The organism is Nocardia sp. NPDC005746 (genome assembly GCF_040630785.1).
Taxonomy (GTDB): Bacteria; Actinomycetota; Actinomycetes; order Mycobacteriales; family Mycobacteriaceae; genus Nocardia.
Window position 1 is genome coordinate 1 of sequence record NZ_JBEXYE010000001.1, and the last position, 57,671, is coordinate 57,671.

A 57,671-nucleotide genomic window follows, 5' to 3' on the forward strand; every position below is an offset into this window, starting at 1 on the left:
GCGGGCAACGAGTTCCTGTTCCAGCAGCTGGCGATGCAGAACATCGAGTTGCTGAACTCGGTGTTCGAGGGTGTCGAGCAGGCCAAGAAGAAGATCGTCGTCACCTGTGCGCACTGCTTCAACGCGCTCAACAACGAGTACCCGCAGGTGGGCGGCACCTACGAGGTCGTGCACCACACCCAGCTGCTGAACCGCCTGGTGCGCGGCAAGCAGCTGGTGCCGGTGTCGCCGGTCGCGCAGAACGTGACCTACCACGACCCCTGCTACCTGGGCCGGCACAACAAGATCTACAACGCGCCGCGTGAGCTGATGGAGGCCTCGGGCTCGACCCTGGTCGAAATGCCGCGGCACGCCGAACGTTCCATGTGCTGTGGCGCCGGTGGCGCGCGCATGTGGATGGAAGAGCAGCTCGGCAAGCGCATCAATATCGACCGGGTCGACGAGGCGCTCGACACCCTGAAGGGCGGCAACGAGCCGTCCATGATCGCCACCGGCTGCCCGTTCTGCCGCGTCATGCTGACCGACGGCGTCACCGCCCGCAAGGACGGCGGCGAGGTCGGCCAGGGCGTCGAGGTCGTCGATGTCGCGCAGCTGATGCTGCAGTCCATCAACCGCGTGGACGCCGCGACCCTGACCGAGAACCTGAAGGTCGTCCAGCAGCCCAAGGCCGAGCCGGAGCCGGAGCCCGCTCCGGAGCCGGTCAAGGCCGCGGTCGCCGAAGCTCCGGCCGAGGCCGCTCCGAAGGCCGCTCCGGCCGGTGGCGGCCTGGGCATGAAGGGTGGCCTGAAGCCGCCGGGTGGCGGTAAGGGTCTGGCCATGAAGGGCGGGCTCAAGGCCCCGGGCGCGAAGACCGAGGCTCCGGCCGCCGAGGCCGCTCCGGCGGCCGAGGAGACCGCCGCCCCGGCTCCGGCCAAGGGTCTCGCCATGAAGGGCGGCCTCAAGGCCCCCGGCGGCAAGGGTCTGGCCATGAAGGGCGCCGCAAAGGCCCCGGGCGCGAAGGCCGAAACCGCTTCCGCCGCCGCGGCTCCCGCCGAGGCCGCCGCCGCTCCGGAGGCTCCGGCCGCCAAGCCGGGCGGGCTCGCCATGAAGGGCGGCCTGAAGGCCCCCGGTGGCAAGGGTCTGCAGATGAAGGGCGCCGCCAAGGCTCCGGGCGCCAAGCCCGCCGCCGCGGCCGCTCCCGCCGAGGCTCCCGCGGCCGCCGCTCCGGCTCCGGCCGCCGAAGCTCCCGCGGCCGCCGCCCCGGCCGCCGAGGCCAAGCCGTCCATCGCGCCCAAGGGCTTGGCCATGAAGTCCGGTCTGAAGCGTCCCGGCCCGAAGGCTCCGGGCGCCGCTGCTCCGGCAGCCGCCCCGGCGCCGGAAGCGCCTGCGGCTCCGGCTGATTCGGCTCCGGCCGCTCCGGCTCCCGAGGCCGAGCCCGCCGCTCCGGCCGAACCGGCCGTGCCGGAGAGCAATGGCACCTCGGAGAGCAACGGCACTCCGGAGGCCAACGGTGCTTCGGAAGGCAACGGCGCTTCGGAAGGCAATGGCGCGACGCCGCCCGCCGCGAAGCCGGGTGGTCTCGGCTTCAAGTCGGGCATGAAGGCTCCGGGCCGGAAGAACTAGGCTCCGACCCGAAACACCGGGCTGCCGAACCTGATTGACCAGGGCGGCGCTACCGATTCGGTAGCGCCGCCCTGGTCGTTTCCGGTCACGGTGTGGCCCGATTCACGAGGCGTTCACCGCGCAGCGGCTAATCTCGGGCAACAAACTCGGCGGGAGTTCGCCATACTGCAAGGTATGACGGATGCGCGGGCGGTGCGGGTCGAGATCGGGGTGGAGTCTCTGGGCGGGGTCCGGATCGCCGAACAGGCGGGGGCGGCGCGCGTGGAGTTGTGTTCGGGCCTGACGGTCGGGGGGCTCACGCCGGGTCCCGCGCTCATCGAGGCGGCCGTGGCCGCGGCCGGGCACACCCAGGTGCACGTCCTGATCCGGCCGCGCCCCGGCGATTTCCGCTACACGCCCGACGAGGTGGCGCTCATGCGCGCCGATGTCGAGCGGGTCCGCGCGGCGGGCGCGCACGGTGTGGTGCTCGGCGTGCTCGACGAGGACGGGCACGTGGATCCGGCCGCCAATACCGAACTGCTGGCCGCCGCCGACGAGCTGGAGGTCACCTTCCACCGCGCGTTCGACGTGTGCGCCGATCCCTACGCGGGGTTCGACCAGCTGCTGGAACTGGGTTTCACCCGGCTGCTCACCTCCGGCCGCCAGGAGTCGGTGCTGGACGGCGCGTCCCTGATCGCGCGCATGGTGAGCCTGTCCGACGGCCGCATCGACGTGATGGCCTGCGGCGGCCTGCGCGCCGATAATGCCCGGCGGGTGATCGAGCTGACCGGCACGCGGGATCTGCATGCGGCCGTGCGCATTCCGGTGCCGGGCCGCCCGCAGCCGGATACCGAGGTCACCTTCGCCGAGTTCGGAGTGCCGAGCGGTTTCGACCATTTCGCCACGGACGCCGACGGAGTCGCGGCGCTGTGTGAAGCGGCGAGAACGGCAGTCTGACCGGACGCGAACTCCACTGCGATCCAACGTTCACCGCCCTGCACCGCACCCTGAACTGGGAGTACTTCATCGGCGGCACCCGGGTCGCGGTCTTCGACGGCGGCAACAACCCCCCGCCCCAGGGCGGCGTCAGCCACACCGTGGACCTGAGCGAGTACGGCGGCCGTCAGAAACTGCTGGCGGTCTGGAACATCGGCGACACCGTCAACGCCTTCTACTCCTGCGTCGACCTCCAGATCGGAAGCGGTGGCGGCGGAACACCCATCACCACAAAGCCTCCCGTCACCACGACCACCACCCCGCCCACGAAGCCGCCGACCACGACACCCCCGACCACCACCACCACGACAGCGCCGACCACGACGCACAGTCACCAGCCGCCGCTCAGCACCACCCACAGCCATCAACCCCCGGCCACCACGGCGCAGCCGAGCGCGGGCGCGTGGACGGTCGGCGAGCACTACACGGTGGGCGACATCGTCACGTACAACGGCAAGCGCTACCGCTGCCTGCAGGCACACACCGTGTACGACCCGGGCTGGACGCCGACCGCAGCGCCCGCCCTGTGGCAGGCGCTCTAGAACCCTCGCGCCGCGAGTCAGCGGATCGGTGACCGCCGAATCCGAACCCGGAGAGGACTCGTGAAACGGGAGAGGGCGTGTTTCCTCGGAAACACGCCCCTCGCACTATCTTTCGCTCCAGCAGTCCGTTCGATCAGGAGTCGGGCCGCGAATGCCGCCCGCCGCGCGGCGGTTCGGGTGGCGGCCCCGGGTTCCGCGCCCCCGGTTCCGACCACGGCTCGTCGGGATGGAACCAGGACGACGTGGTGTACCGCGGCTCCTGGGGCGGCGCCCCACCATCGAACCACGACTGCTGCGGCGGTGGCGCGGGCTCGACCGGAGTCGGAGCCGGTTGCACCACACTGGTTCTCGGCGCCGTCGGCTCGCCGTCCCCGGACTCGGAGGGTGCCTGGGGCGGCACCGGCTGCGGCCCGGTGCGCGGGTCGCCGGTATCCGGTCCGAGCCGCACCACGAACTGCGAACCCGAGCGCGGTGCGTTCTGATCGCCGCCACGCCGCGGCGCGGGCTGTCCGCCGGTGCGCGGGCCGCCTGCCGGTCCACCGGGTCGCCGCGGCGTATTCCGTTGCGGCCCACCACTCCGCGGCCGATTGCCACCCGTGGCCGCGACCGTGCGCGCCGTGCCCGGCGGCCGCGCGAGCAGCACCGCGATGGCGGTGGTCAGCGGCACCGACAGCGCCAGCGCGATACCACCGACCGCGGAGCGCGCGATCTCGATGCCCACCGCGTCGCCGGTCAGCACGTCGCGCATGGACCGCCCCGCCACGCTGAACAGCATCAGCAACGGCAGCGCGCCGCCGGCGTAGGCGAGCACCAGGGTGTAGACGGTACTGGCGATGTGGTCGCGCCCGACCCGCATGGCCGCCGCGAAAATCCCGCGCCGCGTTGCCTTCTCGTCCAGCGCCGCCAGTTCGAAGGCCGCGGACGCCTGCGTGATGGTGACGTCGTTGAGCACACCCAGCGAGCCGATGATGAACCCGGCGAGCAGCAGCCCGGTGATGCTCACATGCTGCAGATAGGTGGCGACATTGGTGTTCTGCTCTTCGGAGAACCCGGTCAGATGGGTCATCTTCAGTGCCGCCCAGGACAATACGGCCGCCAGCACCATCGCCGACAGCGTGCCCAGCAGTGCCGAGCTGGTGCGCAGATTCACCCCGTGCGCGAGATAGAGCACCGCGTACAGGATCACCGCGCCCGCGACGAGTGCCGTGGGGATGGCGGGTTTTCCGTCCAGCAGCGCGGGCAGTAGGAACACCACCAGGACGCCGAAGGCGACCACGAGTCCGAGCAGCGCCCGCAGTCCGCGCCACCGCGCGACCGCGATGATGACGACGGCGAACACGATGCCGATGATGGTCAGCGGCAGTCCGCGCGCGTAGTCGTCGAACGAGTAGGTGGTGACCAGGCTGGGGTCGGCGTTCTTATCGGCCTTCGGATCCACTTGGCGCACGATGCGGATCTTGTCGCCGGCGCGCAGATCGGGTTGACCGGGCCCGGGCGCGATCTCGAAGAGCGTCTTCTCCCCCTGGCTGGGTCCGGAGTCGATGGTGACGATGCTGCGCTGGCACGAGTAGCCGTTGGCGCGCGGGGCCTGCGGTTCGTCGCTGAAGACCCGGCCGTTGGAGGGGCTGCCGCAGGGTCCGATGTCCTGCTTGATCACGGTTCCGGCCTCGGTCTGCACCGCACCGCCGCCGCCGTTCTGCATGGGCAGCGGGATGTCGATGTGCTGAGCGCTGGGCCAGAGCCAGATCAGCCCGGCCACGACCGCCACGCCGATCAACGCGAGCAGTCCGATCACGACCTTGGCCGCATTGGTGCCGATCGCGATGGGTCCCGAGTGGTCGTGATGGTGGTGATGGTGATCGCTCACGCGGAGAGCCTAAACGAAAACCATTTTTGACATGCTGAGAGGTCTCTGCATTTGGCCAGGTGAGGCGGTCGCGATCGCGAGAATTTTTTAGGGGGCGGCGGAGAGCAGGGGGATGTCTCCGCCGCCCGGGGTCAGCGGCCCAGGGGGGGTAGGCCGACTAACCAGGGCCGGACGGCCCAGGGGGGGTAGGCGGTCCGGCCGGGCACTCGAAGTGCCGAGGACCACTGTACACAAAAGACGGTTCTTTGCGCTAGCTAAGTCTCTAAAAACCCAACTTTTTCGTACCAGCGGTTTGTTTTAGCCAGAGTCCCACCTGCGCCACACCCCGCGAGGGAGGGTGTCCACTCCTGGACAAAACCGCATAGGCGCAGGTCGAGAGGGCTCACGGGATACCCCATGAACCCTACCGGTCGATATTTCCGCCCGGAAGTTACTGGCGGTAGCTGGACAGGAAGTTGCCGAATCGTTCGATGGCGACCGACAGATCCCGCGCCCACGGCAGCGTCACGATGCGCAGGTGGTCGTGATGCGGCCAGTTGAAGCCGGTGCCCTGCACCATCAGGATCTTCTCCTGCAGCAGCAGATCCAGCACCAGCTTCGAATCGTCGTGGATCTCATGGACTTCCGGATCCAGCCGCGGGAACGCGTACAGCGCGCCCTCCGGCTTCACACACGACACACCCGGAATCGTGTTCAGCTTCTGCCAGGCCACATCCCGCTGCTCCAGCAGCCGCCCGCCCGGCAGCACCAGATCGTCGATGCTCTGATGTCCGCCCAGCGCCACCTGAATGGCATGCTGCGCGGGCACATTCGGACACAGGCGGGTGGAGGCCAGCAGGTCGATGCCCTCCAGGAAGCCGCCCGCGTGATCCTTCGGACCGGTGATGACCAGCCAGCCCGAGCGGTAGCCCGCCACCCGGTAAGCCTTGGACAGACCGTTGAAGGTCAGGCACAGCAGATCGGGGGCCAGCGTGGCCAGCGACACATGCTTGGCGTCGTCGTAGAGGATCTTGTCGTAGATCTCGTCGGCCAGCAGCAGCAGCTGATGCTTGCGGGCCAGGTCCACCACCTGCTGCAGCACCTCGGCGGAGTACACCGCCCCGGTGGGGTTGTTCGGGTTGATCACGACAATCGCCTTGGTCTTGTCGGTGATCTTGGATTCCATGTCGGCGATGTCGGGCTGCCAGCCGTTGGACTCGTCGCACAGGTAGTGCACCGGGGTGCCGCCCGCCAGCGAGGTCATCGCCGTCCACAGCGGGTAGTCCGGCGCGGGGATGAGCACCTCGTCGCCATTGTCGAGCAGCGCCTGCATGACGATGGTGATCAGCTCGGAGACGCCATTGCCCAGGTAGACGTCGTCCACATCGAATTCCGGGAAGCCCGGCACCACCTCGTAGCGGGTGAAGATGGCCCGGCGCGCCGACAGGATGCCCTTCGACTCGCTGTAGCCCTGCGCGTACGGCAGCGCCGCGATCATGTCGCGCATGATCACGTCGGGCGCGTCGAACCCGAACGGCGCGGGATTGCCGATGTTCAGCTTGAGGATGCGATGCCCCTCGGCCTCCAACCGCGCCGCATGCGCGTGTACCGGCCCCCGGATCTCGTAGAGAACGTTCTGGAGCTTGGTGGACTGCTCCAGCATGCGCGGGGACCGATGCGAAGGGTGACTCTGAGGGCTCACCCGACCGAGTCTAATTTGCCCTCCGCTTCGCTCCGGGCCTGGTTCGCGGCTGCGAATCAGCGGGCCGTATCGGGCGGCAACACGCTGCGGGCGGCGGTGGAGCCGCAGAACTCCTCGATTCGCTCGTCCAGGTCCTGCGCCTCGCCCGCGGCACGGAACTCGGGGCTGGCGAGGCGCCGGCGGAGCACGGACAGGCGTTCCTCGAGCTGGGCGATGCGTTTGTCCTCGTCCAATTCGAGCACCGGTTCGAGGGCCGCGGCCGCGCCGTCGAGGCTGCCGTTGATCAGGTGCGCGGCGGCGTTGTCGATCCGGGCGAGCGACTCCGCGCCGTAGGAGCGCTTGTCGGTGGGGCCGTTCACGTACAGGTCGATGGCGCGGCGGGTGGCGTCCAGCGCGGGTTCGGCCTGGCCGAGGTGGATGTAGGTGGCGCCCGCGTAGTAGTGGCTCTTGGGCTGGTCGAAGCCGAAGACGCCGCCGACGTCGTCGTGCAGGGTGTCGCTGGATTCGCCGTCGCGGGCCTCGTCGGCGGCGCGGATGCAGCGTTCGGTATCGGCGGCGCTGCCCAGCCGCGACCAGATGCGGGCCTCGATGTTCAGTAGCCGCACCTTCGAGGTCGCGGATTCGGTGTAGCGCTGGCCGCTCTGGGCCAGCAGCACCGCGCGGCGCGGGCGTTCGGAGCGGTACTCGATGAGCGCCTGCATGCCGCGAGTCCAGGCGCGCAGCGGATTGTGCTCACACAGTTCGGCGTAAGCCCATGCGGCCCTGGCCTGTTCACCGGCCGCGTCGAAATAGCCCAGATCCGTACTGGCATTCGCCAGCAGACCGGACAACGTACCCGCCAACAGATACAGATGCGCCGTATCCGAGGGCCGCTGATGGCCTTCCAGCAACCGGTACACGCGCCGCCGGACCCGCAACATCTCCACCATCATCGGCACCGGAGGCATGTGCACGTAGTCGTTGGCGATGCGCGTGACATCGGCATCGAGCTGTTCCAGCAGGGTGGCACCCACATTGGTGCCCTCCGCCCGGCCGGCGTGCTCGCTGGCTTCATGGGCAGCCGCCATTATCAAGTCCCTCTCCGAAATCGCCGCTAACGCATCGCCCCTCATCGCACCCGTGTCGACGAGGGCCAGCAGTTCCGCGTCGCTGGAATAACTGGCCTGCGCCGGCATGCCGCTCCACAACTCGGAACCGCCTTGGCGCACATCGAAACCGGGAACGGCGGGGCCACTCGAGGGCTGGTCGATCAAGGCCGCGAACCGTGCCCGCACCACATCGTCGGACCGGGCAAGGGATGTATCGAGGGCGGCCTGATTGACGGGGCGGGGATGCACCCGATCGCCCCCGGCCTCCCACTTCGAGACCAGTCGCTCGTGCACCCCCAAGTGGGCGGCGAACTCCCGGATACTCATGCGTTTGGCATCACGGAGGGCACGGGCCTCTTTGCCTGACCAGTGCCGTACCACGGTGCCATCCCTTCCGAACGAACTCCGAACTCCAGGGTACGAGCGGAAACTGGCCGCGGCCACAGCCGAAACCTAGCTGGTACCAGGCTTTATGCGTAGCCGCAACAGTGGCGGCGGAAAGGCAGTGGAAGGCGGGTGTGCGGGCGTTTTCCCATCCGGCTCCGGCGCGCGACCCTGGTGACCAGGGGAAGGAGGCGGGGAAGTGAACGCGGACAAGCGCAGAACAGTGGACGACTGGGTTTCCTACTACCGGTACGAGTTCGGACTGCCGGTCACCGAACGCGGCGGATTCGTCATGCTCCCCGTCACCGCGGAGGTCGCGGTCGTGCACCTACCGGTCGCCCGAGCCGAAAAGGTCCGCAGCGCACTGCAACAGCGCCGGACCGATGGCCCCATGCTGGCGCGCCAGATTCGCTGGAGCTTTCTGGCCGAACCGGATTCGGTGCCCGGCGCGCAGATCATGGAGGTCCTCGACCGCCTCGACATCGGCATTCCGACTATCGGCAGCGCGGTCATGCTCCCCACCGGCCTCGGCCGCTGGACCCGCGAGGGCTGCCACTGGGTGCGCCCGCCCGCCCGAGACTCCAAACTCCCACCCCTGTCGGCGATCATCACGGCAGCTCTGGCGGTGGGAACAGGAAGCGAGGATTGAACGCAGCCTTTCCTCGCACCGGCGCGCCACGCGCCGGAGCCACCGGGTTCGCCCCCTCTTGGCAGTCGACGGGGCGGACTCGGTGTTGAATTTGCCCCTCCGCTGCGCTCCGGGGCGGGTTGGTCTACCTGTGCGTCAGCGCACTTGCTGCTGCTGCGCGGGGGCAGGCGGGAAGAGCGGCGGCAGGGTGGGCACGACCACCGGCGGGAGGCCGGGGATGAGCGTGATGGTGTTGGGGCCGACCGTGGTGGTGGGGGCCTCGGTGGTGGTGGTCGTGTTCTGCGGCTGCGGCGGCCCGGCCAGCGCCTCGTTGGTGGCGTCGGTGGTGCTCGGGACGACGGTGGCCGGTTCGCTCGGGCGGGTGGTGCTGGTCGGCACCGAGCTGGTGACCGCGTCCTGGCGCTGTGAATCGTGGCTCAGCACTTGGGTTCCCCAGCCCAGGGTGATGCCGATGGCGGCCACCACGACCAGCGCGCCCACGGCGACACCGGCGAGGCTGACCTCGCGGCGGCGGCCCGGGCCGTCGGCCGGGCCCGCGACCAGTGGCCGGGCCGGGGCGGGCTCGGCGGGCCGCGGCGCGACCTCGTCGCGCGGCGCGGCCGGGAACGGGGCGGGGGCCGGGCGTGGCATAACCGGGCGGGCCAGCATGGCGGCGCCGCGGGTCACCACGGTCTCGGGCGCGGCGGGCACGATCACCGGGACGCCCAGCCAGCGCCGCAGAACCTTTGCCACCAGCGGAATCTGGGCGCAGCCGCCGAGCAGGGCGACGGCCTGCACGGGCTGCTCGGAGCGCAGGATGACATCGCGGGTCATGCGCGCGGAGGATTCGACGGCCAGCATGATGAGGGCCTCGAAGTTCTCCTGCGACAGCAGGACCAGCCCCTCGGTGGAGGGCAGAGCCACCGCGCTGCTGCCGGAAAGCTGTTCCTTGGCCTCGCGGCACAGCTTGTCCAGGGCGGTGAGGCCGGTGTGATCCGGCGGATGGGCGATGCGCCCGGAGGCGATCTGCTGTTCGCGGATGAGCGCGTCCAGGTAGTCGCCGCTGATATCGCTGGTGCGCTCGGTGAAGCAGACCTGGCGGGTGCCGATGTCGACCACCGTCACGGACAGACCGGACGCACCCAGGTCGTAGAGCGCGACGGTGCCGAAGCCCGGCCCAGGGAGGTGGGGCCGTAACTCGCCGGAGTATTCGAGGAACTCCAGGGCCGCCACCACATCCGGCACCAGCTCGTAGTTGGTGAACTGCCGCCGCGCCAGCTCGGCGCGGATGGCGCGCGCGTGATTCTCGTCGCGGTAGGCGATGGCGGTGGCGCTGATCCGCGAGTCGGCGGCCAGCACCGCTCCGACCGCGTCGGCGACGAGCTCGTCGACGCGACGTTCGCCGACCGGCACGGCCTGCACATCGAACGCGTCGGGGGGACCGTCGAATCCGCTGCGGGCCCGGCCGTATCCGGGCGCGGGCGGGGCGGCGAAATTCCTGGTGGGCTCGGCGGATTCACCGGTGTACGGACGTGCGACGCGAACCGCGCCCGCCCCCACCGACACTCCCAGCACCGAACTCATCGCCAGCCCATCTCGTTCACACCTACCTGTCGTCGCCACCTTACGACGTGCCGGGCCATCCGTACACCCGGCGAACCCGCCCACCGGACGGCGTAATAGCGCCATTCCATGACGGTCAACTGTCCAGGCAGCGACCGATTTCCGCCGGGCGCCCGGCCGAACCGGCTACCCCGTAACACAACTCACGCGCGCCGGGGTCCGTGGCTCACTGCCGGGCGGCGAAGTTCAGGTAGGCCTTCGACGGCGTCGGCCCGCGCTGCCCCTGGTACTTGGAGCCCACGGTGGCGCTGCCGTAGGGGTGCTCGGCCGGACTGGTGAGCCGGAACAGGCACAACTGGCCGATCTTCATACCCGGCCACAGCGTGATCGGCAGGTTCGCGACGTTCGACAGCTCCAGGGTGATGTGCCCGCTGAACCCCGGGTCGATGAACCCGGCGGTCGAGTGGGTCAGCAGCCCGAGCCGTCCCAGGCTGGACTTGCCCTCCAGCCGCCCGGCCAGATCGTCGGGCAGCGAGCACACCTCGAGCGTGGAGCCGAGCACGAACTCACCCGGGTGCAGCACGAACGGCTCCCCCTCGGCGGGCTCGACCAGCGAGGTCAGCTCGTCCTGCCGCTGCGCCGGGTCGATATGGGTGTAGCGGGTGTTGTTGAACACCCGGAACAAGCTGTCCAGCCGCACATCGATGCTCGACGGCTGCACCAGCTTCTCGTCGAACGGATCGAGCCCGAGACGACCGTTGGCGATTTCCTTGCGGATGTCGCGATCACTAAGCAGCACGTGCAAGAGCGTATGTCAATGGTCGGGCCGTGTTCGATTTGCCCTCCGCTTCGCTCCGGGCGGGTTCGCGGCCCCGAGGTCTCGATTCTTCCCTCCTCCGCTTCGCTCCCCCACTCCAAGGCGGAGGTCGATCACGCCGCAGTCCAGAATCGAGACGGCCGCGAACCTTCAGGTTGCGGTATCGCTAACCGAAACATCGATGACCTGCTTCGGCTTGCGCAGACCCCAGGTGGCGTGGGCCTCCGCGCGCATGCGCGGCACCATGTGCGGGTAGTGCAGCTCGAAGGCGGGGCGCTCGGAGCGGATGCGGGGCAGCTCGTAGAAGTTGTGCCGCGGCGGCGGGCAGGTGGTGGCCCACTCCAGGGAGTTGCCGTAACCCCACGGGTCGTCCACCGTCGCCAGTTCGCCGTAACGGTAGGACTTGAAGACGTTCCAGACGAACGTGACCATCGAGAACCCGAGGATGAACGAGCCGACCGTCGAGATGGTGTTGAGCGTGGTGAATCCGTCGCTCGGCAGGTAATCCGCGTAGCGCCGCGGCATGCCCTCGTTCCCGAGCCAGTGCTGCACCAGGAAGGTGGTGTGGAAGCCGAGGAACGTGGTCCAGAAGTGCAGCTTGCCGAGCCGTTCGTCGAGCATCCGCCCGGTCATCTTGGGGAACCAGAAGTAGATGCCCGCGAAGGTGGCGAACACGATGGTCCCGAACAGCACGTAATGGAAGTGCGCCACAACGAAATACGAGTCCGACACGTGGAAGTCCAGCGGCGGCGAGGCCAGGATGACGCCCGACAGCCCGCCGAACAGGAACGTCACCAGGAAGCCGACCGAGAACAGCATGGGTGTCTCGAAGGTCAGCTGACCTCGCCACATGGTGCCGATCCAGTTGAAGAACTTCACCCCCGTCGGCACCGCGATCAGGAATGTCATGAACGAGAAGAACGGCAGCAGCACCGATCCCGTCGCGTACATGTGGTGCGCCCACACCGCGATCGACAGCGCGCCGATGGCCAGCGTCGCGTACACCAGGGTGGTGTAGCCGAACAGCGGCTTGCGGCTGAACACCGGGAAGATCTCGGTCACGATCCCGAAGAACGGCAGCGCCACGATATAGACCTCGGGATGCCCGAAGAACCAGAACAGATGCTGGTAGAGGATGGCCCCGCCGTTGGCCGAGTCGAAGACGTGCCCGCCCAGGTGCCGATCGAACTCCAGCCCCATCAGCGCGGCGGTCAGAATCGGAAACGCCAGCAGCACAAGCACACTGGTGACCAGGATGTTCCAGGTGAAGATGGGCATGCGCCACATGGTCATGCCCGGGCAGCGCAGGCACACGATCGTGGTGACCATATTGACACCGCCCAGGATGGTGCCGACGCCGGACACCGCCACGCCCATGATCCACAGGTCCGCGCCCATGCCCGGCGCGTGTTCGGCCAGGCTGAGCGGGGTGTAGGCGGTCCAGCCGAAGTCGGCCGCGCCGCCGGGGGTGATGAATCCGGCGGTGGCCATGAGCGCCCCGAACAGGTACAGCCAGTAGCTGAGCGCGTTCAACCGCGGGAACGCCACGTCGGGCGCGCCGATCTGCAGCGGCAGCACCGCGTTGGCGAAGCCGAACACGATCGGGGTCGCGTAGAACAGCAGCATGATGGTGCCGTGCATGGTGAACAGCTGATTGAACTGTTCCGGGGTCAGGAACTGCATGCCCGGCCGGGCCAGCTCCGCCCGCATCAGCAGCGCCATCAGGCCGCCGATCAGGAAGAACGCCATGGCCGTGAACAGATACATGTTCCCGAGCATCTTGGGATCGGTGGTGGTGATGGCCTTCCACAGGTAGGAGCCCTGCGGGCTCTTCCGACGTGGAAACGGCCGCACGGGTTCGAGCTCGGGAACCTCACGAGCGGGCACCGCGGTCATACGTCCTCCTCGACCGCCGAGCAGGAGCACCGAACCAGCGCCAGCTAACGTTCAGCGCATCCAAACTTCCAGTGGTGGACGGGTTTTCGACCCTGCGGGTCAGTGTAGGACCGGCCGTGCACGGAACTCGGTGCTTCGGTGAAATAGCTACGCGATCTTCGGCGCGTCGCGCCGACACGGGTGATAGATGGGGGCTGGGCCCCCGCCGCCCCGCACCCTCGAAACCCGTGCGGCCCGGGCCCGTGAATTTGCACCGGCGGAGAAGTGGTCTGATAGAGTCGCGTGCGCAAGCAGGACCGTGCCGGTGTGGTGTAGTGGCAACACGCTACCTTCCCAAGGTCGAATTGCGGGTTCGATTCCCGTCACCGGCTCCGACGACAAGCCCCGCCCGATTCGGGCGGGGCTTGTCGCATGTCAGGGCCCTACTTGGTGCATTCGGTGGCGATCCGCTTGCCGGCCTTGCCCGCCTTGAGCAGATCCTCGGTGCCGAGGTTCACCTTGGTGGGGTTGGCGCCGTTGGCGCTCTCGATGATCTTCTGGATGCCGCTGTCGGACAGGCCTTCCTGGATGTAGATCCCGGCCACGCAGTCGGCGGTCTGCTGGTTGAGTTTGCCCTTGTCCTGCAAGGCTTTCGAGATCTCGGCGGCGGTCAGCGCGCCGACCGCGCCCGGCGTCGCCGCGATCGAGGACGGGAGGGTCACCCCGGAGGGGAGCGTGGGCAGGCCGGACGGGAGGGAGGTGGGCAGGCCGGACCCGCTGGTCGGCGCCACGGACGTCGGCACACCCGCGGGCGTGGGCGTGGCCGCCTGCTGGCTGTTGGCGCAGGCGGACAGTAGGGGCAGCGCGAGCAGCGCCACCACGACGACGGATTTCCGCATGATGTGATCCCTCCCGGATGCCGGGTCGATCCCGGTCGATTCAGAAATTGCACACCGGCACCGGAGAGTTAACAAGGGCGGCGCGGAAACCGCAGGCCGCCAAGGCCCCTGGCGGCCGGAGCCGCCGGGGAGACACCCGCTACTGCTGCTTGAGGCAGTCGGTCACGATCTTGTTGGTGGCCGCGCGCGCCTTCTCCGCGTCCTCCTTGCTCATACCGAGCGACTCCGGATCGGTGGCGGCCGCCGACTTGGCGTCGTTCTTGATCATGATGCGCAGGCCGTCCTGCGAAATACCCTGATCCACATAGACTTTGGCTGCGCAGTCGGCGAGCTTGGTATCCTTGAGGCCGCCGTCCTGCAACGCCTTGGAGACGTCCGCCTGGCTGACGTCGGCGGGCTTGTCGCCGCCGCCGCAGCCGGCCAGCAGGGGAAGGGCGACAAGCGCGGCAGCCATCAGGCCTGTGCCGCTCAGAGAAAGACGCACCGGTGCCTCGACTCTCATGATTCGATGGGAGAAATACGCCTGGCACCTTCTCACAGATCCATCGCGGCGCGCAGCGCTGTGTCGATTCGCTCGGCCGTCTCGGCGTCCACCTCGGCGACCCGCTCGGCCAGCCAGCCACGATAGATGCGGCCCAGATTGCCGGCGTGCACCCAGCCGTGGCCGGGAATCGGGACCGCGAGGATGTCCTGCGGATCGGCGGCCTCGACCTCGGCCGCGATCAGCCAGGGCCGCGGCGACTCATTGATGCCGTCACTGGAGATGAGAACGATGGTGCGGGTGCGGGTGGTGCCGTGCGGGTGGTAGACCCAGAGTTCACCCCTGCGCACGCAGCTCCTTCTCGGCGGCCAGCATTTCCGCCTCGTCGGCGGCGGCGAGGTCGACCGGATCCGATGCCGGGCCGCACCCCAGCCGCACGGCTTCGCGGCGTGCGGCGCGGGAGATCCACGCCGACGGCGACATGCCCGCGCGGGCGGCGGCGTCCTGGGCATAGGACCAGGCGGCCTCGTCCAGCGACAGGGTCACTTTCCGGGTTGCCATACCTTTTATCGTACCGCCGGAGGCCCATTTCCCAGCCTGTTGGCGACACGTCAACAACTGTAGGGTGACATCAGCGATCGCGGCCTGGGGAGTGACAGATGACCATGTTGAACCATTACCGGACCGGCAGCGGCGAGCCGCTCGTGCTGGTGCACGGCGTCGGCAGCCGCTGGGAGGTGTGGGAGCCGATCATCGGCACGCTCGCCGAATCCTTCGATGTGATCGCCGTGGACCTGCCCGGCTTCGGCAGCAGTGAGCCGCTGGCCGACACCACCGTCACCACCCTGGCCGACACGCTCGCCGAATTCCTCACCGCCGAGGGGCTCGAGCGGCCGCATCTGGCGGGCAATTCCATGGGCGGCGGCATCGCACTGGACCTGGCCGCGCGCGGCCTGGCCCGCTCGGCCACCGCCTTCTCCCCCATCGGCTTCTGGGACACGGCCGGCCGGATCTGGTGCCAGCAGGCGCTCGGGCGCGCGAAACAACTGCTCACCGCGCTGCACCCGGCCGTACCCGCCCTGCTCGGCAACACCGCGGGCCGGTCCGCCACGCTCGGCCTGGTGTTCGGCAAGCCCTGGCAGCTCGACCTCCGGATGTCGACGCAGACCGTCGAGGGCCTGCTCGGCGCGGAGGGCTTCGACGCCGCGCTGGCCTCCTTCACGAACTTCCGGCTCCCCGATCCGGCCGCCTTGGCCGATGTCCCGGTCACCATCGCCTGGGGCAATCGTGACATTCTGCTCACGTACGCCACCCAGGCCCGCCGCGCCCGCGCGCTGCTGCCCGGTGCGCGGCACGTCACCCTGCACGGCAGCGGCCATACGCCGTTCTCCGATGATCCGGCCGGCTGTGCGCGACTGCTCCTGGACCAGCTCGGATAAGGAATGACCGTGAGCCACAACGTTTCCCTGACCATCACCGGCGACCGGGCGTACGTGGCCCTGGACCGGCCGGACAAGCACAACGGCCTGACCATCGACATGCTGAACGAGCTCGTCCGGGTGGCGGGCGTGATCGCCAAGCGCCCGGACGTGCGCGCGGTCATCCTGTCCGGCCACGGGCCCAGCTTCAGCTCCGGGCTGGACGTCGCCAAGGCGATGGGCAATCCGCTCGACGTGGTCCGCAACTTCGTCCCGCTGCCGTGGCGCGGCACGAACACCTTCCAGGAGGCGTGCTGGGCTTGGCGGCGGCTGCCGCAGCCGGTGATCGCGGTGGTGCACGGTCGTTGCTACGGCGGCGGACTGCAGCTCGCGCTGGCCGCCGACTTCCGGTTCGTCACACCGGATTCGGAGTTCTCGGTGATGGAGGCCAAGCACGGCCTGATTCCCGACATGACCGGCGCGGCCACGTTGTCGCGGCTCATCGGCATCGATCAGGCGCTGCTGCTGACCATGACCGCCGACCCGGTCGACGCCGCCTACGCCGAGCGCATCGGTCTGGTCACCGAGGTGTCCGCGGACCCGCTCGCGGCCGCGGAGAAGCTGGCCGATCGGATCGCGGCGCGCTCCCCGCACGCGGTCGCGGCCGCCAAGAAGATGTTCGACCGGACGTGGCAAACTTCGGTGCGCCGGACCCTGTCCATCGAACGCGCCACCCAGCTGCCCCTTATCGTTCGACAGGCCCTCGGACGTGATAGGAATGGAAAGTAAGCCAATTCACGGCAAACACACTGGTGTGCAGTCACGATCGACTCGCTATCACTGTTAGCATTTTCACACTTTGCCAACGAGTCGAACGCATTGTGCGGTCCGTCACATACCGTTTGGTCCGCGCATTATTCGGCGAGACCCGGAGGACGCACGCAATTGACCAAGACCGCTCCGCTGCTGCTGTCCGCTGTGGCCGGTGCCACGGCCTTGTTCGTGGCGATGACATCACCGGCCGCAGCAAACCCCAACGCCATCAATCCGATTCCCGTGCTCAACGGAACCAACGGTTTGCCACAGCTGCCCGGCCGGACCAAGGCCGTCTTCCAGGTCACCGGCATGGCGAGCCCCAACAACACCCAGGCCTACAACGTGCTCGGCACCGATCTGGGCATCATGTGGGACAACGGCAACGGCGAACTGCTGACCGCCTTCGGTGACACCGCCGGTCTGGGCCTGCCGAACCTGCTGGTCGGCAGCACCTGGGCCTGGCGTTCCAACATCCTGGTCCGCTCGCACACCCAGGACCCGTCCAACGGCATCTACTTCGACTCGGTGGTGCGGGACATCTTCGGCCAGGCCCGGGACCTGATCCCGAGCCCCAAGATCCCCTTCATCGAGATCAGCCGCATCCCGACCGCGGCCATCTCGGTCGGCGGCACCCAGATCATGAGCCTGATGTCGGTGAAGAGCTGGGACGACGTCGGGCAGTGGACCACCAACTACTCCAGCCTCGCGGTCTCCGGCGACAACGGCGAGAACTGGGTCGAACTGCCGGCCACCCGCCGCGGCGACGACGGCGGCAACTCCAACTTCCAGATGAACGCCTTCGTCAAGCGCGGCGGCTTCCTGTACGACTTCGGCACCGACTCCGGGCGCAACCACCCGGCCTACGTGGCCCGCGTCCCGGAGGGCGCCGCCACCGATCTCGACGCGTACGAGTACTGGGACGGCGGGCGGTGGCAGAAGGACGTCAATGCCGCACAGCCGGTGGTGGGCGGCGGCGTCTCCGAGATGTCGGTGATGTGGAACGACTACCTAGGGCAATACATCATGCTGACCACGGACCCGTGGAACTCGGTGGTCATGTACACCTCGCCCAGCCCGGAGGGGCCGTGGAGCCCGCCGTCGGTGCTCATCGACACCCGCGAACTCCCGACCGCGTACGCGCCGTACATCTTCCCGTACCAGACCGGGCGCGACCTCTACTTCCTCACCACGGTCCACAGCCAGTACAACGTGCTGCTGATGCACACGACGCTCTAGCGGAACCCCGCTCCAGGGACTCTCCCCGCTCGACCTGCCGCCCGCGAACGCCCCGCGTTCGCGGGCGGCTTCGTCTCCGCGCACAACTTCTACACTCGTTCCCATGGATGCCGCCGCATGGGACGAGCACTACTCCACCACCGAACTGGTGTGGGGCGCGCCCCCGAACGCCACGGTGGTCGAGCAGGTCTTCGGGCTGGAACGCCGGGTGCCAGTGGGCGGGTACGGGGTCGGCGAGGGCCGGCCCGAGCTGCCGCGGGTGCTGGACCTGGGCTGCGGCGAGGGCCGCAACGCGCTCTGGCTCGCCACCCACGGCTGGCAGGTGGACGCCGTCGACTTCTCCCAGACCGGTATCGACAAGGGCCGTACCGTCGCCGCCCGGCTCTCCCGCTCGGTGCGCGGGCGCATCCGCTGGGTGCACGGCAATGTCACCGATCTGGACCGTGCGGGCATCACCGGCCCCTACGAACTGATCCTGGTCGCCTTCCTGCACCTGCCGCCCGAGGACCGTCGCATCCTGCTGCTGCGCGCGGCCGGGATGCTCTCCCCCGAGGGCACCCTGCTGGTCATCGGCAACGACACCCTCAATCTGGTCGAAGGCTATGGCGGCGAACAGGATCCGGCCCTCACCTTCACCCCGGCCGACATCATCGCCGATCTCGCCGCCGCCGAACCGGCCATTCGGGTCCAGATCGCCGACCGCGTGCACCGGCCCACGGAGGACCGCGACGCCATCGACGCCCTGGTGGTCGCCACCCGTCCGGCGGTCGAGGACCCGGACGCGCCGCGGGCCCTCGAGGTTCCGCAGCCCCCGGCACTGGACATGTTCTGACGGGCGCGCGGCTCGTCAGTGGTCGACCGTCAACCCCGTGAGCCGTGCGCTCTCGTCCCACAACCGGGTGCGGCGGGCCGGATCGGTGGTGTGCGCGGCGGTCGCGACATCCTTGCGGCGCACGAAGAATCGACCGGACACGCCCTCGACTTCGGGCGCGGTGGCCAGCCAGACCGGCGTATCGGCCCCGGCGTCGGGACCGGGCAGCAGCGGATTGACCCACTGCGACCAGCCGAAGATCCGCAGCAGCCCCCGCGCGGACTCCCGGCCCAGCCCGGTGTGCCGGATGATCCCCGGATGCGCGCCGTTGACGGTCACGCCACTGCCCGCGAGCCGCTCGGCCAGGCTGTAGACGAACATCGCGTTCATGTTCTTGGTGCGCCCGTAGGCCACGAAAGGCCGGAAACTGGGCGGGAATCCGAGCGCGCGCGGATTCCGGAATCCCAGGTCGTCGAGATCGACGGGCACCGAGCGCAAGGCGGTCGGTGACGCCCCGACCACCACCAGTCGCGCGGATCGCCCCGCGTCGGCGAGGTTCTCACCCAGGGTGCGCAGCAGCAGGTACGGCGCGAGGTGATTGGTGGCCAGGGTCGGCTGCAAGCCCTCGGCGGTGCGGTCGGCGATGTCGGCCACCACGGCGGCATTGCTGATCAGGATGTCGATCCGGCTGTCCCGCAGGCGATCCGCGAGCGCGCGCACGTCCGCGACCAGCGAGAGGTCCGCGAGTTCGTCCCGCAGTACGGCGTCGGGCACCGCCGCCGTGATCCGTTCCCGCGCGGCGCGCAACCGGCCCGGATCCCGCCCGACCAGCACCACCTCCGCACCGGCCGCGGCGAGTTGCCGCGCGATCGCTTCCCCGATGCCATTCGTCGCGCCCGTGACGACGGCTGTTGCTCCTCGGTCCATACCCGCTCCCCTCAAAGGTTGACAGTGTCAACCTAGGCGCGCTGGTTGACACTGTCAACCTCTGATTACGATGGACCGATGCCGCCGTCCACCCGCACCGTGCTGCTCGATTCCGCCCTCCGCCTGCTCGACGCCGGCGGGGTCGAGGCCGTCACGCTGCGCGAGGTCGGCAGCGGCGCGGGCGTCTCGCACAACGCGCCCTACAAGCACTTCGCCAACAAGGACGCGCTGCTCGCGGCGGTCGCCGCGCGCGAATTGTCCGAACGCTCAGCGGATTTCGCACGCATCGTGCAGGAGCGCCCGGAGCCGGTCGAAATGCTGCGCGGGGTGCTGCACGGCTATATCGCGTGGGCCCTCGAACACCCCGCCCGCTTCAAACTGGTCTTCGGCCACTGGGCCGACGAGACCCCCGAACTCGCCGAAACCGGCCGCAATGCCCAGAACGCGCTGATCGCCCTGGTCGGACTGGCCCAGGAGGCGGGCAGCCTGCCCGGCGGCGACACCGAACGCCTGGCCTCCCTGGTCCGCGCGCTGGCCCACGGGGCCGCCGACCTCGCCTCCTCCGGCCACCTGGACGCGAACGGCAAGGGGCACGCGACGCCGACCGACCTCGTCGACGACCTGCTCGCCTACCTGAGCAAAGCCCGCTGAGCCCGCGGGCCGAATCCGGTCGGCGGTACCCACCCGCTCAGTTCGCGGACCAGCGCTCCAGCCACGGCTCGATCGCGGCGACGATCTCGTCGAACCCGGCGCGATACGAATGCGCCTGTCCCGCAATGATATGCACCTCGGCCGCATCGGCGGCGTCGGGAATGCCGAAGGGGTCGCGCGCGCCGTTGACCACGACGACCTCGATATCGCCGGGGTCGAGCAGTTCCTCGCGCCGCGACTTCTCCGGCTTACCCGGCGGATGCAGCGGGAACGACAGCGCGACCACGCCGCGCGCACCGGCCGCGCGCGCGGTCCGGCACGCCACCCGCGCACCATTGCTCCGCCCGCCCTGGATCAGCGGCGCGCCCCGGACTTTCTTCCGCAAGGCCGCGATGATCTCCAGCCAGGCCGCGTCCTGCACGTCGGCCTTGCCGGGCGCGCGCCGCCCCGCGACCCGATAGGGCTGGGTCACCAGCGCCACCGCGCCCCCCAGGGCGACAGCCGAATCCCGCACGGCCAGCAAATCTTTCGCATCCACCCCGCCGCCGGCGCCGTGGGTGAGCACCAGCAGGAATCCGGGCTTGTTCCGCCCGGGCTCGGCGATCTCCACCTCCGCCGGTCCGGCACTCGTCTCGATCCGCATATACGCACCGTAACCACCGTCACAGGCCGGTTTCGCGCGGCACACCGGCGGTGTGCGCGAGGGTTGCCCACCCGCCCGGAACCGACTGTGCCGAGGGCCTCACATCGCCCCGGCATCGATCTCCGACAGGGCTTTCACCTGCGATGACGGGATCCCCACGGACTCAACACAACCCCGACCCGCGGTTACCCGCGTGCTTTCGGTCACATTCGGCCTCGATCGGGTTGGCGGGCCTCCTACCGGTCGGTAACATGGCGCATAAGTTACCCGCTAGTAGCGCTGCTTTACGGTGTCTACCCGGTGGAGACCTTACGGGCGGGAACGGCACACACCGAACCGCACCCATCTCAATGGAGAGTGAGTACGACCATGGGTCACTACAAGAGCAACGTCCGCGACCTCGAGTTCAACCTCTTCGAGTTCCTGGGCATCCAGAAGCTCCTCGACGCGGGCGCCTACGGCGACCTCGACGCCGACACCGTCAAGGAAATGCTGAGCGAGGTCCGTCGCCTGGCCGAGGGCCCGCTGGCCGAGTCCTTCGCCGATGCCGACCGCAACCCGCCGGTCTTCAACCCGGACACCCACACGGTCACCCTCCCCGAGTCCTTCAAGAAGTCCTACCGCGCCCTCGAGGACGGCGGCTGGTCCAAGGTTCCGGTCCGCGAGGAGCTCGGTGGCCTGGGCGCCCCCTCCGTCGTCGGCTGGGCGCTGGGCGAGATGGTCCTGGGCGCCAACCCGGCCGCCCAGATGTACGCCGCCGGTGCGGGTTTCGCGCAGGTCTTCTACAACAACGGCACCGATGAGCAGAAGCAGTGGGCGCAGAAGATCGCCGACCGCAACTGGGGCGCCACCATGGTGCTGACCGAGCCCGACGCGGGCTCCGACGTCGGCGCCGGCCGCACCAAGGCGATCCAGCAGGAGGACGGCTCCTGGCACATCGAGGGCGTGAAGCGCTTCATCACCTCGGGTGACTCGGACGACCTCTTCGAGAACATCATGCACCTGGTGCTGGCCCGCCCCGAGGGCGCCGGCCCGGGCACCAAGGGCCTGTCGCTGTTCTACGTGCCGAAGTTCCACTTCGACTTCGACACCGACACCATGGGTGAGCGCAACGGCGTGTTCGTCACCAATGTCGAGCACAAGATGGGCATCAAGGTCTCGGCCACCTGTGAGGTCACCTTCGGCGGCCACGGCGTGCCCGCCAAGGGCTGGCTGGTCGGCGAGATCCACAACGGCATCGCGCAGATGTTCGACGTCATCGAGAACGCCCGAATGATGGTGGGCACCAAGGCCATCGCCACCCTGTCGACCGGTTACCTGAACGCGCTCGAGTACGCCAAGACCCGCGTCCAGGGCGCCGACCTGACCCAGATGACCGACAAGGCCGCCCCGCGCGTCACCATCACCCACCACCCGGACGTGCGTCGTTCGCTGGCCATGCAGAAGGCGTACGCCGAGGGCCTGCGCGCCGTGTACCTGTACACCGCCGCGCACCAGAACGCCGACGTCGCCGAGCTGGTCTCGGGCGCCGACGCCGACACCGCGTTCCGCGTCAACGACCTGCTGCTCCCGATCGTCAAGGGTGTCGGCTCCGAGCGGGCCTACCAGTACCTGACCGACTCGCTGCAGACCTTCGGTGGCTCCGGCTTCCTGCAGGACTACCCGATCGAGCAGTACATCCGCGACGCCAAGATCGACTCGCTGTACGAGGGCACCACCGCCATCCAGGCGCAGGACTTCTTCTTCCGCAAGATCGCCCGCGACCGCGGCGTGGCGCTGGCCCACGTGGCCGGCCAGATCCAGAAGTTCATCGAGCGCGAGGGCGGCAACGGCCGTCTGAAGGCCGAGCGCAAGCTGCTCGCCACCGCCCTCGAGGATGTCCAGGGCATGGCCGCCACCCTGACCGGGCACCTGATGGGCGCCCAGCAGGACCCGAAGGAGCTCTACAAGGTCGGCCTGGGTTCGGTCCGCTTCCTGCTGGCCGTCGGTGACCTGATCATCGGCTGGCTGCTGCTGTCGCAGGCCGAGGTCGCCATCAACGCCCTCGACGCCGGCTCCACCGAGAAGTTCTACGACGGCAAGATCGCGACCGCGCAGTTCTTCGCCCGCAACGTGCTGCCCGAGCTGACCTCGGTCCGCACCGTCCTGTCGAACCTCGACAACGACATCATGGAGCTGGACGAAGCCGCGTTCTGACGAAGGGTCCCGGGGGCTTCGCCCCCGAAACTCCGTAGGGAAACGTCGGGCCCAGCCCCCAAACCCGCCAGCAAAGCGATGCGGCCCGGATTCTTCCGGGCCGCATCGCTTTCGGTCGTTATTGGAACCGTTTGGCCGTTATTGGCACCGCACGACCGGGATCGGGTCGTACTTGACGGTGCGGGTGTTGCGGGAGATCTCCTTGCCCGTCTTGGCATCGCGGATGACGCGGGTGTCGGAGGTGGTGAAGCCGGAGCCGCCGCTGGAGGGGACGCAGTCCTTGCCCGCGGGCAGCGTGATGGTCTGGGGCTCGGTGTATTTGGAGCGATCCCCGGTGATCGATTCGACCTCGACGGTCTTGGTGCTCCACATGCGGACGGTCACGTTCGAGTCGTCGGAGGTGGCGTCGATGATCACGCCGTACGGGGTGTTGTTGCGGAACTTCAGGTCGATCGCGCCGTCGAAGACGGTGGCCTCACGGGCGGCCGGATAGCGCGAGATGTAGTAGCTGTGCTCGGTGTGGCCCGCGTCCTCCATGCCCGCGAAATAGGCGGCGTTGTAAAGGGTGGTGGCGAACTGCGAGATGCCGCCGCCGACCGCGTTGGCGGGACGGCCGTTGTTGATGATGCCGGACTCCACGTAGCCCTCGGCCAGACCGCGGGGGCCGGTGAAACCGTTGAGCGAGAACGTCTCCCCGGGCCGCACCAGCGCGCCGTCCACCTTGCGGGCGACCACGCCGATGTTCACCCCGGACGGTCCGCTGAACCCGCCGGTGGTGAAGGAGCCGATCACCTCGGTGATGCCGAGCTTGCCCGCCTCCTCGGTGGTCAGCTTGGGCTGCACGTCCTTGTAGGTCACCGGCTTGACCCGCATACCGGGCGAAGTCAGCACGGCCGGAAGGTCTTCCAGGGTCTTGTCCCAGTCGACCAGCAGCCCGGGCACCGCGGGCCGCACACTGGCGCGGGAACCGCTCAGGTCGAAGCTCGCGTCCTGCGGCTTCGTCTCGGTGGCCTGCAACTGCGGGGCCACGATCGCGATCATCGCCTCCCGGTTGCTCGAAAGGCCCAGTCCGCCATGGCCGTCCGGCGGGAAGGAGAGCACGCTCGCGATCTGCGCCGGTTCCACGGTGGCGTCGCCGCCCTGTCCGGTGAATGTGATCGGGGCGCGCACGGCCGGTTCCGCGACCATCCGCACGGTGCGGTCGACGGCGTCGGCGGTCACCTTGGCCGGGGTCTCCACCATGGGCAGGGTCACCGTCGAGCCGTCGGCCCAGTGCTCGATCAGCGTGGTGCGGGCGGCCGGGACGTCGAGGGTCAGGCCGGGCACCGGGCGGACCGCGACGGGCCGTGCGCCCTCGAAGGCGATCCCGCCCTCGACGGGACGCCGATCGTGCGCCCGCAGGGCCTCCAGCTGCTTGTCCAGGGCCGCGGCGTCGACGGTTGAGGCTGGCTCCACATCATGGGTGGTGAAGAAGGATGCGATCCGGGTGAAGGGATTGAGCGGCTGACCGCCGATCCGGTCCCACGTGCCGTCCCAGTCGACGTCCAGTCCGGCGGCCCGCGGCACTACTTCGGTGGTGGTGTCCCCGGCGCGGACGGTGACCGGGTGGGTCGCCCGCTGTTCGAGCGCGGGTTCCAGCCGGGCCCGCGCGGCCGCCCGGTCCTCGCCGCCGATATCGATCCCGGCCACCTGTGTACCGCGCGGCACATTTCCGGACGAAACGGACAGATCAACCAGGTATCCGACCGTCGCGGCGGCTGCCAGCACACCCACGGCGATCCCGGCGCGACGTCCGGCCTTCGAATTCAGAACGTGGCGTACATGAGCAATTCCACCGGTCACGAACCATCTCCCAGATTTCAGCAAACCTGCTGCAACGATACCGGGCGTGTGATTTCGGACCAGTCCTGAGACGCAGAGAGCTCCGTGCGGTTGCCGGGTCGGGGGTCTGGCAACAGCACGGAGCCACCCGTTCTATCGACACCGGTTCCAGGGTGTTACACACCCATTTCACGAATCGGGAAAAGTTTCCGGCGAGGGCTATCGTCGTCATAGCGAACGCAACATCTGATCTCGAAAGAGGCGGAGGAGCGACACCTATGCAGCTGGGGATGATCGGACTCGGGCGGATGGGCGCGAATATCGTGCGCCGGATCGTGCGCGACGGGCACACCGCGGTCGGATATGAACACAAGTCCGCACACATCGAGGAACTCGCCGGGGAACTCGGCGACAAGTTCCAGGGCAGTACCGAACTCCAGAAATTCGTGGCCATGCTCGACACCCCGCGCGTGGTGTGGGTGATGATCCCCGCCGGTGCGACGGGCGCGGTCATCGATGATGTCGCCGAGCTGCTGGAGCCCGGCGACATCATCGTCGACGGCGGCAACAGTCGCTACCACGAGGACATCGCTCGCGCGAACACGCTGCGGCCCAAGGGGATTCACTACATCGACATCGGCACCTCGGGCGGCGTGTTCGGCCTCGACCGCGGCTTCTGCCTGATGATCGGCGGCGAACCGGAACCGGTCGCGCACCTGGATCCGCTGCTGAGATCCATCGCCCCCGGCGTGGACGCCGCACCCCGCACGCCCGGGCGCAGCGGCACTCCGTCCCAGGCCGAGCAGGGCTATCTGCACTGCGGCCCGGCGGGTGCGGGGCATTTCGTGAAGATGGTGCACAACGGGATCGAATACGGCGCCATGGCCGCCTATGCCGAGGGCCTCAATATCCTGCACAAGGCGAATGTCGGCAAAGAGCGGGACGACGAGCATTCCGCCGAAGTCACGCCGCTCGAACATCCCGAGTACTACCGCTACGACATCGATATCCCCGAGGTCGCCGAGGTGTGGCGGCGCGGATCGGTGGTGGCGTCCTGGCTGCTCGATCTCACCGCGGCCGAGCTGTATGCCGACCCGAATCTCGACTCCTTCGGCGGCCGGGTCTCCGACTCCGGCGAGGGCCGCTGGACCGTGGACGCCGCCATCGACGAGGGCGTGCCCGCACCGGTGCTGTCGGCGGCCCTGTTCCAGCGCTTCGTCTCCCGCGGCGAAGCCCTGTTCGCGGACAAGACGCTGTCGGCCATGCGCCAGGCCTTCGGCGGGCACCACGAGCTACCGAAGCAGTAAATGGGAGACGCACCACGGCTCGCGGCTGGCCGCTGAAGTCTCGGCGAGGCGGGGGAGCTACCGTCGGAGATATGCGCCTTGCACCGGGGATCGTTGTCGCGGTAACCGCCCTCGCACTGACCGCCTGTTCGAGCGGAAAGGGCACCAACGACGCCGCGCCGAGCAGTAGCGTCAGCGCGGCGGTGAGCAGCAGCGCCGTCGCGCCGCCGCCGACGACGCCGGGTAAACAGGACTGCGCGGCGGGGTACCTCTCGGAGTTCACCCTGCGGCAGAAGCTCGCGCAGTTGCTGACCGTCGGCGTGACCGGTGAGGCCGACGCCGAGAACGTGGTGCGGAACGAGCAGATCGGCGGCATCTTCATCGGCAGCTGGACCGACAAGGCGATGCTGGCCCAGCATCAGGTCGACGCGGTGCAGCAGGCGTCGCGGACCCCGCTCATGGTGACCATCGACGAGGAGGGCGGCCGGGTCTCGCGGGCCAAGGACCTGATCGGGCCCGCGCCCTCGGCCCGGGTGATCGCCCAGACCATGAGCCCCGACGAGTTCTACACCTTCAGCCTGGACCGCGCGAAGAAGCTGCGGGCCCTCGGTGTGACCGTGGACTTCGCACCGGACACCGATGTGAGCGCGCAGGCCGACGACTCGGTGATCGGCGACCGCTCCTTCTCCGATGATCCGGATGTGGTGACGCAGTACGCGGGCGCGCAGATCCGGGCGATGAAGGACGCCGGGCTGGGCAGCGTGATCAAGCATTTCCCGGGTCACGGCTCGGGTTCGGGTGATTCGCACACCGGCGCGGTGCGCACGCCGCCGCTGGATCAGATGCAGAGCACGGATCTGGTGCCGTTCCGCAATCTGGTGGATTCGGGCGCCGCCGTGATGGTCGGGCACCTGGATGTGCCGGGTCTGACCACCCCGAATGTGCCGGCGAGTATCAGCCCGCAGGCGATGGCGCTGCTGCGTCAGGGCACGGGTTACGGCGCAGCACCCTTCGAGGGGGTCATCTTCACCGATGACCTGGGCGGCATGGCCGCGATCACCAGCCGGATGAGCATCGAGGACGCGGTGGAGGCCGCCCTGATCGCGGGCGCCGACAATGCCCTGTGGATCACCACGGACGCGGTGCCGAAGGTGCTGGACCGGCTCGTGGCGGCGGTGAACAGTGGCCGCTTACCGGGATCCCAGGTGGATGCCTCGGTCTTGCGCATGGCAAAGTTCAAGGGCTCCGCGCCGCACTGCTGAGATCGTCCCCGACGCCGCCGTCCAGGCTTGGCGAATCACCGGCAATTCACACTGGCGGAACTTACCATGGAGTAAGATAAGGGCTTCGGCGCTTGCGATGAGCGCCGGATGTCCGGTCCGAGGAGAGTGAATGGCAGGCGGAACGAAACGGCTTCCTCGCGCGGTGCGCGAGCAGCAGATGCTCGACGCCGCCGTGGAGGTCTTCTCGCGCAAGGGCTACCACGACACCTCGATGGACGCGATCGCCGCCGAGGCGAAGATCTCCAAGCCGATGCTGTACCTCTACTACGGCTCCAAGGACGAACTCTTCCGCGCCTGCATCCTGCGCGAGAGCGCGCGGTTCATCGAGGCGGTCGCGGTCGCGGGCAACCCCAAGCTCACCCCGCACGAGCAGCTGCGCGCGGGCCTGGAGGCGTTCCTCGCCTACGTGGACCAGAACCGGCTGTCCTGGCAGGTCCTCTACCGGCAGGCGCTCGGCCAGCAGCCGTTCGCCACCGAGATCGCCAACAGCCGCGACCGGGTCATCGAGCTGACCGCGAAACTGCTGGAGTCCAGCGCCAAGTACGCCGAGCCGGGCACCAATTTCGAGGTGGTGTCGGTGGCGGTGATCGGCGCGGGCGAGGCCATCGCCGACCGGGTCGCGAGCGGGCAGATCGATATGGACGTGGCCGTGAATCTGCTCGACGATCTGGCCTGGCGCGGCCTGTCCGGCAACAAGAAGCGGGCCGAGCCCGCCTGAGCCGGTCGGCCCACCGGACTTGCCGTCCCGGCGCGCGCCTGCCACAGTTCGCTGCGATCGTGTTGCAGGACGGCCCTTCCGGCCGGGGAGCGGGGACATCTTGTTCGGCTTGCTGAAGCCGTGCGCGCACAGTGCGGCACGGCACGGAATCGATCCCTCGGCGTGGCAGGCGCACATGTGCGGCCTGTGCCTGGGCCTGCGCGACGGCCACGGCCAGCTGGCCCGCGCGGCCACCAATACCGACGCCATCGTGCTCGAGATCCTCACCGAGGCGCAGCAATCGCTGCCTTCGCCGCGCACGGCCGCGGGCCCATGCGCGCTGCGCGGCATGCGCCGGGCCGAGGTGCTCGCCGCGGACGCGCCCGGGGTCCGGCTGGCCGCCACCGCGTCACTACTGCTGGGCGCGGCCAAGATTCGCGATCACGTGGACGACGGCGACGCCCACCGGCTGGCCCGCCGCCCGCTGACCCGCGTCTCCACCCGCTGGCACGCCCGGGCCCGCTCGGCCGCGGCGCCGCTGGGCCTGGATGTGGAACCCCTGATCGCGGCCATCGAATCGCAGCTGCGCCTGGAGAACTCGCCCGGCAGCTCGCTGGCGGAACTGACCGAGCCGACCCAGGTCTGCGCCGCGGAACTGTTCGCGCACACCGCGATCCTGGCCGATCGCCCCGAGAACGCCGACGCGCTGCGCGAAGCCGGATGGCATTTCGGCCGGATCGCCCATCTCGCGGACGCGCTCGAGGATCTCGACGCGGACCGCGCCGAGGGTCGCTTCAATCCGCTGTCCGCCACCGGAACCACGCCCGAACAGGCGCATGCCCTGGTGGCCGAATCGAATTCGCTGCTGCGCGCGGCCCTGACCCGGGTCGCCCTGGACCGGACCGCGACGGTGCGCTGGGCGCTGCTCGATCCGCTGGGCAGTGTGGTCAAGCGGCTCGGCCGGGCCGCGGGCGCCGTCCACACCTGCGCCACGGGCGCGTGCCGCACCCAGGCCGCCGCTCTGCCGGTGGCCGCCTTCACGCAGCGCCCGGATTCCGATGACCTGATCAAGCAGCCGAGCCTGCTCGAGGGTCTCGGCATCATCTGCACCCAGTACTGCACCGGTTACGCGTGCTGCGCGGAGCACACCGGCCCGTGCAGCGGCCGCCGCAAAGAGCCGTGGATGAACTGCTGCGACGGCTGCGGGAACTGCGGCTGCGACGGCTGTGACGGCTGCGGAGACTGCTGCGACTGTGACTGCGACTGCTGCGACTGCGGTTGCGATTGCAGCTGCTGACGGCCGGATTTCGTCCGGCTCCGGAATGGCAAGAGCCGCACGCTGTTCCGTCCCGGATGTAGAAACCCCTGCGTGGCGACATCCGAAATATGAAACAGCGTGCGGCTCCTCACCCCCATCGGGCGAACCGCGAATCGCGATCCGGCCCGAGTCTGCGGGTGCCGGGCTCAACACTCCCTCGCGCCGCGGAGCTGAGACCGCTCCGTGTTGCGAGGATCAGCGCAGCGTAGCCGTCAGATGCGGATAGCCCTTCTTCGGGTGCTTCAAGGACAAGTCCCACCCACCGGACGCCTGGTCGGCGTACACGTTCACGGTGGACGGCAGCAGGATCGGCTTGCCGAACTTCACCGAGTAGGTGGTCCGGTCCGGAACCCGGCCCTCGATGGAACCGAGAATGGCGGCCGCCGACCACATACCGTGCGCGATGGGCTTGGCGAATCCGAAGGCCTTGGCGCCCAGCGCGGAGGTGTGGATCGGGTTGTGGTCGCCCGAGGCGGCGGCGTAGCGGTTGATCATCTTCTGGTCGACCCGCAGTGTGCGCAGCGGCGGGGGCGGCACCTCGTCCGGCTTCGGTTCCGGCTTGGGGCCGCCGGACAGCGAGGTGCGCTGCTGGTGCAGGAAGGTGGTGACCTGCCGCCACACCAGCTCACGACCGACGCTCACCTCGGTGACGGCGTCCACGAGCAGGCCCTTCGGGTGCTCGCGCAGGTTCTCGATGTGGGTGTCGAAGTCCAGCGGCTCGGCGACCGAGATGGGGCGGGTGCGCTCGATGACGTTCTCCGCGTGCACCGCGCCGACCGCCACGAACGGGAAGTCCCGGGCGACGACCAGCTGCATGGCCAGCGGGAAGCTGAGCACGAACGGGTAGGTCAGCGGCAGCGAGTCGCTGAAGCGCAGCCCGGTGGCCCGGCAGTAGGCGGCCAGGTGGTCCGGGTTCACCCGGAAGCCCTCCAGCCGGACGCGACGGTCGGGCAGGGTCGGCTTGCGGGCCGAGAGTCCAGGCACCGGCAGCGCGCCGAGGGCGGCCTTGACGAACAGGCCGCCGTTCTTCGGCACCTCGGACAGAGTGATGGTCTGCGACATCATGCTCCGATCATGGCCTGGCCGCAGACGCGAACGATGTTGCCGTTCACCGCGTTCGAGGCCGGGGAGGCGAAGTAGGCGATGGTCTCGGCGACGTCCACGGTCTGACCGCCCTGCAGCAGGGAGGACAGCAGGCGGCCGCCCTCGCGAGTGGCGAGCGGGATGGCGGCGGTCATGGCGGTCTCGATGAAGCCGGGGGCGACCGCGTTGATGGTGATGCCCTTCTCGGCCAGCTTCGGGGCCTCGGCGTTGACCATGCCGATGACACCGGCCTTGGAGGCGCCGTAGTTGGTCTGACCACGGTTGCCCGCGATGCCCGCGATCGAGGACACGTCGATGACGCGGCCCCCGGCGCGCAGCGCGCCCGCGGCGACCAGGCCCTCGGTGATGCGGTGCGGCGCGGCCAGGTTCACGTTGATGACCGAGTTCCAGCGGCCCTCGTCCATATTGGCGAGCAGCTTGTCGCGGGTGATGCCGGCGTTGTGGACGACGATGTCGATGCCGCCGAAACGCTCGGTGGCGAAGGCGGCCAGCTTCTCGGCGGCGTCGGCGGCGGTGACGTCGAGCGCGAGCGCGGTGGCGCCGACCTTGTTGGCGGTCTCGGACAGCGCCTCACCGGCGGCCGGGATGTCGGCGACGATCACGGTCGCGCCGTCACGGGCGAAGACCTCGGCGATGGTGGCGCCGATACCGCGGGCGGCGCCGGTGACCACGGCCACCTTGCCCTCCAGCGGCTTGTCCCAGGAGGCGGGGGCGACGGCGTCGTCGGAGCCGACCCGGAAGACCTGGCCGTCGACGAAGGCCGACTTGCCCGACAGCACGAAACGCAGGGTGGACTCCAGACCCGTTGCGGCGGTGGCGGCTTCGGGGTGCAGGTAGACCAGGTTGGAGGTGGCTCCGCGCAGCAGCTCCTTGCCGACCGAACGGGTGAAGCCCTCGAGCGCACGCTGCGCGATCTGGCCGTCGACCGAACCGGCCAGCTCCGGGGTGGTGCCGATGACCAGCACGCGGCCCGAGGGGGCGATGCTGCGCATGGCGGGCTGGAAGAACTCGAACAGCTGCTGCAGCTCTTCGATGGTCTTGATGCCGGTGGCGTCGAACACGAGCGCGCCGAACTTCACACCCGGGGTGACGGCGTCGACGAAGGTGTAGTCGCCCAGCAGGTTTCGCACGGCGTCCGCGGCGCGGCCCTTGCCGCCGAGCAGCACGGGGCCCGGGAGGGCGGCCTCGCCCGCCTTGTAGCGACGCAGCGTCTCCGGCTGCGGCAGGCCCAGCTTCGAGGCCAGGAACGCGCCGGGGGCGGAGTGAACGAAAGATCCGTAGAGGTTGGGAGCGCCCTTGCTCTTGCTGGCAGCCACGTTTCCTACCTTCTCCTTGTCTAGGCCCGCGGACGGTGGATTCTTCAAGAGCGGCATTGCGCACATCTGCGGGGTACGGTGTCGACAATGAACTTACTCCAGAGTAAGTTTAATGTAAACCGACTGACGTGCGCCCCTCGGGGACGCACGGGCGGAAACTCCCACCGACGAGACACTGGAGACTCGAGTGACCACCAAAGCCCGTTCTGCGAAGGCCGCGGCCAAGAACACCAAGCAGGCCCGCCCGGTTGCCATCCTCGGCGGTAACCGCATCCCGTTCGCGCGGTCCGACGGCAAGTACGCCCACGCCTCCAACCAGGACATGTTCACCGCCACCCTGAACGGCCTGGTCTCCCGCTTCGGCCTGCAGGGCGAGCGCCTGGGCATGGTCGTCGGCGGCGCGGTGCTCAAGCGCGTCGGCGAGCACGGCATGATCCGCGAGAGCGTGCTGGGCTCGACCCTGTCGCCGTACACCTCGGCCCACGACCTGCAGCTCGCCTGCGGCACCGGCCTGCAGTCCATCGTCACCGTCGCCGACGGCATCGCCCTGGGCCGCATCGAGAACGGTATCGGTGGCGGCACCGACACCACCTCCGACGCGCCGATCGGAGTCAGCGAGGGCATGCGCGAGTGGATGCTCGACGCCAACCGCGCCAAGAAGAACTCCGACTACGTGAAGCTGGTCGGCCGTCTGCGCCCGTCCATGGTCGGCATCGAGATCCCGCGCAACGCCGAGCCGCGCACGGGCCTGTCGATGGGTGACCACGCCGCCATCACCGCCAAGGAGTTCGGCATCTCCCGCGAGGCGCAGGACGAGCTGGCCTACCTGTCGCACAAGAACATGGCCGCCGCCTACGACCGCGGCTTCATGGACGACCTCATCACCCCGTTCCTGGGCCTGACCCGCGACGACAACCTGCGTCCGGGCTCCACCCTGGAGAAGCTCGCCACCCTGAAGCCGGTCTTCGGCACCAAGCTGGGCGACGCCACCATGACCGCCGGCAACTCCACCCCGCTGACCGACGGCGCGTCCGCGGTGCTGCTGGGCTCCGAGGAGTGGGCGGCCTCGCGCAACCTCTCGCCGCTGGCCTACCTGGTGGACTCCGAGGTCGCCGCGGTGGACTACATCCACGGCCCCGACGGCCTGCTCATGGCCCCCACCTACGCGGTGCCGCGCATGCTGGCCCGCAACGGCCTGACCCTGCAGGACTTCGACTACTACGAGATCCACGAGGCCTTCGCCTCGGTGGTGCTCGCCACCCTGCAGGCCTGGGAGTCGGACCAGTACTGCAAGGAGCGCCTGGGCCTGGACGGCGCGCTCGGCAAGATCGACCGCTCCAAGCTGAACGTGAACGGCTCCTCGCTCGCCGCGGGCCACCCGTTCGCCGCCACCGGCGGCCGCATCATCGCCCAGACCGCCAAGCAGCTGGCGGAGAAGGGTGGCGGCCGCGCGCTCGTCTCCATCTGCGCCGCGGGCGGCCAGGGCGTCGTCGCCATCGTCGAGCGCTAGCCGACACCGCGTCACCCCCGCGAAGGCGGTGCGGTCCGAGTCTTCGGATCGCACCGCCTTTCTCGTATCCGGGGCTATACGAACAGGTTTCGCGTGCGGCCGGCCAGGTCGGCGAGACCGTCGCCGTCGATGGTGGAGAGCGCGGCGGCCCCGGTCAGGATGCCCACCACCGAGCCCACGGTCGCGCTGTTCGAGTCGGTCTCCCAGCCGCCCCGGACGGTCAGGGTGACCGTCCGGTCGAAATCGCCTTCGCCCCAGAGCAATCCGGCCGCGATGAGGCAGGCGTTGCCGATGGCGTGCACCCGGTTGTAGTGGTCGTGGCGGGCATGGACGGCGGCCACCGCCCGCTCCCAGGTGTCGCCCCGGGCGTGGTCGGCGAGCACCTCGGCCAGGGCGACGGCGAGGCGGGAACGGGCCGGGACGACGGCCGCGGCGGTGCTCAGCGCCGAGGCCGGCACGTGGTCGGTGAAGGCGGCCGCGATCAGGGCGGCCGACCACATGGCGGCCCATAAACCGTTGCCCGTGTGGGAGATCGAGGCGTCGCGGGCGGCCGCGCCGGCAGCCCGCCGGGGGTGTCCGGGGTGGGTGTAGCCGTGGATGTCGGCGCGGGCGAGGGCGCCGACCCACTCCCGGTACGGGTTTCGGTGGATGGCGGTGTCGGGCGGGGCGAAACCGTCGATGAGATTGCGATACGCGACCCGTTCGGCGGTGTAGGTCCGAAGGAACGGCAGGCGCTCGAGCCATTCGGCCGCAACGTCGTCGGGGCTGAAGTCGAGGCCGCGGCGTTCCAGCAGGTGCAGGCCGAGCACGGCGTAGTCGACCTCGGTGGCGGCGCGGGAGCGGGCGGTGTGGCGGCCGAGCCAGCCGCCGTGGAGGCGATCCAGCAGTTCCGGTTCCGGCAATGGTCCGGCCGAATCCTGGTCGCTCCCGGCCAGATTGCCGAGGTGCGGTGCGTCGGCCCATTCCGTGTACGGCCAATCCGGTAGCCGGGGTGCGTGTTCGATCTTGTCCAGGAGTCGGAAGCAGGCTGCGGGAACCGGCCGGTCGGTGTTCGCGAGCTCGTGCACTTCTTCCTCGAAGTCGTCCACGGCGTAACCGGATTCGGCGCGCTGACACCACTCGTAATACAGCAGGGCACGGGGGTCGGCCTCATGATGGCCGAACATGGCCGCCTCGATCGTCACCTCGATACCGCAGCGGTCACAGCACCGCACGGGTGGCCGCGACCACCTCGGAGAGCAACGGCAGCGATTCGTCGCGCCGGGGCTCGCGCGCCCACCAGCGACCCTCGTGGGTGTGCCGCCCGAATCCGGTGGGCAGGATGACATTACTGCGATGCGGGCCGATGTCGACGCTGTTGCGCTCCAGCAGCTCCAGCAGGTCGTCGCCGGGGTAGCCGTCGAAGACCGCGAGGAAGGTGCGGCGCGGCGGCTTGTCGCGCACCAGCACCGGGCCGGGCGTGCCGCGCCCCATCATCTCGTGAAGGATCAAGCCCCCCAAGGGTTCCGGGGTGTTCAACGCCGCGATGGTGTCGTTGAGCGGTAGCACCACGAAGCCGGGGGTGGTCACGTGCACGTAGGGGAGACCGAACAGGGAGCGGTACACACGCGCCCACTCCTGCGGGGTCGTCAGCTCGTCCAACCGCACAATCCACCCCTCGTTCGGGCCCTGCTCCAACGACGGCGATGTCGATCGTCGGCGACCGCCGACGATTTCAGTGAAAACCCGTACCCCCCATCGCACCACCGCTTTGGGTGAATCGTTCGCAAACTGTGGAGAACTTGCGACCGTGTCGAATTGCCCTACGCTTCGCTACGGGCGGGTTCGCGGCCCCTGGTCCCGATTCTTCCCTCCTCCGCTCCTCCGCTCCGCTCCCCCGCTCCAAGGCGGAGGTCTATCGAGCCGCAGTCCAGAATCGGGACGGCCGCGAACACTGAGTTCGGGCTTGACAGGTAGTTCTCGGGGTAGTGTCTGAGAGACAGAGAGGCGTTCCCACCAGGAGGTTCGTCATGCCCTGCGATTTGATGCTGATCGCCTACGACGGCTCCGAGAACGCCCGGCGGGCCGTCGAATACGCGGGACGGTTCCTGGCCGCGAATCGGGCCGTGGTGCTGACGGCGTGGGAGCCGATGGTGCGACAGGCCGCGCGGCTGTCGGGGTTGTCCGGGGTGATGCAGCCGGAGTGGATGACCGACGACGAAATAGAGGACGTCGCGCTCGCGGACGCCCGGAATATCAATGCCGAAGGCGTGCGGCTGGCCAAACTGGCCGGTCTCAACGCTGAGGCGCGCACCGTGGAGTGCAGCACCACCATCTGGACCGCGATCGTCGAGACCGCCGACGAGCTGGATGTGGACATCATCGTGGCGGGCACCCGCGGGGCCACCGGCATCCGCGCCCTCATGCACTCCAGCGTCGCCGACGCCGTGCTCAAGCACTGCCACCGGCCGGTGCTGATGGTCCCGCCGGGCCGCGAACCCGCCCCGAAACCCGCCGGTCGGTGAGGCTCCGGCGCCGCTCGGCGCCCCGCTCGCGGGCCGGATCGCACCGCTTGCGGGAAAGATGCTGGGCCGCAGGGTGATCCGTCTCACCACGCCGATGGCCGGGTGAGAGATGCGTCGCTCCCCGGGCTCGAGCGCGCGGGCGCGGGGCTATCGTCGATCCATCATGGACGGATTTCTGCTCGCGACCCCGGACGGTGTGTTGCGCACCTCCGGCACCCGGGCCACGTTCGACTCGGCGGCGGCCGCGAGCACGGCGCTGCGGTCCGGCGCGGCCGAGCTGATCGTGGGCGCACTGCCCTTCGATCCGCGCGGGCGGGCCGCGCTGACCGCGCCCGAGCAGGCCCTCCACACCGCCGGTCCGTGGCGGCCCGCCGCCCTGCCGGACCTGCCCGACGTCCGGGTCGTCGCCGAAATACCGAGTGCCGCAGACCATGTCGCGCGGGTCACCCAACTGGTCGAGCAGCTGGGCGATCCCGCGCAGCCGCTGCGCAAGGTGGTGGCCGCCCGCGCGCTGCGGGTGGCGGCGGAAGCCCCGCTGGAACCCGAGGTGATCGCGGGCCACCTGGTCACCGGGCATCCGCGCGCCGCCGTCTACGCCGTCGACCTGACCTCCGCCGGACGGCCGGGCGACACCCTGCTCGGCGCGACGCCGGAAACCCTGGTGTCGCGGCACGGCCGCGCCGTCTCCCTGCGCCCGCTGGCGGGCACCCTGCCCCGGCTCGCCGATCCGGCCGCCGACGCCGAGCAAGCCCGGGATTTGCTGGCCAGCAGCAAGAATCGCGACGAGCACGCGTACGTGATCGACTGGATCCGAGAACGGCTGACCCCCGTCTGCACCGAGCTATCCATCCCCGACGCCCCCGAACTGCTCTCCACCCCCGAGGTCTGGCACCTGGCCACCCCCATCCGCGGCGTCCTGCGCGACCCGGCCACCACCGCCCTGGACCTGGCCGTTCTCCTGCACCCCACCCCCGCGGTCTGCGGCACCCCCACCGACCTGGCCCTGGACGCCATCACCGCGCTCGAGGGCGACCGCGGCTTCTACGGCGGCGCGGTCGGCTGGTGCGACGCCGCGGGCGACGGCGACTGGTTCGTGGCGATCCGCTGCGCCGAACTCGCCGCCGACGCCCGCACCCTGCACGCTTCCGCCGGCGGTGGCATCGTCGCGGCTTCCGACCCGGTCGCCGAACTCCACGAGACCACCGCCAAACTCCGCACCTTCCTGGGCGGATTGCACTGCGTGATGCCCGAGTAGCGGCAGCGCTGACACCACCTGTCGCGGGGGTTCGGGGGCGCGGCCCCCGGGATTCATTTCGACCGGCGGTGTGGGGGCGGGCGGCCCCCACGTCAAAACCTGCTAGGTTGGCCGGGTTACGCATGCGTCCGATGTTGGGAGTACCGCGATGAAGTTTGCCGTTCCTGGTGCAGCGAGTGCTGTCGGTGGAGCCCTCGTCGGCCTGGCGGCGGTCCTGGTCATCACAATGGCGGCCTCGCAGGACAAGCGGCCCGATATCGACCGCAGCGGTGACGCCTCGTCGTCGCTGCTGAACAACGTTGAGTACGGCTCGCGCTGACCGGACGACCTCCGAACCAGACCACACCGAAGACTCACAGTCCGCGACCGGTCCGGACGAGGACCGGTCGCCGACTACCGCGCCGCTGGGCCGCCGCTGGCTGCTCGGCAGCGTCATCGCAGCATTCCTGCTGACCTTTCTGCAGGCCCCCGGGCAAACCGTCGCCGATACCAAGTACGACCTGGCGCAGAATCCGCTCGGCTTCCTGTCCCGCGCCTCGCATCTGTGGAGTAGCCAGGCCCCGATGGGCCAGGTGCAGAACCAGGCGTACGGCTACTTCTTCCCGCACGGGGCGTTCTTCTCGCTCGGGCACGTGCTCGGACTGCCCGCCTGGGTGACCCAGCGCATCTGGTGGGCGCTACTGCTGCTCGCCGGATTCTGGGGCATCGTCCGGCTCTGCGAGACCCTCGGCATCGGCAGCCGCGGGTCGCGGGTGATCGCCGCGGTCGCGTTCGCCCTGTCTCCCCGCGTGCTCACCACCCTCGGCTCGATCTCCTCGGAGACGCTGCCGATGATGCTGGCCCCCTGGGTGCTGCTGGCCCCGGCCGCGCTGGGCGTGGCGATGCGGCGGGACCGGAACACCGAACCACCGCGGCGCGGGATGGCGACGCCCGCCGGCAGCGCCGCGGCCCTTGCCCTGATGGGTTCGGTCAACGCCGTGGCCACGGCGGCGGCGTTCCTGCCCGCGGCCCTGTGGTGGTTGTCCTACAAACCGAATCGGGCGTGGTGGCGGTTCACCCGCGCCTGGATCCCGCTGCTGGCGCTGGGCACCTTCTGGTGGGTCGTGCCACTGTTGTTGCTGGGCAAGGTGAGTCCGCCGTTCCTGGACTACATCGAGTCCTCGGGCGTCACCACGCAGTGGGCGTCGCTGGGCGAGGTGCTGCGTGGCACCGACAGCTGGACGCCGTTCGTGTCGCCGGAGCGCATCGCGGGGGCGGTGCTGGTCACCCAGCCCGCCGCGGTGCTGGCCACGGGTCTGCTGGCGGCGGCGGGCATGGCGGGCCTGGCCATGCGGGCCATGCCGAATCGCGGTCGGCTGGTGCTGATCCTGATCGTCGGCCTCACCGGCATCTGCGCGGGCTACGCGGGCGCGCTGGGCGGGCCGTTCGCCGAGCAGGTGCGCCTGTTCCTGGATTCCGGCGGCGCGCCCCTGCGGAACGTGCACAAGCTGGAACCGCTGATCCGACTACCGCTGGTGCTCGGGCTCGCGCACCTGCTGGCCCGGGTCCCGCTGCCCGCCTCGGTGCCGATGCCGGTGTGGCGCAGGGCGTTCGCGCATCCGGAACGCGATCGCATGGTGGCGGTGGGGGCGCTCATCCTGACCGCGCTGGCCCTGTCCACCTCGCTGGCCTGGACCGGCAAACTCGCACCGCGCGGCAGCTACGACGAGGTCCCGGCCTACTGGCGGCAGACGGCGGACTGGCTGGCGCACAACGCCTCCGACACCCGCGCGCTCATCGTGCCGGGCGCGCCGTTCGCCTCCCAGGTGTGGGGCCTGACCCGCGACGAGCCGATGCAGGCGCTGGCGAGCACCCCGTGGGCGGTGCGCGACGCGGTGCCGCTCAACCCGCCCGGCGCGATCCGCGCCATGGATTCGGTGCAGCGGCTCATCGCCGACGGACGGCCGTCGGCGGGCCTGGCGACGACGCTGGCCGGACAGGGCATCGGAGTCCTGGTGCTGCGCAACGACCTCGACCCGGAGACCTCCCGATCGACCCGGCCGATGCTGGCGCACCGCGCCATCGAAGGATCACCGGGGATCCGGAAGGTCACCGAGTTCGGGGATACCATCGAGACCGGCAAGGTGGAGGGCCTGGTCTCGGACGGGGATCTGCGGCCCGGCTACCCGGCGGTCGAGATCTACCGCGTCGAGGCGCCCGCGCCCGGCACGCCCACCAGCGTGCGCGGCGGTGTCGGCGCGCCGGATTCGTTCCCGGGCGCGTTCACGGTCCCGCTCGCGAATCTCCCTGTCGTGCAGGGCGGACCCGAAGCCGTGGAACGACTGCGGCGCAATCCGGCCGTACCGGCCGGACCGGTCCTGCTGTCCGCCGACGCGAACACCGCCGGACTGCCGCAGCACGGCGTCACCATCACCGACACCCCGATGGACCGCGAAGCCGACTTCGGGCGCGTCGACAACCACAACTCGGCGCTGCGCGCGCCCGGCGACGCCCGCCGCACCCACAATCTGGTCCCCGACTATCCGGTGCCCGGCGCGCCGCTGGTGGAGGGCGAATGGTCCGGCGCCACCGTCACCGCCTCCAGCGCCGCAGGCGACGCCACCCAGCTGGGCGGGGCCGCGCCCGGCAGCTCCACCGCGGCCGCGGTGGACGGCGACCCGGCCACCGCGTGGATCAGCAATGGCGCCGAACACGCGGTCGGCCAATGGCTTCGACTCGACCTGGACAAGCCGGTGAGTTCGGCGGTACTGCGGCTGACCACCAGCCCGGCCGCCATCGGCAGCCCGATCAAATGGGTCGAGGTCGAGACCGCCAAGGGCACCGTCGCGGGCCGCATCACCGAACCCGGTGCGCCCGTGTCGATCTCACTGCCGCCGGGGCGCACCGACTGGATCAAGATCACCGCCGTGCACACCGAGGACGGCAGCGCCGGCGGACAGTTCGGGATCGCCGAACTGAGCCTGGACGACTACGCCGACCGCGAGAACCCGGTCACCGTCGACATCCGGCATCGCACCGTGCTCCCGCCCGCCCCCGCCGGCGCCACCGTCGCGGGCTGGGACCTGGGACAGGAATTCCCCGGCCGCAGCGCCTGTTTCGACTCCCCCGACCGGATCCGGTGCAGCAAGGGCCTGGCGCTCGCCGCCGAGGAACCGAGCCTGTTCGAACGCACCCTCCAGGTGCCGGAACCCGTCACCGTGGCCCCGGACCTGATCGTGCACACCCGCCCCGGCCCCGCCCTGGAGGCCCTGCTCACCGATCCGGAGCGACCCATCGCCCGCGGCCGGGCCGATGTCGCGGACCCGCGCGGCTCGGCGCTCGCCGCCACCGACGGCGACCCGCTCACCAGCTGGACCGCGCCCGAGACCACGGTGCGCAACCCCGCCGGGCCCAAACCCACGCTCACCGTCGAACTTCCGGCCCCCACCCTGGTGACCGGGCTGACCGTGACGCCCTCGCGCGGCGACCTCCCCGCGCACCCGACGGCCGTCACCGTGAACCTGGGCGACGGTCCACAGGTGCGGGAGGTGCGGCCGGACTCCGGCAGCACCACCCGCCTGGAGCTGTACCCGACCGTCACCAGCCGCATCGAGATCTCGCTGCAGAGCTGGGACGGCGTGCTGGACCGCACCGCACTGGGTTTCGCGCAGGAACAGCCGCCGGGCCTGGCCGAGGTGACCGTGCTCGGCCCGGACTATCCGGCTCCCGCCGATTCGAATCGGCCCATCACCATCGACTGCGCGCACGGGCCCACCATCGTGGCGGCCGGTCGCACCCTGCACACCACGGTCACCGGGACCGCCGCCGAATTGCGTTCCGGCGCACCGCTGTCCGCCACGGTGTGCGGGGTGGACGACAATGGCGGCGGCGCGTCGGAAGAGCACTCCTTCGAATTCCTCTCCGGGCGTGTGGATGTCGCGGTCGCGCCGACCGATCTGTTCACCGTCGACGAGCTGCGCCTCGACCGCACCCCTCCCCTGCCCGCCGCGACCGACGCGACCGGCGACCGGGTGCTGGTGCTGCCGCTATCGACGAATGTCGGCTGGCAGGCCACGACGGCCGACGGCACCGCGCTGAAACCCGTGGTGATCAATGGCTGGCAGCAGGCGTGGCTGGTGCCGGCCGGCGCGCACGGCCCGATCACCGTGTCCTTCCCCACCGACCGCTGGTACCGGCTGGCCATCTTCGGCGGTCTGGTACTGCTGATTCCGTTGCTGGCGCTGGCCTTCCGGGGCGCACGGTCGCCGGTTCGCTCGGACGGTCCGCCGCCGCGCGCCTGGCGCAGCCGGACCGTCGCCGGGCTCGGCTTGGCCGCCGGGGCCGGCCTGATCGCGGGCCCGGTCGCGTTGGTGCTCACCGTGTTCGGCTTGATCGGCGATCATCTGCGGCCACGCGGGTGGTCGCGCATCCTGATCGCGCTCGCGGGCGGCGGCACCGCCGTGTGCGCCGCCGCGCTGTCCACCGGACCGTGGCGGTCGTTCGAGGGCTATGTCGGCGGTTCGCTGTGGGTCCAGTTCCCGGCGCTGGTCGCGATCATCGCGGTCGGGATCGCGGCCCTCCCGCCGCGGCGCTGAATCACGCTGCCGCTCAGCCGAAGCGGCGGCGCGTCCACTTCCGGACCGGCTCCTCGACGAGGGCGAAACTGGCGGCCGCCAGAGGCAGCGTGAAGACGACGGTCAACAGGTAGACCATCACGAAATGCCCGCGGAACGGCACCACGCCGAACACCGGGAACACGATCGACAGCACCGCCAGGTGCCAGATGAAGATGCCGTAGGACCAGCGGCCGAGAGTGGCCGCGACCCGGCTCTCCAGCCACCGGTGCGGCAGGTCCGGCCGGAGCACCAGCGGGGCGATCAGCCCGAAGCCGACGATCGCGCCGAGCGCCATCTTGGCGGCGTACTGCCAAGGCTGGCCGTGCACCAGCCCGCGCGGCCCGGCCAGGTCGGTGGTCGCCAGGACCATGGCCACCACGGCGAGCGGCCACATCAGCCACCGGTTGCCCGCCACCCGCCGCCACGTCGGCGCGGGCTGGTCGGCGAGTTCGGCGAGCAGCATGCCGACCGCGAACCAGGGCAGGTAGCCGGGCAGCCAGTTGTCGGAGTGGATGCCGTCGGGGGTGGGGACGGGGAGGAAGTTCCAGCCGAGACCGATCAGGGCGAGGCCGAGCACCACCGGCACCCGCAGTCGCGCCCGCTGCCCGCGCAACCACACCAGCGCGAACGCCAGCAGCGGCAGCACCAGATAGAAGGCGACCTCCACCGAGAGGCTCCACATCTGGGTGAGCCCGTCGGTCAGCGTGAACGGCACGAACACCTGCAGCAGGCCCAGATTCGACAGCCACACCCGCAATCCGGCGGTATGCGCCGCGCTCGGCAGCAGGATCAGCACCGCGCACACGACCACCCAGTAGGCGGGCAGGATGCGGGCCGCGCGGTGCAGCAGATAACGTCCGGCGCTCGGTGCCACCCCGTGGCCGCGGGCCGCCGCGGCGTGCGGCCGCCACAGCAGGAATCCGGACAGTGCGAAGAACACCGCGACCGCGAGGTCGAAGCGCTCCCAGACCCGGCCGAGCACCGGCTGACCGGTGGCGCCGGTCTGGAAGGCGACGTGGGTGAGCACGACCCCCAGGGCGGCGAGCGCGCGCATGCCCTCGAGTGCGGGAACGAAGCGGCCGGGACGGACCGGCGCCGGGTCCAGGCCGGGCGTCTCCGCGGTGGTGAGGGTGGTCGTCGTCATCGGGTCCCAGTGTGCCTTGCGGGTGTTCCGCGGATCATCCGGCTTTTGACTTGGGGGCGTTTCGGGGTGTTTTCCTGCCTCGGCCGCACTCAGGGACCGCTCGGACTGTTAGTGTCTGGGCTCACGAGTGCTGCGCGGCGACCGCAGTACTGGAAGAAACACGCGTTCGACGACGAGGAGAACCTGCATGGCACTCAGTGCCGGTACCAGAAGGACGGTTGCCTGCGTACTCGTGGGGCTCGGCGCGATGCTGCTTGTCGCCGCCATCATGATTCCCACGTACACGGTGAGCCGCCTCGCGAAGACGCCGTTGGACCTGGAGATCACGACCGTCGCGACCAACCCGCAGACCGGGGCGCCCAGTGAGGTGCTGGACTCGAAGTCGCTGACTTCGACGACCGGTTCGGCGAAGGTGGACCAGAACGTCCCGCTCGTCTCGCAGCGCTTCCTCACCGTCGAAAACCCGTCCGACGCTTCGGAAATGACCATTCAGGCCGGTCAGACCCTGCGCCGCACGGACAAGCAGGGCGACACCGGCCTGCTGACCGCGAGCATCGACCGCGTCACGGTGGACCGCAAGACCGGTGAGCCCGTCGAGTCCGTGGACGGCGGCCCCAACGGCGCGATCGCCGTGACGGTCGACAAGAAGGGCGAGTCGGTCATGGACCCGGTGCAGCACGTCGGTCTGCAGTACCGCTTCCCGATCGGCACCGAGAAGAAGACGTACCCGTACTTCGATCTCAACACTCGCAAGACCTACGACGCCGCGTATGTCGAGGAATCCGAGATCAACAGCCTGAAGGTCTACCACTTCCAGATGACGGCGCCGGTCACCGACCTGTCCACCGTCGCGAACTCGCCGACCAACAAGCTGACGCTGCCCGCCGCCAAGTGGGGCGTGGAGGGCGACGGCGACGTCACCATGGCGCGCTTCTACACCAACGTCCGCGACCTGTGGGTCGAGCCGGACACCGGCACCGTCATCAAGGGCCAGGAGCAGATTCACCTGTTCTACGCCCGCACCGGTGACAAGCCCGAGGTGACCGCGCTCAAGTCGACCCTGGTGTTCGACGAGAACACCATCGAGTCGCAGATCTCGGTGGCCAAGGAGAACATCGACAAGCTGTCGCTCTACGGCCGCACCCTGCCGATCATCCTGGGCGTCGTCGGCCTGCTGTTCCTGATCGCCGGCATCGTCCTCGGCCTGCTCGGCAAGAACGGCGACGGCCGGACCCCGGCCCGCCGCGTCCCCGCCCCCGCGGGCGGCCCGGCCCCCTCGTTCGACGCGCCGACCCAGCAGATCGACATGAACAAGCGCCCCTGACGGCACCCGTTCCCGGCGGCCCAGCACCTTTCGCAGGTGCTGGGCCGCTGTCGTTGGCGGACACACGTCCGGGTTGCGCGGGGTGGCGGGCCGGAACCCGGACCCCGGATGGGAGCATTGCGGGCGTGTCTATTGTACGCCGTCTGCCCGTGGTCAAGGACCTGACCTTGGTGACGGCGGGGGCCATGACCGCGAATGTCGCGGGGTATCTGCTGCAATTGCTCGCCAGCCGCTGGCTGGGGGTGTCGGGCTACAGCTCCTTCGCGAGCCTGCTCGCGATCCAGGTGCTGTGCGCCGTGCCCGCGCTGGCTTTGCAGAACGTGGTCGCGCGCGAAGTGGTCCGCGGCGCACCCATGACGGCCGTACGCGGACTCGCGCTGCGCTGTGCCGCGCTGGTCGCGGCGGCCGCGGTCGTGCTGGTGCCGATCGTCGCCCTCGTATTGAAGGTGAGTGTCGCGGCCGCGGCGGGCGCACTCTGCTCCGCTCCCCTGCTGGTCCTGCTCGCGGGCGAACAAGGGATTCTCCAGGGTGGCAGCCGATTCCGGCCGCTGGCGTGGGTGCTGGGCGGCGCGGCGATCCTCCGGGTGACTCCGGCCCTGGTCGCGCTCGCGGTCGGCGGCGGGCCCGCGCCCGCACTCTGGGCGGGTGCCGCCGGGGCCGCCGTCGCGGCCGTCGCTGCCCGGCGCGTCGCCGACATAGTCGGCACCCCGCACCCCGAATCCCCGGTCACGCAGCGGGGATCCTCGGGGCGCACGGCGGCGGGCGGCTCCGAGAACGCGGCACAGGCTGTTGCCGCCGAGGCGGCGGCTCCGGTCCCTTCCGTCGGCGAACGCACGCGCGACGTGGCCCTCGGGGTGGTTCCGGTCTTCCGGGCGGCGCAGGTGCAGGCGGCATTGATGGCGTTGTCGTCGGCCGATCTGCTCATCTCACGAATCGTGCTCAGCGAGAACGATGCCGGGCGGTACGCACTGGGGGCGATCGCGGCCAAGATCGCGTTCTGGCTGCCGCAGGCCGTCGGCGTGGTGCTGTATCCACAGATGGCGCAGCCCAAGCATTCCGCGCGGGCCATGCGGTCCGCGCTGGCGGTGCTGATGGGGATCGGCGCGGTCACGGTGCTCGGGGCCGCGCTGGCCGCCCCGCTGGCCCCCTTGTTCGCGGGACGCGACTACGCGCCGATCCAAGGGCTGCTGTGGCTGTTCGCGCTCGACGGTGCCCTGCTGGCGGTTCTGCAAGCGGTGCTGTTGTCGGCGATCGCGGCCGACCGCACCGCGCCCGCGGCGATCACCTGGGTCGGGCTGGGCATCGGGGTCACGGTCATGCTGACCTGCGCCCACTCGGTGCTCACCCTGATTCTCATCGCCACGGTCACCGCGGCCGTCACCACCCTGGTCCTGACAGCGGTCACCCTGCACACCGCCCGAGACGACGCCGAGACCCCTTCGCGGGTCCCCGATCTCGGGCCGACCGGAACGTAGGGTGCCGGTGTGAACGCGGTCGGTGGAGAACGGCGGTGGCGCGGGCTGATCCCGGCCGGGTACAGCCTGCTGCTGTCCGTGATCGTCCTGGGCCCGCTGCTCGGCCCCGGCTACCTGCTCCTGCGCGACGCCGTCAGCACCCCGCGCTCGTATCTCACCGACTCCGCGCTCGGGCTCGGTGACGCCGCACCCCGCGCGGTGCCGCAGGACGCGCTGATCGCCACCCTGTCCGCGGTCGTCGACGGCGGACTGATCGTCAAAGCGATTCTCCTGATGGCCCTCTGGCTGTCCGGCTGGGGCGCGGCGGTCCTGGCCCGCGACCTGTTGCGGGTCTCGCTGGGCCCGCGGCTGGTCGCGACGACCGTCGCCGTCTGGAATCCGTACGTGGCCGAACGTCTGCTCCAAGGACATTGGAGCCTGCTCACGGGCTACGCCGCCCTGCCCTGGATCGCGCTGCTCGCCTGGCGGTTACGCGCGGGACCGGACCCAGCCCGAGCAAGCGCGGACGTGGCGTCACGCCACCCGCGACGCCTCAGCTCCGTAGGCGGGTGGGCCGGGCTGGCGGGCTGTCTGGCCGCGGCGGGGCTCACGCCCACCGGATCCCTGCTCGCCGGTACGTTGACGCTCGTGCTGGTGGGCCGCCGGAATCTGGTGGGCGCGGCGGTGCTCTGGATCATCTCTGCTGCCCCGTGGCTCACCGCGACCGCGCTCTCCGGCGCCGCGGCGGAGCCCTCCGATCCCGCGGGCGTCGCGGCCTTCGCGGCCCGCGCGGAACCCTGGCTCGGCACCCTGGGCAGCCTCGCCGGACTGGGCGGCATCTGGAACGGCACGGCTGTTCCCGGCTCACGCACCACCTTTTTCGCCCTGGTGGGGACTCTGCTGTTGCTCGCCCTGGTGGCGACCGGCGTGCGTACGGTGGTGAGCCGAGCCCCGGAAGAGGCGGCGACCGTGCCGAATACGGGGACCGACCACGGACTCGTCGTCCGTCGCCGACTGGTGTGGTTGGGGCTCGCGGCGATCGTGTTGCCCGCGCTCGGGGCGACCGGGTGGGGGCTGTCGGCGGGCGAGTTCCTGGTGCGTGAGGTGCCGGGGACCGGGCTGTTGCGTGATACTCAGAAGTATGTGGCGCTGGCGGTTCCGGCGTACGCGTTGTGCGCCGCGGCGGGGTGCCTGGTGGTGGGACGCTGGATCTCCCGCGTGGGGGCGGACGAGGCGAGCGACCTGCCCCAGCGGGCCCGAACCGCCGGGGCCGCAGCGCTTTTCCTCGCGATCCTGTTCCTGACGCTGCCGGATATGGCGTGGGGTGTCGGTGGCGCACTACGACCGGTGCACTATCCGGACGGGTGGCGGAAGGTCGCGGCCGAGGTGAGCGCGCCCGGCGATGTGGCGGTGCTGCCGGGCGGGATGTTCCGCAAGTTCCGGTTTTCGGGGAGCGCGCCGGTTCTGGATCCCGCACCGCGCATGTTGCCGCGAGATGTGCTGCAGACCGGGGAACTTCCGGTGCGCGGCGGCAGTGTCGCCGGTGAGGGCGCACGCGCCCGGAAGGTGGAAAGCCTGCTGCTGCGCGGTGGGTCCGTGCGCGAACTGGCGGGCCTCGGCGTTGGATGGGTGCTGGTCGAGGGTGGTACGCCCGGGCCGTTGGGTGATTCGAAAACCGTTCTGGCCCAGCTGACTCCGGTCTACGCGGATCGAGATGTACAGCTGTACGAGGTGCCGGGCGAGATCGCCACGCACGAGGCTTCCGCGAGCAGCCGCCGGATCGCCGGGGCCGCGCACCTGCTGTGGGTCGCGCTGCTGGCCGGCGGATTCCTCACCGCCGCAGTCCTTTCGGTGCGGCGCGGGTCAGTCGTTCGGGAAGCCGCGCGCGAATCCCGCACCGATCACGACAACGCTGATTAGCGCGATGACGACGATGATCCGCATGCCTCGATGCCGGGAATCATGACCGCGTCGCGGCGGGACTTCGGCGAATCAGACGCGCGCGGGCGCGATCAGCCCGCTCACCCGCTGACCGCGGGTCACCGCGGACAGCACCTCGTAGACGCCGTTTCCGGTTTGCTCCCAGGAGAATTCACGCGCCCGCGCCCGCGCTTTCTCCCCCAGCACGGTGCGGGCCTCGCTGTCGCGGAGCAGTTCGCCGACGGCCGCGGTGAGCTGGGCGGAGTCGTCGACCAGTAGCCCGGTGACGCCGTCCACGACGGAATCGGTGAGCCCGCGCGAACTCCGGTAGCCGACGGTCGGCACCCCGTGCTGGGCGGCTTCGATGACGGCCAGTCCCCAGCCCTCCTTGCGGGAGGGCAGCACGTGCACCCAGGCGCGGGCCAGCAAGCGATGCTTCTCGTCCTCGTCGACGTGCCCGTGGAAGGTGACCGCGTCGGCGATGCCGAGCTCGTGGGCGTGCGCGCGCAGATTCTCGTCCCACCAGCCGCCGCCGACCACATCCAGGTGCAGGCCGGGGATGCTGTCGCGCAGTCCGGCGACCGCCGCCATGGCGTCCTCGATCTGCTTGTGCGGCACCAGCCGCGAGAGCACCACGATGCTCGGATGCGGGGTGCGGGCGGATTCGTCACCGGCGGGCACGCATTCGGGGATGGGCTCCGCGCCATTGCGCACCACCGCGATCCGCGGCGCGTCCACGCCGAGCGCGGCGAGCTCTTCCGCGGACGGCAGCGACACCGTGAGGTACTGGTCGCCCCGATGCACGCGCGGCGAGAGCCGCGATTCGATCCACCACCCGATCCGGCCGACCAGCTTCCCGGCCACCGGCCACTGCTCCCGATGCCCGTGGTGCACCAGCACCACGGTCGGCGCGGCCGTCACGGTGCGAGCGAAGAAGGGGATCCCGTTCTGGGTGTCGATGACCGCGTCGGGCCGCAGCCCCTTCAGCGGTCCGAGCCCGACACGCCCGAGCGCGATGGCGGCCAGCGCCCGCGGGTACACGGTGAACCGCCCGCCGCCGCGACTGATCTCGATCCCGTTGACCGATTCCCGCCGCGCCGCACCCGGATATCCGGCGGTCCGCAGCGTCACCTTCACACCGCGCGCGGCCAGCTGCGCGCCGACCTGCTCCAGATACCGTTCACTCCCGCCGCCCTGCGGATGCCTGGTGTCGCGCCAGCACAGCAGCAGCACTTCACGCACGGGCGAATCTCCAGGACAGAGTAGGTGGGCGGACAGACAATGGGCTCAACCGTACCGGTTCACCCGAACTTCAGTGGACAGCCTGGAGCATTCATCGGATCGCATCCGCTACTCGCGCGACGGAACGACTGGTTTGGCGAGGTGAGGGCACCCCTGGGGTAACCCCGGAATCGGGTTGGCTCCGAACCGCCGGCACGGGTGCCGGGCGGTGAGCGGAGTCCAGGCCGCCCGCTGAAGTCGCGGAGAGGCGGGTTAGCCTTGCCGCCGTGCTTCGAGCCGATCAGACCACAGTGCGCCGTCCGCGATTCGCCCGCCGGGCGACGCTGCGACGCTCGCTGCGGCTGCTGGGGAGCTTCCGGTTCGAGCAGACCGATCCCGCCGTGTTCTACGGCGGTGTGGCCACCGATACGGCCGAGCTGGTGTCGGACTTCTACCGGGATCTGACCGGGCAGTCGCTGCGCGGCACCGTGGTGCTGGACGTGGGCGGCGGGCCCGGCTATTTCGCGGACGAGTTCGGTCGCGCGGGCGCGCGCTATCTACCGGTCGAACCGGACCCCTCGGAAATGCACGCGGCCGGGTTGCGGGTCGCGGGCGCGGTGCGCGGGTCGGGCATGGCCTTGCCGTTCCGCGACGACGCGGTGGAGGTGTGCGTCTCCTCGAATGTGGCCGAGCACGTGCCGCAGCCGTGGGTGATGGCGGCCGAGATGCTGCGGGTGACGAAACCCGGTGGCCTCATGGTGTTTTCGTACACGGTGTGGCACGGCCCGTTCGGCGGGCACGAGACCGGGCCGTGGCATTACCTGGGTGGGGAATACGCGGCCAGTCGGTATCGCCGCAAGCACGGGCGGGAGCCGAAGAACCGCTTCGGGCGTTCGCTGTTCGCGGTCAGCGCGGCCGAGGGCGTGCGCTGGGCCGCGGCGACACCGGTCGACATCGAGATCCTGGCGGTGTTCCCGCGCTACCACCCGCGCTGGGCATGGTGGGTCGTTCGGGTTCCCGTGCTGCGGGAGCTGCTGGTCAGCAACCTGGTGGTGGTGGCCGCCAAGCGGCCGCGCTAGCCCACCCGGGCGCGCTCAGCGGAGGGAGAAGCCGCGCCGCCACACGCGGCGGAAGCCGGTGCAGGCCTCGGATTCGCCCCACGGTGACTCCTGGGTTGCCAACCCCACGGTCTCCATAGCGGTCAGGCCGACCTGACTGGCGAGGTCGTTCACGGCGGCAACCGCCTCGGCCGCCAGTAATGCGGCGGTGGCTTGCGCTGTGGTGAGGGTCCGGCCGGGTAGGAAGGACACCACCCATCCGCCCGCGCCGACGCTTTTCGCCTGATGCGGCGTGAGATCGCTGGTCATCAGCGCTCTGCCGACCACTTGCACCGCCATGACTCGGACTCCCCTGTGCGGTAACGGTTCATGTTACGAGCGAGCTATCCACGGTAGCTACAAAGCATGCTCGCTATGGCTTCCGAATGCAATAGTGCGTTCGGCGAAAATCGAACCGACAGGTCGGGATTCGATTATTCGGAGCGCTCACGATTTGCCACAAGAATGCGGAAGCGCTTGCGCCACTATGCGTCCGACGCGGATCAGTCCTCCGGCATCAGAAGTCGCAGCGCCGGTTGCCCTTTCCGGACAGTCGGATAGGTCGCCTCCACCACCTCCACCCGCCACCCGGGCGGCAGCACCCGCCGCAATTGGCCCGCCGCACGCTGCATGGGGGTGCTGGTCACCGAAGAGTCGGTATCGGACAACTCATTCACCAGGAAGTCATCGAGCCGCGTATCAGCCATGCGGGGATCTACCTTTCGAAGAGCTATGGAATAGCAACCGACCGAAGTGGTGGAGAAAGGTGTTCTGACCCGAGCATAGGCCACCGCCGGGCAACCGAGATTTCAAACCGCGTATTGCCTCGCCGGTAACAAGGGTGCTTAGAAACTGAGGGGTCCAATTTCAAAGAAAATCCCGGCCAGCGGGACGATTGCCCACCGGGACGCGGACAAGTCAGGGCGCAAAACTGTAACGTGTTCTCATGGAGTACCAGAGTCTGTTCATCGGTGGCCGCTGGACCGCGCCGGCCGGCCCCGACACCCTGCCCGTCGTCTCGCCCGCAACCTTGGAAACCGTCGGCAGCGTGCCTGTCGTCACCCGCGCCGACGTGGACGCCGCGGTCGCCGCCGCCCGCCGGGCCTTCGACAGCGGACCCTGGCCCGCCACCCCGCCGGAGGAACGCGCCGCCCTGCTCTCCCGCGCCGTCGCGCTGCTGGACCAGAAGTCCGGGGACATCGCCAACGCGCTCTCCGCCGAGACCGGTGCGCCGCCGATGGCCGCCAGCACCCTCAACTACGTCTCCGGCCGCGCCACCCTCGACTACTACGCCGGCCTCGGGAAGTCCTTCCCCTGGACCGAGACCCGCACCGGCCTGTTCGGCACCACCCGCGTCTCGCGCGAACCGGTCGGCGTGGTCGCCGCCGTCATCGCCTGGAACGTGCCCATCTTCCTGGCCATCAACAAGCTCGCCCCCGCCCTGCTCGCCGGGTGCAGCGTGGTCCTCAAGCCCGCGCCGCTGACCCCGCTGGCCGCCAACCTGCTGGCCGACATCTTCGCCGAGGCCGGACTGCCCGAGGGCGTGCTCTCGGTGCTGCCCGCCGAGGCCGACGCCTCCGAGTACCTGGTCTCGCACCCCGGCGTCGACAAGGTGACCTTCACCGGCAGCTCCGCCGTCGGCCGCAAGATCGCGAGCATCGCGGGCAGCCAGCTCAAGCGGTGTTCGCTGGAACTCGGCGGCAAGTCGGCCGCCATCCTGCTGCCCGACATGAACATCGAGGACATGCCGAAGCTGGCCTTCTCCGGCCTGATGAACAGCGGCCAGGCCTGCGTGGCCCAGACCCGCATCCTCGCCCCCCGCGGCCGCTACGACGAGATCCTCGAGGCCCTCACCGCATCGGTGGACCTGTTCCCGCTGGGCCTGCCCGACGATCCGGCCGCCCAGCTCGGCCCGCTCATCTCGAAGGCGCAGCGCGAACGCGTCGAGGGCTACATCGCCAAGGGCAAGGACGAGGGCGCGCGCCTGATCCGCGGCGGCGGCCGCCCCGACGACCTGCCCGGCTGGTACGTCCAGCCCACCGTCTTCGCCGACGTGGACAACGCCATGACCATCGCCCGCGAGGAGATCTTCGGCCCGGTCCTGTCGGTCCTCCCGTACGACACCGAGGAGGAGGCCATCGCGATCGCCAACGACAGCGACTACGGCCTCGCCGGTTCGGTGTGGACCGCCGACGTCGAGCACGGCGCGACCGTCGCCGCGAAGGTCCGCACCGGCACCTACGCCATCAACTGGTACGCCTTCGACGCGTGCGCGCCCTTCGGCGGCTACAAGACCTCCGGCATCGGCCGCGAGAACGGCCCCGAGGGCCTCGACGCCTATTGCGAGACCAAGTCCCTGCTCCTGCCCATGGGGTACGGCGCGTAACCAGCCGAACAAGAAACGGCTCGCCCGCACAATCCGTGCGGGCGAGCCGTTTTCGCTTATCGGGGGCGTGGGAGGTGAGATCCCCGCCCCATGGTGTGGGTGTGGGGGGCGGAGCCCCCACGACCGGCTGTCACGCCAAGCGCTGCTTGAGCGCCTCGAACTCGTCGCGCAGGCCCGAAGGCAGCTTGTCACCGATGAACTGGAACCACTCCTCGATCGAGGGCAGCTCGTTCCGCCACTCCTCGACGTTGACCGCGAGGGCCTCGTCGACGTCGGCGGCGGTCACGTCGAGGCCCTCGAGGTCGAGGTTCGCCGCGACCGGCACATTGCCGATCGGGGTGGCGATGGCCTCGGAGCGGCCCTCGATGCGGCCGACGATCCACTCCAGCACACGGGAGTTCTCACCGAATCCGGGCCACAGGAAGCGGCCGTCGTCGCCACGGCGGAACCAGTTGACGTAGAAGATCTTCGGCAGCGCCTGGGCGTCGGCGTTCTTGCCGAGGGTGATCCAGTGGTTCAGGTAGTCACCCACGTGGTAGCCCATGAACGGCAGCATGGCCATCGGGTCGCGGCGGACGGTGCCGACCTTGCCCTCGGCGGCGGCGGTCTGCTCGGAGCCCACGGTCGAGCCCATGAACACGCCGTGCTGCCAGTCGAAGGACTCGGTCACCAGCGGGATGGTGGTCTTGCGGCGACCGCCGAACAGGATGGCCGAGATCGGCACGCCCTGCGGGTCGTCCCACTCGGGGGCCAGGGTCGGGCACTGCGACATCGGGGTGCAGTAGCGCGAGTTCGGGTGCGCGGCGAGGGTTTCCGACTCGCGCTCGTACCAGTCGTTGCCCTTCCAGTCGACGAGGTGGTCCGGAGTGCCCTCGAGGCCCTCCCACCACACGTCGTTGTCGTCGGTGAGGGCGACGTTGGTGTAGACGGTGTTGCCGGCCTCCATGGTGGCCATGGCGTTCGGGTTCGAGCTGCGGTTGGTGCCGGGGGCGACACCGAAGAAGCCGAACTCCGGGTTGACGGCATATAGTCGGCCGTCCGCGCCGAAGCGCATCCACGCGATGTCGTCACCGAGGGTCTCGGCGCGCCAGCCCGGGATGGTCGGCTGGATCATGGCGAGGTTGGTCTTGCCACAGGCCGACGGGAACGCCGCGGCGATGTAGTAGGCCTTGTTCTCGGGCGAGATCAGCTTGAGGATCAGCATGTGCTCGGCCAGCCAGCCCTCGTCGTGCGCCATGGCCGAGGCGATGCGCAGCGAGTAGCACTTCTTGCCCAGCAGCGCGTTGCCGCCGTAACCCGAACCGTAGGACCAGATCTCGCGGTCCTCGGGGAAGTGGGTGATGTACTTGGTGTCGTTGCACGGCCACGGCACGTCGGCCTGGCCCTCGGCGAGCGGCGCGCCGACGGAGTGCAGGGCCTTCACGAAGGGGCGGTCGGTGCCCAGCTTCTCGAGGGCGGCCTGGCCGGCGCGGGTCATCACGCGCATGGAGACCACGACGTACTCGGAGTCGGTGATCTCGACGCCCAGCTTGGGGTCCTCGGCGCCGAGCGGGCCCATGCAGAAGGGCACCACGTACATGGTGCGGCCCTTCATGGAGCCGCGGTACAGCTCGGTCATGGTGGCGCGCATCTCGGCCGGGTCGACCCAGTTGTTGGTCGGACCGGCGTCGGCCTCGTTCTTGGAGCAGATGTAGGTGCGCGATTCGACGCGGGCCACATCGGAGGGGTCGGAGAGCGCCAGGTACGAGTTGGGCTTCTTCGACTCGTTCAGCTTCTTGAAGGTGCCGGCGGCGACCAGCTGCTCGGAGAGACGGGCCGCTTCCTCTTCGGACCCATCCGACCAGACCACGCGGTCGGGCTGGGTGAGTTCTGCGACCTCCTGTACCCAGGCAAGCAGTTCCTTGTGCTCGGTGGGCGCGGTGCCATCGTGAAGACCAGGAATGGTCGCTGAGGTCATGAAAACTCTCCTGAGATGGGCGGCCCCGATGAACATCGAGCCGAGGAGCGCGGCTCGCGACACCGAGTGCCACCAATTGCGGCAAGGCTCCCGTCGGTCCCGCACGCGTGCCCATACCGGCTGGACGCACGTACAGGAACTCGGCGGATGCCCTGGTTCCTGCCATAGAGGTTAACGCCATATATCGCGCTGTACGGAATCGGGTTGTCCAGTCGGTACCGGGTCGAAACCTCCGACCAGCCGCTATACGAATTCGAGTGCGACCAGGTCACGTTCGCATGCCTGCACGAGCGCGGGTCGCCGCTGCGCCGCGTGCCGCAATTGCGCCTCCAATTCACCAACCCGCAAATCGGTTTCGACCATGCGGGCGGCGGCGCTGCCGAGCACCTCGTCGGTGAGCCGTTCCTCGGCGTCCACCAGGGCGGTGGCGACCCGCTGTTCCAGTCCCGCGCGGGCGTCGACCAGTGCTTCGGCGACCCATTGCCGCAGGTGAGCGCCCTCGGCGAGGCGTCGGCGGGCGCGCACCACCCAGCCCGCGCCCGCGGCACCCAGGACCAGACTGATCGGCATGATCGCGTAGTCGAAGGCCTGCAACAGGGCCAGCGGCGTCACCAGCAGCCGCCCCAGCCCGAACCCCGCCGAGGCCCCCAGCACCAGCACCAGGTGGTCTTCCACGCCCCGCAGCCGCGGTCCCGGCGTCGACGCGGCGCGCGACACCCGGTCCGCAGGGGCGGGAAAAGATATATGCCATTCCTCCGCGACGGATTCCTCGACCTGACGGCACAATTCGCCGATCCGGGACCGAATCGACCGATCCATCTCCTGTGTGAGTTTTTCCACACATTCGCCGACGCGCCGCGGAAATTCGGCGAGCGCATTCCGCGCCAACCCGTCGATCTCATCGCGCAACTCGCCGTGCAGCCCCCGAATCCGCGCCCCGACCTCGTGCAACAGCTCCACCCGAGCCAACTGCGCCCGATTCCGCACCACGCTCATCGCCGCCCCGCGACCCCCGTCCCCCACCGCCAGCAACCGCGCCCGCTCCTCCCGCAACCCCGCCACGTCCCCACCGTCCCGCACCTTCCCCAACTGCCCCCGAATCCGGCGCCGCGTCTCCTCCAGCACCCGCTCGCGCACGATCGCCACCTGATCCCCGACCGCGCCCGCCCCGGCCGCCGCCACCAACCGCGCGTGCAACAACCCCAACCCCGACCGATCCACCAGCGCCGCGTCCCCCGCCGCGCGCCCCACCGCCGCCATCCGCGCCGACACCGGCACGATCTCCTCCCCGCCGCCGCCCGCCTCGGCCAGCAGCTCCACATCCAGCTTCCGCACCTCCCGCCACTCCCGATGCGCGTGAATACCGTCGAGCGCGAACACGATCCGCGTCCCGTCGGCCCGCAACCCTCGCACTCTCCCGATCAGCTCCGCACCGATCAGGGCACCGGCATCGAGCACGACCAGCGCCACCGGGTGCGGTCCGGCCTCCGGCCCGCGGCCGCCATCGCCCGCCGCGCCGACAACGGTGAGGTCGACGCGCGGCCGATACCGGGCCAGTTCCACCCGCAATGCCGCCGCGTGTGATTCGTCACCGCCGATGAGCGCGACCACTTCGGACTCCCGCGGCGGCGTCGCCATCCCGCGCAGCAAGGCCAGCCCGTGCGGATTCCACCGCATGACAACGGCTTCCACGGCCTCCGGCAACACCGCTGCCGCGGCCGTGGTCGGCGGGGCCGCCACCGACCCGCTCGCCTCGGCCGAGTCGTCCACCCGCTCGCGGGTGTCCGCGGGATCCGGACCGGGCGGCGAGCAGGAAGTTTCGGAGCCCGGCTGGTCGGCGGGGGCCGTCCGGTCCAGCGGAGGCAGGTCGAGCCGGCCACCGGGAGCGGGGTCCGCCCGTGGAGCGGTCCGAGTCGTGGCCGCCCCCTGATCCGGGTTCGTGGAAACGCGAACCGGTGGCGGCAATGCGAGGCTGCCGACCCTGGCTGCCGACTGGTCCGCACCCGTGAGCTGGATGTCGGTGTGCGCCGCAATGGATTCCGGCTCCGGCGCGACGGAATCGGGACGCGCGGGCGCCGGCTTCCGCTCAGGAAGCGAGGGGTCGGCGGAGCGGTGTGCGGGCATCACCACCGCTGATTCGTTTCCGGCGGTGGGTTCGGCTCGGTGGCCGGCGGATCAGTCCCGGATGCCCGCGGCGACGGCTTCGTAGCGGCGGTGGATTTCGCGGTGGAGGCGGTCGATTCCGCTGGCGCAGTGCAGGATCTGGAGCAGTCGCTGGGCGGGGAGCCCGGGATCGTGACGCAAGGCGGTCAGGGCGCAGGAGACGCCGAAGAGGTCCCAGCGGTCGAGGAGGGCGCGCCGGGCTTCGAAGTCGGGGGCGAGGCCCGGGGTGAGGAAGAGGTCGTGGGAGAGGGCCAAGGGCGGGTCCGGGCGGTCGCGGTGGCGGCGCAGGGCGGTCAGGTCGGCGTCGTCGAGCGTGCCCGCACGGGTGCGCGCGGCCAATGCCGCGACCACGGGGAAGACCGGACGACCGAGGTCGGCGGTGAGCGCCTCCGCGGTGGTGGCGGCGTCGGACCAGCGGACACCGATGGCGTCGGCCTTGTTCAGCGCGACGAGGGTCCGGTCCGTCGGGAGGGTGGCGAGGATGCGCCGGTCGGCGGCGTCGGCCAGACCGGGCAGGACATAGAGGAGAAGGTCGGCGTCGAGGGTGGGGTTCGGGCGGCCGGGGCGGTCGAGCGGGCCGGTTTCCTCGGCGGTGAGCAGGGACAAGGCGCGGCAGAGCGTGGTTTTCCCGGCGCGGGCGCGGCCGGTGACCTGGATGCGCGGCGTTCGCCGGGGCGGCACGCGGGCAGCGTAGCGGGCGGATGCGGAGGTGGGGGCGGAAAACTCTCACGGAACTCACAATCAAGACCGCGCGGTCGGGGACGCGGGCTCGGGAGCACCCCGCGACAGGTGGTGGAAATGGCAACTACCGCAAGGTGAGTCACCGTGCGGTCGTCATCGCGCGTGGTCGCGTCGGCGTGTCCGGTGTGGCGTCCGGCCTGGCAGCCGGATTGATCTTGGCCGTCGGAACCCGTGGTCGATTGCTGCGCCAAGGATCGAATACTGGACAATGGACGCCGTGAACGACGCCGCGAACCCCTCTGCCGAGCCAGCTCCCGGGCCGCGGTCCGCCGACCCCGCCGGTGACCCCGGTCACTCGGAGAACCCCGCCGCCGAGTCGGAGCAGACCGCCGGCCGCGAGCGCCCCGTCGGCGGCAACCGGCTCTATCCCCGGGTCACCAGCTTCCGCGCCCGCCGCGGCGCGGTGTCGCCCACCCGCCAGGATGCCTGGGATCGGGTGTGGCCGGTGATCGGCAAGGACGTGTCCGACGAAAAG

General features: G+C 69.8%; 48 protein-coding genes, 1 tRNA gene and 1 pseudogene (1 of these 50 running past the window's edge). 26 read left to right on the top strand and 24 right to left on the bottom strand.

The features are described 5' to 3' along the window. The 3 genes from ABZ412_RS00005 to ABZ412_RS00015 form a co-directional block, all read left to right on the top strand. A partial coding sequence (locus ABZ412_RS00005; RefSeq protein ID WP_357274449.1) for a (Fe-S)-binding protein occupies nt 1-1,602 on the top strand: 1,602 nt, incomplete at its 5' end. A 174-nt stretch (nt 1,603-1,776) separates the two neighbouring features. Next, nucleotides 1,777-2,538: a copper homeostasis protein CutC gene (locus tag ABZ412_RS00010; RefSeq protein WP_357274450.1), complete on the top strand. Its 762-nt coding sequence runs from the start codon at nt 1,777-1,779 to the stop codon at nt 2,536-2,538. 38 nt (nt 2,539-2,576) lie between these two features. Further along, nucleotides 2,577-3,119 carry a carbohydrate-binding protein gene (locus ABZ412_RS00015; protein ID WP_357275851.1) on the top strand — a complete coding sequence of 181 codons (543 nt, stop codon included), beginning with the start codon at nt 2,577-2,579 and terminating at the stop codon, nt 3,117-3,119. 622 nt (nt 3,120-3,741) lie between these two features. Here the strand turns inward: ABZ412_RS00015 and ABZ412_RS00020 are convergent. The 3 genes and pseudogenes from ABZ412_RS00020 to ABZ412_RS00030 all read right to left on the bottom strand — a co-directional run. Continuing rightward, nucleotides 3,742-4,986 (bottom strand): annotated as a pseudogene (locus tag ABZ412_RS00020) (YibE/F family protein); the annotation flags it as partial. A gap of 430 nt (nt 4,987-5,416) precedes the next feature. After that, entirely contained in the window at nt 5,417-6,628 is a 1,212-nt protein-coding gene (locus tag ABZ412_RS00025; RefSeq protein WP_357094657.1) for a pyridoxal phosphate-dependent aminotransferase, read from the bottom strand. A gap of 95 nt (nt 6,629-6,723) precedes the next feature. After that, the gene (locus ABZ412_RS00030; RefSeq protein WP_357274451.1) at nt 6,724-8,082 is read right to left on the bottom strand and encodes an ABC transporter C-terminal domain-containing protein; all 1,359 of its coding nucleotides are present in this window, start codon (nt 8,080-8,082) and stop codon (nt 6,724-6,726) included. A gap of 256 nt (nt 8,083-8,338) precedes the next feature. Between ABZ412_RS00030 and ABZ412_RS00035 the strand changes: the two genes are divergently transcribed. Then, complete coding sequence (locus ABZ412_RS00035; protein WP_357274453.1) at nt 8,339-8,788, top strand: hypothetical protein; 450 nt, start codon at nt 8,339-8,341, stop codon at nt 8,786-8,788. Nucleotides 8,789-8,923: 135 nt separating this feature from the next. Here ABZ412_RS00035 and ABZ412_RS00040 read toward each other — a convergent pair whose 3' ends face one another. From ABZ412_RS00040 to ctaD, 3 genes are all read right to left on the bottom strand, one after another. After that, nucleotides 8,924-10,351: an Hsp70 family protein gene (locus ABZ412_RS00040; protein ID WP_357274455.1), complete on the bottom strand. Its 1,428-nt coding sequence runs from the start codon at nt 10,349-10,351 to the stop codon at nt 8,924-8,926. 205 nt (nt 10,352-10,556) lie between these two features. After that, entirely contained in the window at nt 10,557-11,129 is a 573-nt protein-coding gene (gene dcd / locus ABZ412_RS00045) for a dCTP deaminase (protein ID WP_357274457.1), read from the bottom strand. A 168-nt stretch (nt 11,130-11,297) separates the two neighbouring features. Further along, a complete protein-coding gene (gene ctaD, locus ABZ412_RS00050; protein WP_357274459.1) occupies nt 11,298-13,043 on the bottom strand; it encodes a cytochrome c oxidase subunit I in 1,746 nt (581 codons plus the stop codon). Nucleotides 13,044-13,343: 300 nt separating this feature from the next. Between ctaD and ABZ412_RS00055 the strand changes: the two genes are divergently transcribed. Further along, nucleotides 13,344-13,414 (top strand) — tRNA-Gly (locus tag ABZ412_RS00055). Nucleotides 13,415-13,465: 51 nt separating this feature from the next. On the opposite strand, the gene ABZ412_RS00060 is transcribed toward ABZ412_RS00055, so the two are convergent. The 4 genes from ABZ412_RS00060 to ABZ412_RS00075 form a co-directional block, all read right to left on the bottom strand. Beyond that, entirely contained in the window at nt 13,466-13,921 is a 456-nt protein-coding gene (locus ABZ412_RS00060; protein WP_357274460.1) for a hypothetical protein, read from the bottom strand. A gap of 139 nt (nt 13,922-14,060) precedes the next feature. Beyond that, nucleotides 14,061-14,423 (bottom strand): hypothetical protein, encoded by a 363-nt coding sequence (locus tag ABZ412_RS00065; protein WP_357274462.1) that lies wholly within the window; start codon nt 14,421-14,423, stop codon nt 14,061-14,063. 32 nt (nt 14,424-14,455) lie between these two features. Then, on the bottom strand, nt 14,456-14,752 hold the full coding sequence (locus ABZ412_RS00070) for a hypothetical protein (protein WP_357274464.1): 297 nt from the start codon (nt 14,750-14,752) through the stop codon (nt 14,456-14,458). After that, nucleotides 14,739-14,963 (bottom strand): hypothetical protein, encoded by a 225-nt coding sequence (locus tag ABZ412_RS00075; RefSeq protein WP_357274466.1) that lies wholly within the window; start codon nt 14,961-14,963, stop codon nt 14,739-14,741. The genes ABZ412_RS00070 and ABZ412_RS00075 overlap by 14 nt, the downstream gene beginning before the upstream one ends. A 98-nt stretch (nt 14,964-15,061) precedes the next feature. Between ABZ412_RS00075 and ABZ412_RS00080 the strand changes: the two genes are divergently transcribed. The 4 genes from ABZ412_RS00080 to ABZ412_RS00095 all read left to right on the top strand — a co-directional run bounded on the left by ABZ412_RS00080 (nt 15,062) and on the right by ABZ412_RS00095 (nt 18,704). After that, the gene (locus ABZ412_RS00080; protein WP_357274468.1) at nt 15,062-15,841 is read left to right on the top strand and encodes an alpha/beta hydrolase; all 780 of its coding nucleotides are present in this window, start codon (nt 15,062-15,064) and stop codon (nt 15,839-15,841) included. 9 nt (nt 15,842-15,850) lie between these two features. Beyond that, nucleotides 15,851-16,609: a crotonase/enoyl-CoA hydratase family protein gene (locus tag ABZ412_RS00085; protein ID WP_357274470.1), complete on the top strand. Its 759-nt coding sequence runs from the start codon at nt 15,851-15,853 to the stop codon at nt 16,607-16,609. 156 nt (nt 16,610-16,765) lie between these two features. Continuing rightward, nucleotides 16,766-17,872 carry a DUF4185 domain-containing protein gene (locus ABZ412_RS00090; RefSeq protein WP_357274472.1) on the top strand — a complete coding sequence of 369 codons (1,107 nt, stop codon included), beginning with the start codon at nt 16,766-16,768 and terminating at the stop codon, nt 17,870-17,872. Nucleotides 17,873-17,975: 103 nt separating this feature from the next. Beyond that, nucleotides 17,976-18,704, top strand: coding sequence for a class I SAM-dependent methyltransferase (locus ABZ412_RS00095; RefSeq protein WP_357274474.1), 729 nt, complete (start codon nt 17,976-17,978; stop codon nt 18,702-18,704). A 15-nt stretch (nt 18,705-18,719) separates the two neighbouring features. On the opposite strand, the gene ABZ412_RS00100 is transcribed toward ABZ412_RS00095, so the two are convergent. Continuing rightward, complete coding sequence (locus tag ABZ412_RS00100) at nt 18,720-19,610, bottom strand: SDR family NAD(P)-dependent oxidoreductase (RefSeq protein WP_357274476.1); 891 nt, start codon at nt 19,608-19,610, stop codon at nt 18,720-18,722. Nucleotides 19,611-19,688: 78 nt separating this feature from the next. Between ABZ412_RS00100 and ABZ412_RS00105 the strand changes: the two genes are divergently transcribed. Next, a complete protein-coding gene (locus tag ABZ412_RS00105) occupies nt 19,689-20,261 on the top strand; it encodes a TetR/AcrR family transcriptional regulator (protein WP_357274478.1) in 573 nt (190 codons plus the stop codon). 37 nt (nt 20,262-20,298) lie between these two features. Here ABZ412_RS00105 and ABZ412_RS00110 read toward each other — a convergent pair whose 3' ends face one another. After that, nucleotides 20,299-20,904 carry an alpha/beta family hydrolase gene (locus tag ABZ412_RS00110; RefSeq protein ID WP_357274480.1) on the bottom strand — a complete coding sequence of 202 codons (606 nt, stop codon included), beginning with the start codon at nt 20,902-20,904 and terminating at the stop codon, nt 20,299-20,301. A gap of 369 nt (nt 20,905-21,273) precedes the next feature. Here ABZ412_RS00110 and ABZ412_RS00115 point away from each other — a divergent pair, with 369 nt between their 5' ends. Then, a complete protein-coding gene (locus ABZ412_RS00115; protein WP_357274482.1) occupies nt 21,274-23,100 on the top strand; it encodes an acyl-CoA dehydrogenase in 1,827 nt (608 codons plus the stop codon). 138 nt (nt 23,101-23,238) lie between these two features. On the opposite strand, the gene ABZ412_RS00120 is transcribed toward ABZ412_RS00115, so the two are convergent. Further along, entirely contained in the window at nt 23,239-24,942 is a 1,704-nt protein-coding gene (locus tag ABZ412_RS00120) for a VanW family protein (RefSeq protein WP_357274484.1), read from the bottom strand. Between the two features lie 257 nt (nt 24,943-25,199). Here ABZ412_RS00120 and gnd point away from each other — a divergent pair, with 257 nt between their 5' ends. The 4 genes from gnd (at nt 25,200) to ABZ412_RS00140 (ending at nt 29,484) form a co-directional block, all read left to right on the top strand. After that, on the top strand, nt 25,200-26,228 hold the full coding sequence (gene gnd, locus ABZ412_RS00125) for a phosphogluconate dehydrogenase (NAD(+)-dependent, decarboxylating) (protein ID WP_357274486.1): 1,029 nt from the start codon (nt 25,200-25,202) through the stop codon (nt 26,226-26,228). A gap of 71 nt (nt 26,229-26,299) precedes the next feature. Further along, nucleotides 26,300-27,469, top strand: a complete 1,170-nt coding sequence (locus tag ABZ412_RS00130; protein ID WP_357274488.1) for a glycoside hydrolase family 3 N-terminal domain-containing protein — start codon at nt 26,300-26,302, stop codon at nt 27,467-27,469. Nucleotides 27,470-27,599: 130 nt separating this feature from the next. Continuing rightward, nucleotides 27,600-28,208, top strand: a complete 609-nt coding sequence (locus ABZ412_RS00135; protein ID WP_357274490.1) for a TetR/AcrR family transcriptional regulator — start codon at nt 27,600-27,602, stop codon at nt 28,206-28,208. A gap of 100 nt (nt 28,209-28,308) precedes the next feature. After that, nucleotides 28,309-29,484 carry a DUF5685 family protein gene (locus ABZ412_RS00140; protein ID WP_357274492.1) on the top strand — a complete coding sequence of 392 codons (1,176 nt, stop codon included), beginning with the start codon at nt 28,309-28,311 and terminating at the stop codon, nt 29,482-29,484. A gap of 216 nt (nt 29,485-29,700) precedes the next feature. Here ABZ412_RS00140 and ABZ412_RS00145 read toward each other — a convergent pair whose 3' ends face one another. After that, nucleotides 29,701-30,570 carry a MaoC/PaaZ C-terminal domain-containing protein gene (locus ABZ412_RS00145; protein WP_357274494.1) on the bottom strand — a complete coding sequence of 290 codons (870 nt, stop codon included), beginning with the start codon at nt 30,568-30,570 and terminating at the stop codon, nt 29,701-29,703. After that, nucleotides 30,567-31,925 (bottom strand): 3-oxoacyl-ACP reductase, encoded by a 1,359-nt coding sequence (locus ABZ412_RS00150; protein ID WP_357274496.1) that lies wholly within the window; start codon nt 31,923-31,925, stop codon nt 30,567-30,569. The genes ABZ412_RS00145 and ABZ412_RS00150 overlap by 4 nt, the downstream gene beginning before the upstream one ends. A gap of 187 nt (nt 31,926-32,112) precedes the next feature. Here ABZ412_RS00150 and ABZ412_RS00155 point away from each other — a divergent pair, with 187 nt between their 5' ends. Continuing rightward, nucleotides 32,113-33,435 carry an acetyl-CoA C-acetyltransferase gene (locus tag ABZ412_RS00155; protein WP_357094168.1) on the top strand — a complete coding sequence of 441 codons (1,323 nt, stop codon included), beginning with the start codon at nt 32,113-32,115 and terminating at the stop codon, nt 33,433-33,435. A 74-nt stretch (nt 33,436-33,509) separates the two neighbouring features. Here the strand turns inward: ABZ412_RS00155 and ABZ412_RS00160 are convergent, their stop codons facing one another. Both ABZ412_RS00160 and ABZ412_RS00165 read right to left on the bottom strand, forming a co-directional pair. After that, nucleotides 33,510-34,619 carry an ADP-ribosylglycohydrolase family protein gene (locus ABZ412_RS00160; RefSeq protein ID WP_357274498.1) on the bottom strand — a complete coding sequence of 370 codons (1,110 nt, stop codon included), beginning with the start codon at nt 34,617-34,619 and terminating at the stop codon, nt 33,510-33,512. Between the two features lie 16 nt (nt 34,620-34,635). After that, nucleotides 34,636-35,076: a hypothetical protein gene (locus tag ABZ412_RS00165; protein ID WP_357274500.1), complete on the bottom strand. Its 441-nt coding sequence runs from the start codon at nt 35,074-35,076 to the stop codon at nt 34,636-34,638. Nucleotides 35,077-35,444: 368 nt separating this feature from the next. On the opposite strand from ABZ412_RS00165, the gene ABZ412_RS00170 reads away from it, so the two are divergent. From ABZ412_RS00170 to ABZ412_RS00185, 4 genes are all read left to right on the top strand, one after another. Then, nucleotides 35,445-35,939, top strand: a complete 495-nt coding sequence (locus ABZ412_RS00170; protein ID WP_357274502.1) for a universal stress protein — start codon at nt 35,445-35,447, stop codon at nt 35,937-35,939. A gap of 163 nt (nt 35,940-36,102) precedes the next feature. After that, nucleotides 36,103-37,194, top strand: a complete 1,092-nt coding sequence (locus tag ABZ412_RS00175; protein WP_357274504.1) for an isochorismate synthase — start codon at nt 36,103-36,105, stop codon at nt 37,192-37,194. A 148-nt stretch (nt 37,195-37,342) separates the two neighbouring features. Then, nucleotides 37,343-37,513, top strand: a complete 171-nt coding sequence (locus ABZ412_RS00180; RefSeq protein ID WP_071812209.1) for a DUF2613 domain-containing protein — start codon at nt 37,343-37,345, stop codon at nt 37,511-37,513. A gap of 85 nt (nt 37,514-37,598) precedes the next feature. Continuing rightward, complete coding sequence (locus tag ABZ412_RS00185) at nt 37,599-41,768, top strand: alpha-(1->3)-arabinofuranosyltransferase (RefSeq protein WP_357275853.1); 4,170 nt, start codon at nt 37,599-37,601, stop codon at nt 41,766-41,768. Nucleotides 41,769-41,781: 13 nt separating this feature from the next. On the opposite strand, the gene ABZ412_RS00190 is transcribed toward ABZ412_RS00185, so the two are convergent. Continuing rightward, on the bottom strand, nt 41,782-42,843 hold the full coding sequence (locus tag ABZ412_RS00190; RefSeq protein ID WP_357275856.1) for an acyltransferase: 1,062 nt from the start codon (nt 42,841-42,843) through the stop codon (nt 41,782-41,784). A 277-nt stretch (nt 42,844-43,120) separates the two neighbouring features. Between ABZ412_RS00190 and ABZ412_RS00195 the strand changes: the two genes are divergently transcribed. The 3 genes from ABZ412_RS00195 (at nt 43,121) to ABZ412_RS00205 (ending at nt 47,631) form a co-directional block, all read left to right on the top strand. Continuing rightward, the gene (locus ABZ412_RS00195) at nt 43,121-44,257 is read left to right on the top strand and encodes a DUF3068 domain-containing protein (protein WP_357274506.1); all 1,137 of its coding nucleotides are present in this window, start codon (nt 43,121-43,123) and stop codon (nt 44,255-44,257) included. A gap of 185 nt (nt 44,258-44,442) precedes the next feature. Then, nucleotides 44,443-45,732 (top strand): polysaccharide biosynthesis protein, encoded by a 1,290-nt coding sequence (locus tag ABZ412_RS00200; protein WP_357275858.1) that lies wholly within the window; start codon nt 44,443-44,445, stop codon nt 45,730-45,732. A 9-nt stretch (nt 45,733-45,741) separates the two neighbouring features. Then, complete coding sequence (locus ABZ412_RS00205) at nt 45,742-47,631, top strand: hypothetical protein (RefSeq protein WP_357274508.1); 1,890 nt, start codon at nt 45,742-45,744, stop codon at nt 47,629-47,631. Nucleotides 47,632-47,703: 72 nt separating this feature from the next. Here ABZ412_RS00205 and ABZ412_RS00210 read toward each other — a convergent pair whose 3' ends face one another. Then, complete coding sequence (locus tag ABZ412_RS00210; RefSeq protein WP_357274510.1) at nt 47,704-48,873, bottom strand: glycosyltransferase family 4 protein; 1,170 nt, start codon at nt 48,871-48,873, stop codon at nt 47,704-47,706. Nucleotides 48,874-49,139: 266 nt separating this feature from the next. Between ABZ412_RS00210 and ABZ412_RS00215 the strand changes: the two genes are divergently transcribed. Beyond that, the gene (locus ABZ412_RS00215) at nt 49,140-49,931 is read left to right on the top strand and encodes a class I SAM-dependent methyltransferase (protein ID WP_357274512.1); all 792 of its coding nucleotides are present in this window, start codon (nt 49,140-49,142) and stop codon (nt 49,929-49,931) included. A gap of 15 nt (nt 49,932-49,946) precedes the next feature. Here the strand turns inward: ABZ412_RS00215 and ABZ412_RS00220 are convergent, their stop codons facing one another. After that, nucleotides 49,947-50,249, bottom strand: a complete 303-nt coding sequence (locus ABZ412_RS00220) for a hypothetical protein (protein WP_357274514.1) — start codon at nt 50,247-50,249, stop codon at nt 49,947-49,949. A gap of 203 nt (nt 50,250-50,452) precedes the next feature. Then, entirely contained in the window at nt 50,453-50,656 is a 204-nt protein-coding gene (locus tag ABZ412_RS00225; RefSeq protein ID WP_357274516.1) for a hypothetical protein, read from the bottom strand. A 239-nt stretch (nt 50,657-50,895) separates the two neighbouring features. Here ABZ412_RS00225 and ABZ412_RS00230 point away from each other — a divergent pair, with 239 nt between their 5' ends. Further along, nucleotides 50,896-52,335: an aldehyde dehydrogenase gene (locus tag ABZ412_RS00230; RefSeq protein ID WP_357274518.1), complete on the top strand. Its 1,440-nt coding sequence runs from the start codon at nt 50,896-50,898 to the stop codon at nt 52,333-52,335. Nucleotides 52,336-52,465: 130 nt separating this feature from the next. Here the strand turns inward: ABZ412_RS00230 and ABZ412_RS00235 are convergent, their stop codons facing one another. The 3 genes from ABZ412_RS00235 to ABZ412_RS00245 form a co-directional block, all read right to left on the bottom strand. Then, complete coding sequence (locus ABZ412_RS00235; RefSeq protein ID WP_357274520.1) at nt 52,466-54,292, bottom strand: phosphoenolpyruvate carboxykinase (GTP); 1,827 nt, start codon at nt 54,290-54,292, stop codon at nt 52,466-52,468. 243 nt (nt 54,293-54,535) lie between these two features. Next, a complete protein-coding gene (locus ABZ412_RS00240; RefSeq protein WP_357274522.1) occupies nt 54,536-56,062 on the bottom strand; it encodes a hypothetical protein in 1,527 nt (508 codons plus the stop codon). A gap of 405 nt (nt 56,063-56,467) precedes the next feature. Then, nucleotides 56,468-57,136, bottom strand: coding sequence for a GTPase domain-containing protein (locus ABZ412_RS00245; RefSeq protein WP_357274524.1), 669 nt, complete (start codon nt 57,134-57,136; stop codon nt 56,468-56,470). Nucleotides 57,137-57,404: 268 nt separating this feature from the next. Between ABZ412_RS00245 and trmB the strand changes: the two genes are divergently transcribed. Beyond that, nucleotides 57,405-57,671: the start of a tRNA (guanosine(46)-N7)-methyltransferase TrmB gene (gene trmB / locus ABZ412_RS00250; RefSeq protein WP_357275861.1), read on the top strand. It continues 588 nt past the right edge of the window; the window shows 267 of its 855 coding nt (coding positions 1-267); it begins with the start codon at nt 57,405-57,407; its stop codon lies beyond the right edge, outside the window.

What these genes read in the sequence shown, in the direction of transcription:
- ABZ412_RS00080 (WP_357274468.1), top strand. Translation starts at nt 15,062, where the DNA reads ATGACCATGTTGAACCATTACCGGACCGGCAGCGGCGAGCCGCTCGTG.
- ABZ412_RS00225 (WP_357274516.1), bottom strand. Translation starts at nt 50,656, where the DNA reads ATGGCTGATACGCGGCTCGATGACTTCCTGGTGAATGAGTTGTCCGAT.
- ABZ412_RS00100 (WP_357274476.1), bottom strand. Translation starts at nt 19,610, where the DNA reads ATGGACCGAGGAGCAACAGCCGTCGTCACGGGCGCGACGAATGGCATC.
- ABZ412_RS00220 (WP_357274514.1), bottom strand. Translation starts at nt 50,249, where the DNA reads ATGGCGGTGCAAGTGGTCGGCAGAGCGCTGATGACCAGCGATCTCACG.
- ABZ412_RS00065 (WP_357274462.1), bottom strand. Translation starts at nt 14,423, where the DNA reads ATGAGAGTCGAGGCACCGGTGCGTCTTTCTCTGAGCGGCACAGGCCTG.
- ABZ412_RS00195 (WP_357274506.1), top strand. Translation starts at nt 43,121, where the DNA reads ATGGCACTCAGTGCCGGTACCAGAAGGACGGTTGCCTGCGTACTCGTG.
- ABZ412_RS00060 (WP_357274460.1), bottom strand. Translation starts at nt 13,921, where the DNA reads ATGCGGAAATCCGTCGTCGTGGTGGCGCTGCTCGCGCTGCCCCTACTG.
- ABZ412_RS00175 (WP_357274504.1), top strand. Translation starts at nt 36,103, where the DNA reads ATGGACGGATTTCTGCTCGCGACCCCGGACGGTGTGTTGCGCACCTCC.
- ABZ412_RS00040 (WP_357274455.1), bottom strand. Translation starts at nt 10,351, where the DNA reads ATGAGTTCGGTGCTGGGAGTGTCGGTGGGGGCGGGCGCGGTTCGCGTC.
- ABZ412_RS00235 (WP_357274520.1), bottom strand. Translation starts at nt 54,292, where the DNA reads ATGACCTCAGCGACCATTCCTGGTCTTCACGATGGCACCGCGCCCACC.
- ABZ412_RS00135 (WP_357274490.1), top strand. Translation starts at nt 27,600, where the DNA reads ATGGCAGGCGGAACGAAACGGCTTCCTCGCGCGGTGCGCGAGCAGCAG.
- ABZ412_RS00105 (WP_357274478.1), top strand. Translation starts at nt 19,689, where the DNA reads ATGCCGCCGTCCACCCGCACCGTGCTGCTCGATTCCGCCCTCCGCCTG.
- ABZ412_RS00075 (WP_357274466.1), bottom strand. Translation starts at nt 14,963, where the DNA reads ATGGCAACCCGGAAAGTGACCCTGTCGCTGGACGAGGCCGCCTGGTCC.
- ABZ412_RS00095 (WP_357274474.1), top strand. Translation starts at nt 17,976, where the DNA reads ATGGATGCCGCCGCATGGGACGAGCACTACTCCACCACCGAACTGGTG.
- ABZ412_RS00025 (WP_357094657.1), bottom strand. Translation starts at nt 6,628, where the DNA reads ATGCTGGAGCAGTCCACCAAGCTCCAGAACGTTCTCTACGAGATCCGG.
- ABZ412_RS00230 (WP_357274518.1), top strand. Translation starts at nt 50,896, where the DNA reads ATGGAGTACCAGAGTCTGTTCATCGGTGGCCGCTGGACCGCGCCGGCC.
- ABZ412_RS00170 (WP_357274502.1), top strand. Translation starts at nt 35,445, where the DNA reads ATGCCCTGCGATTTGATGCTGATCGCCTACGACGGCTCCGAGAACGCC.
- ABZ412_RS00115 (WP_357274482.1), top strand. Translation starts at nt 21,274, where the DNA reads ATGGGTCACTACAAGAGCAACGTCCGCGACCTCGAGTTCAACCTCTTC.
- ABZ412_RS00145 (WP_357274494.1), bottom strand. Translation starts at nt 30,570, where the DNA reads ATGATGTCGCAGACCATCACTCTGTCCGAGGTGCCGAAGAACGGCGGC.
- ABZ412_RS00010 (WP_357274450.1), top strand. Translation starts at nt 1,777, where the DNA reads ATGACGGATGCGCGGGCGGTGCGGGTCGAGATCGGGGTGGAGTCTCTG.
- ABZ412_RS00180 (WP_071812209.1), top strand. Translation starts at nt 37,343, where the DNA reads ATGAAGTTTGCCGTTCCTGGTGCAGCGAGTGCTGTCGGTGGAGCCCTC.
- gnd (WP_357274486.1), top strand. Translation starts at nt 25,200, where the DNA reads ATGCAGCTGGGGATGATCGGACTCGGGCGGATGGGCGCGAATATCGTG.
- ABZ412_RS00110 (WP_357274480.1), bottom strand. Translation starts at nt 20,904, where the DNA reads ATGCGGATCGAGACGAGTGCCGGACCGGCGGAGGTGGAGATCGCCGAG.
- ABZ412_RS00200 (WP_357275858.1), top strand. Translation starts at nt 44,443, where the DNA reads ATGACCGCGAATGTCGCGGGGTATCTGCTGCAATTGCTCGCCAGCCGC.
- ABZ412_RS00190 (WP_357275856.1), bottom strand. Translation starts at nt 42,843, where the DNA reads ATGCGCGCGCTCGCCGCCCTGGGGGTCGTGCTCACCCACGTCGCCTTC.
- ctaD (WP_357274459.1), bottom strand. Translation starts at nt 13,043, where the DNA reads ATGACCGCGGTGCCCGCTCGTGAGGTTCCCGAGCTCGAACCCGTGCGG.
- ABZ412_RS00030 (WP_357274451.1), bottom strand. Translation starts at nt 8,082, where the DNA reads ATGAGTATCCGGGAGTTCGCCGCCCACTTGGGGGTGCACGAGCGACTG.
- ABZ412_RS00130 (WP_357274488.1), top strand. Translation starts at nt 26,300, where the DNA reads ATGCGCCTTGCACCGGGGATCGTTGTCGCGGTAACCGCCCTCGCACTG.